Raw genomic sequence first — 44289 nt, 5'->3', positions numbered from 1 at the left:
ACTTAGTATGAGGGGGTATGAAAATGAATCGACCGATAGTTTTTCAAACAGATTTTGGCAGAAGTGATGGAGCGGTAAGTGCAATGTATGGAGTGGCACTTTCAGTCAATCCAACACTTCAAATATATGATTTAACCCATGATATTCCACAGTTTAATATTTGGGATGCATCCTACCGGTTGTACCAAACGATAAATTATTGGCCAGCCGAAACGGTGTTTGTATCAGTAGTAGATCCAGGAGTTGGTTCAAATCGTAAAAGTGTTGTTGCTAAAACAAAATTCAATAATTATGTGATTACACCAGACAATGGTACTCTTACCCATTTAATAAATGAAATTGGCATTACAAAAGCGTGGGTGATTGATGAGGAAAAAAATCGACTTCCAAATTCAGGTGTGTCATATACATTTCATGGACGGGATATTTTCGCTTATACAGGAGCAAGAATTGCTTCAGGTGTGATAAAACTAGAAGACGTTGGTGAAGAAGTCCCAATTGAACAGCTCGTAAAATTACGAATTCCAAAGGTTCAAAGTGAAAATGGAACGATTATTGGAAACATTGATATTTTAGATATTCGTTTTGGCAATTTATGGACAAATATTAATTACGATTTATTTAAGGAATTAAAGGTGAGTTTTGGTGATGTTTTTGAAGTGACGATTGAAAATGGCTCCCGCCAAGTTTATAAGAGTAGGATGAGCTTTGTCCGTACATTTGCAGAAACTCATTTAGGGGATCCATTATTGTTTGTCAATTCCTTAGATAAAATTGGTGTGGCAATTAATCAAGGCTCCTTTGCTAATGCATATGGTATAAAATCAGGAGTGAAATGGCGGATTTGCCTGCGTCCGTTGTAAAATTAAAGTTCTAAACTATGATTTTCTTGAATTGTTATTACCGTTAGAACAAGCAGAGAAAGGCTACGGGGTATTTGATACAAAGCAGGAAAGCTGTATAAAAGTCATTCTGAAACCATAAATATTCTTAAAAATTTATCATTACTTAAAAGCTCGCTTACTAGCGAGTTTTTTTATATCTTTTGTAGAGTTATGAATGAACAATGTTATAATATACATATGAATATATTGTTAAGATAATTAGGATAATGTAAATTTTTCTACTACGGGGGTTAAAGAGTTGAATAGAAAATACGCCGACAATTCTTTGGCTTTACATACGGATCTATACGAGATTAATATGGTTCAGTCATATTGGCAGGATGGAATACATAATAAACGGGCAGTATTCGATGTTTATTTCCGGGAGATGCCATTCGGTAATGGCTATGCCATTTTTGCTGGGTTAGAAAAAATCATTGATTATATCGCTAACTTTAAATTTTCTGATGATGATATCGCGTACTTACGAGAACTTGGTTATCAGGAAGACTTTTTAGAATACTTAAAAACCCTCCGTTTTACAGGTAATGTTCGTTCTGTTGTTGAAGGTGAAATAGTATTTGCTAATGAACCATTAATACGTGTAGATACAACGTTGGCTGAAGCGCAATTAATTGAAACCGCTTTACTTAATATTGTGAATTATCAAACGTTAATTGCTACAAAATCATCGCGAATTAAACAAGTTGTCGGAGATGAACCGATTGCTGAATTTGGTGCAAGACGTGCCCAAGAGATGGATGCCGCAATTTGGGGAGCGAGAGCAGCGGTAATAGGTGGCTGTGGTTCTACATCAAATGTGCGTGCAGGTAAACTGTTTGGAATACCTGTTTCAGGTACGATGGCTCATTCAATGATCCAAGTGTACCATGATGAATATGAAGCATTTTATAAATATGCAAAAGTCCATAAAGATTGCGTATTTTTAGTGGATACATATGATACGTTAAAATCGGGTGTTCCTAATGCTATTCGTGTTGCCAAAGAATTAGGAGATGAGATTAACTTTATTGGTATTCGTATTGATAGTGGTGATCTTACATATTTATCGAAGGTTGCTAGAAAGATGTTGGATGATGCTGGTTTTCCGAATGCGAAAATTTTTGCATCAAATGATTTAGATGAGATAATGATATTAAATTTAAAATCCCAAGGTGCGAAAATCGATAGTTGGGGAATAGGTACGAAATTAATTACAGCCTATGACCAGCCAGCTTTAGGTGCCGTTTATAAATTAGTTGCGATAGAAGAAGATGGTAAGTTAGTAGATACGATAAAAATAAGTGGTAATCCAGAAAAAGTAACGACACCTGGATTAAAACGACTATATCGTATTATTAATAAACATAGTTGGAAATCTGAAGGCGATTATATTGCACTTGAATGGGAAAAACCACAAGAGGAAGAGCCGCTAAAAATGTTCCATCCAGTTCATACATTTATAAGTAAATATGTAACGAACTTTGAAGCGAAAGAATTACATCAAGATATATTCATTAACGGTGAATTGGTTTACGAATTACCAGGGATTAGTGAAATAAAAAAATACGTTGATGAAAATTTAGATTTATTATGGGATGAATATAAGCGAACATTAAATCCTGAACAATATCCAGTTGATTTAAGTCAAGCTTGTTGGGATAATAAGATGGCCAATATTGAAAAAGTGCGACAACAAGTTGCCATGTTAAAAAAATAATTTTAACAAAAAAAGAGTGGAGGAATGATTCCCCACTCTTCTCGTATTGGGCGCTTTATTTTCTAATGAATAATTGTGTCCAGTAATGTCCACCAGTACCGCCTTTAGCATAGCCTACACCTATTTCAGTAAAGTTCGCACTTAATATATTAGCTCGATGTCCCGATCTATTCATCCATGATTGAACAACGGCTTGTGGCGTGCTCTGGCCCATTGCAATGTTTTCCCCGGCTGCAGAATAACGGATCCCATAATTTTGAATCATTGTAAACGGACTACCATATGTTGGAGATGTATGAGAAAAATATCGACGATCCCGCATATCCATACTTTTATGTCTTGCGACTCGAGATAATTCCCAATTATGTTCTAAAGGTTTTAAACCGCGTTTTGCCCGCTCATGGTTAACAAACTTAACAACTTGTGTTTCAAAGTTTTTCTCTGAGATGTCTGGTATCGTTAATTTTTGATTTGGATAAATTAAAGCAGGATTTTTAATATGTGGATTCGCACGTATAATTTCACTCAATCCAACTTGGTGCTTCATAGCGATTTTCCACATACTGTCTCCAGGTTTAACGATATATGTTGTTTGAGCGTATGTCGAAGTCGGAATTAAAAGAGTAAGCATTATAATAAATAAAATAAATCTTTTCCTCATATGAAACCCTCCTTTTCCTTCATTAATCTACCCTTTTTGCGAATATGTAGTATGGAAAATATAGAAACAAGAGGGTAAAAAAGCTGTTTTAAAAAAATATTTCAAAAATATAGATAATTATAAATTTTACAAAGAAAACCCTTTCAATTCTGAGGGTTGTCATGTATAATGAAAATATGAATATTCTGTGAACAAAAGGTGAATATTTTTTGAACGAGTAATATAAAATTAAATAAGGAGGTTGAATGATGGGTAAATTTTTAGCTTATTATTGTCTTGGAGCAGGGCTTTATTGCATGATCGCCATTATTATTGGAGTAATGTCTGGTCAAGTATTAAGTACAGCGTTCTTATTGTTTTTAGGTGCTGCAAACTTCCTTATATTTTATTTAGTAAAAAAAGAAGAGCAAACGAAAAAAAGACGTCCAAAATTACGGCTAATAATAACAAAATAAATGTGCGGGTCATGCTATTGAAGTTTATATAAAAACTTTAATAGCTATTTTTTTCTTCGAGTTTAAAATGATTTTGCTTAGGAAAGGAATAAAAATAGTAACAATACGATTATCCATTTTAGTTGGAGAACATTACTAAAACAAAAATATGTTAAACACTATACAAACTATGTTAAAATAAAAAACAGTGACATTATATTTGGAGTATAAGGGAGCGAATTTTAAAAAATGGATTATCGAGTATTACTATATTATAAATATGTAGATATTGAAGACCCAGAGACTTTTACTCAAGAACATTTACAGTTCTGTAAAGATTTAGGCTTAAAGGGTCGTATTCATATTGGTTATGAAGGCATTAACGGGACTGTTTCAGGTACTGTTGAACAAACAAACAAGTATATGGAAGCAATGAAACAAGATCCACGTTTTAGCGATATGGTATTTAAAATTGATGAAGCAGAAGGTCATGCTTTCAAAAAAATGCATGTGCGTTTCCGTAAAGAAATTGTAAACTTAAGTTTAGAAGAAGATATTGATCCGAATGAACTAACAGGTCATTATTTAGAACCGAAGGAATTTTTCCAAAAGATGCAAGATCATAATACGGTTGTAATCGATGTGCGGAATGATTATGAATATGATTTAGGTCATATTCGTGGTGCGATTCGTCCTGATGTGAAAACCTTCCGTGAAACTCCTGAATGGTTCCTTGAAAATAAACATTTATTTGAAGGTAAAACAATTTTAACTTATTGTACTGGTGGAATACGTTGTGAGAAATTCTCCGGCTGGTTAAAGCGTGAAGGTTTTGAAGACGTTTATCAATTACATGGCGGAGTTGTTACTTATGGTAAAGATCCTGAAGTAAAAGGTCAAATGTGGGACGGTAAATTATACGTCTTTGATGAACGTATTGCTGTACCAGTTAACCAAGTGGAACATGTTGTAGTTGGCCGTGATTATTTCGACGGTGAGCCATGCGAACGCTATGTGAACTGTGCCAATCCAGAATGTAATAAACAAATTTTATGTTCTGAAGAAAATGAGTATAAATATTTACGTGGATGTACTCATGAATGTCGTGTTCATCCAAGAAACTTATATGTAAAAGAACATGGTTTAACTGATGAGCAAATTAAAGAGCGCTTAGCAGCAATTGGTGAAGAATATATTAACGCTTAAATGAAAAAAGAGGTTTTCCTTTTATATGGGAAGCCTCTTTTTTATCTTTTATTAAAATAATAAGATAAACATTAATGGGATTAAAAAGGAACTAAATATTGCTGATAAAATCATTCCTGTCGTGCTAATTGAACCAGTGGCTTTACCGTACTCTAACGCTTTTGCTGTACCGATTCCGTGTGAAGCATTTCCGAAGCTCATTCCTCGCGCCAAGTCACTTTTAATATTAAACCATTTGAAAAGATAAGGACCGATGATAATACCTGTAAAACCCGCCATCATAACAAAAACGACAGTTAATGAAGGAATGCCACCGATTTGATTTGCTACTTCTATTGCAACTGCATTCGTAATTGATTTTGGAATCGCCGATAGAGTAATCTCCTTTGAAAAACCGGCTAGAAATAAAAAAGCTGATACTGAAATGATATTTACAATTATTCCTATCATAATACATGAAATTATAATTTTAAAATGTTTCATAATAAGACTAATATGTTTGTATAAAGGGTAAGCTAAAGCAACAACGGAGGGACCAAGTAATTCATGAATCCATTGCCCACCAAACATATATGTATCGTATGAAATGTGAAATAGCTGGAGGATAATAATAACTGCAATGGTCGTAATTAAAGCCGGGTTTAAAATAGGAAGTCGGAATTTATTATATAATTTAGTTGCAATCATATAGATACATATAGTCATTAAAATGAAAAAAATGGTTACTATTATAATTTTCATGCCGTAAAATGATCCTCCTGTTCTACTGATTTTTTACCCCACTTTTCAGCGACAAATCCAGAGCTTAACATTACAAGAACCGTACTTAAAATCATGAATAAAATGAGTAACCATCCTTTCCCTTGGAAAATATGGAAGTAATTCATAATGCCGACAGTTGCAGGTACAAAAAGCAATGTCATAATCGATAATAAAAAGTTAGAACCATCCATAATCCATTTTTCTGGAATGACCTTTGCAATTAGAAGAATAAAAAGTATTAATAGACCGATAATACTACCAGGGATAGGGATTTGAGACCAGGCTTGTATTGCTTCTCCTAGTTTACAAATAATGATAATCACAGCTACTTGGATTAAAATTTTCATCGCTTTTTTCATATGAATCTCTCCCGTTAAATAAACGATACTTAAATTTGCTAGTAAACCTGTCAGTCCCGTAAAAACTGATTGAATCCAGTACATATATGAAGTAATGTTGTTAGTACTTTATATAATTAACAACATAATATGATTTGCAGGTAATTTCAATAAGAAAGATTTCAAAAAAGGCAAAAGAAAAAAGAACGCTGAGAAATTAGCGTTCTTTTTATAAAGGTTAATTATCCGATTGGGTGTCCTGCAGTCATAACCCAGATGGATCCAAACACAACTATAATACCCATGAAGATTGCATATACTGTGTGAACAACTTTTGCATCTCGATCTTCACCTTCAGACATATGCATGAACATGAAGAGTTGTAATCCAGCTTGAATGATAGCAAAGATTGAGATTATCGTCCATTTCATTGATGTTGCTAAGGAAGATTCTAAAACAATCCAGACAGCTGCAAATGTAAGAATTAACCCTAAGACATAACCGACGATATTACCTACACCAGATGCATGTGTTTTGCTACTCATAGCTTACATCAACCCTCCTAAGTAAACGAATGTGAAGACGAAAATCCAAACAACGTCTAGGAAGTGCCAGTAAATACTCCAGATGTGTACTTTACTTGCTGTGAAAGCAGTAATACCTCTTTGAGCTAACTGAATTGCTAAGATGATACCCCAGAATAATCCGAATGTAACGTGGGCACCGTGTGTTCCTAGAAGTGTTAATAAGCTTGAACCGAAAGCACTAGTTTGAATTGCTAAACCAGCGTTCACATAGTGAATAAATTCATTGATTTCCATAACAAGGAAACCTAAACCGAACAGAAGAGTAATTGCAATCCAAACAATTGCTCCTTTTACATTACCTCTACGCATAGATGTAATTACATAACCACATGTAAAGCTACTTGTTAATAAGAGAACTGTTTGAATAACAACGTCTTTGATAACAAATACCTCAGGACCTGCCGGACCATCACCAATACGGTCATGGTAAACGCCATATAGAGCAAATAATGTTGCGAACAAAATAATTTCTGCTGCGATAAAAATCCAGAATCCTAATATATTCATTTTTCCTAGTTCCGACTGATATTCAGTCGGAACGGAATAATTTGTTATTTTGCTTTCCATTGTTGTTCACCCCCGCCTTTGCGTTCTGTTTCGATTACTTCCTTCGCCGGGATATAGTATCCTTCGTCATAGGATGTGAAGGAGTTTATGGCCATTCCTAAGAATGGAAGAGCTAGAGATGCAATTGCTAAAGCTTGGAATTCCCAAACGAACAAGAATCCAGAGATAAAGAATGCGACAAACATATAGAATGGTAATCCAGAATGACTAGGCATATGAATATCTTTAATTTCTTTTTCATCAAAAGCTAAGGCTTTACCAGTTTCTTTTCTGTGCCATACTTCATCAAGTGCTTCAACTTTAGGGATTACTGCAAAGTTGTAAGCTGGTACTGGAGTCGGTACTAACCATTCTAATGTTCTACCTGTACCCCAAACATCACGATCTGTAATACGTTTTTCTTTCAATGAACTGTAAACCATATTGATTACAAAGAAGACTACACCAGCTGCAATGAGTAACGTTCCGATGAAACTTAGCATGTATAATGGTCCAAACCCTGTTTCTGCAGAGTAAGTGTACATACGTCTTGCTGCTCCGTCTAATCCAAGGAAGAACAGTGGGAAGAATGATAAGTTAAATCCGACATTGAATAACCAGAAATGCCAGTTTCCAAGTTTATGGTTAAGTTTGAAACCAAAGAACTTCGGCCACCAGTAATAGATTGCCGCGAATACTGCGTAAACAACCCCACCAACTAATGTGTAGTGGAAGTGAGCAACTAGGAATAATGTATTATGATATTGGAAGTCGGCGGAAGCCATTCCAAGCATAACCCCTGTTACCCCACCAATTAAGAATGTTGGGATAAATCCAAGTGCCCATAACATTGGCTGTTCAAAAGCAATTCGTCCTTTACGCATTGTAAAGAGCCAGTTAAATAATTTAATACCTGTTGGTACCGCAATTGCCAGAGTTGTAATTGAGAATACAGAGTTAACTGTTGGTCCTACACCCATTGTATAGAAGTGGTGAACCCATACAAGTAAACTAAATACAGAGATTACGATAACAGCCCATACCATTGAATGGTAACCGTATAGACGTTTCTTAGAGAATGTTGCAACGACTTCAGAGATAATACCGAATGCCGGTAGGACAACGATATAAACCTCTGGGTGAGCCCATAACCAGAATAGGTTTGCCCACATCATATCTAGACCACCGTCTGCAACGGTAAAGAAGTGAGAACCGAATACACGGTCTAACATACCTGCAAGTAAAGCAATTGTGAAAATAGGGAAAGCAATAATCATGATTAAACATGTGATTAGCGTTGTCCAAGTAAACATTGGCATTTTAAATAATCCCATACCTGGAGCACGCATTTTTAAAATTGTTACCATAAAGTTAATGGCAATAATCATTGAACCGAATCCAGAAATCTGAAGTGCTACATAGTAATAGTTGTTACCGATACCTGGTGTGAACTCTTTACCTGCTAATGGGAAGTAAGAAGTCCAACCTGCATCCGGTGAACCACCAACTAGGAATGCGATGTTATATAGAACTGCAGCAGCCGTTGTAATCCAAAAACCAAGCAAGTTTAGTTTAGGGAATGCAACGTCTCTTGCTCCGATTTGTAATGGTACTACGAGGTTCATAATACCGAATAGAATAGGCATTGCCATGAAGAAAATCATGATTGTACCGTGTGCCGAGAATACTTCGTTAAAGTGTTGAGAACTTAAGAATGTGTTTTCTGGTACAGCTGTTTGATATTTCATCATTAACGCATCGATACCACCACGTACTAGCATTACAATAGCGAGTACGATGTACATGATGCCGACTTTCTTAGCGTCAGTGGAAGTTAACCATTCTCTCCACAACCAACCCCACTTTTTAAAGTAGGTTAGCCCAGCGACAAGACCAATTGATGATACAATCAAGCCGATAAAAGTCCAAAACATTATCGGTTCTTCAATAATTAATATTTGATCCCATTTAATGTCCACTATGGCCACCTCCGTTTTCATTTTCATTTTCTGGTACTTCTGCAGGATCATGGAAGATCTTACCTGGGTATCCATGTCCGCGATATGCTTCAGGGTTTAAAATTCTTTCGTTTGCATTACCACCATGTTCAGCGTGGTTAATCCATTGTAAGTGTGTGCCTACATATGTTTCTCTTCCAAGATGTGATGGTTGAAGTTTTTCATAATATTCTTCTTCAGTTAATTCAGGAGCATGTGCATGTACTTCCTCTACCCAAGCATCAAAGTCTTCTTGAGAAACTGCTTCGACACTAAACTCCATTTCTTGGTAACCTTCACCGTTAAAGCTTGTATTTCTACCAAAATATTCGCCTTCTCTTTCAGCTACAATTGGTAATTCTGTTTCCATGTTCGCCATTGTATATTTTTGACCAGCTAATTGTGGAATCCAGAATGACTGCATTGTTCCTGCAGAAGTTAATTTAAAAATAACCGGACGTTCTGTCGGAATTGTTACATAGTTAATTGTTTCAATGTTTTCTTCTGGATAACTGAATATCCACTTCCAGTCAGCGGAAGTTACATGAATCACTAGTGGCTCTTGATCTGCATATTCTGCTGGTACTTCTTCAAGTGCGTATAGTGATTTCACTGTAGGAACTAGTAAAATTACAACAATTACGATTGGAATTAAAGTCCAAATTACTTCAATTACTTTGTTACCTTCTTCTTGTGGAGGCATATAATCTTCGTTATCTGGACGAGCTCGATATTTCCATACAAAAACTATAAATAGTGCGAGTACTACTACTACGATAAGCCCGATCCAGATAAGTGACCAGTTGATGACGTCTGTAATAATTTGCGCCATCGGTCCTGCTGAATCAAAGACAATCAATTCACAGCCGCTTAAAAATAGTACTGCTAAAAGTAAGCTGGCTGAAAGTATGAGGCCTTTAAGCTTTTTCATACAACTCTCCCTTTCTATTAATTGTTTGTAAACTTAATAGGTAATATTTTTATAAGTTCACATTTTTGACAAAATGTTTTCACAAAATTGTCAAAAATGTTACTTATTTCACAAAACCTCAAGTAATACTTTGTAAAGGTTTTCTTTTCGTCATTGAGAAAAATGCCACCTTGAACAAAGTAGTTACCACTACACTCACATTGTAAACCATATACGTGAAGTATGGGGACTCAATTTGTGACAAAATGGTTAAGGATTAAATTGGTACTTGCAATTTCAAAATAATTTATTTTGACAATTACTTGCACTAAAAATTATCTTGATATAACTCAACAGTAATGTAAAGAAAAATGCATTTTAATTACAACTTATAATTTATAAAAAAGTACATAAATTAAAAATGATATTCTTTTTGAATATCAAATCCTACCACGAGGTGATTACATGCGATTTCATAATAGTGTCGATCGTACCCATGAATTGTTCCGTCGAAATTGGACAAGATCGAAACGCACGAATTCGCAAGTGAATGGCCAAACAGAAATGAGTCAATCTACATTTATTTTGTTAAGAAATGCAAAGGCAAATCATCGGTAGGTAGGAAAATATCACATAAATGTGATGATAAAGGGCGGGAATATCCTGCCCTTTATTGTCTTTCCTATTAAAATCTTTTGTACGTTTTTATATGTAATCCTCATGTAAATCTTTCCATCCAATTTATAAGATGATAATATTAAACAAGTGAGTTTATAGTGATTTTAAAAATATTGATGAAATAATCATACATATCTATTTGAGAAATACATTTATAATGGACAAGTAATAAAAACGCTACAATGAATTTTATTAGGAGGATAAAGAACTGCAATGGAAAATTGGATTATGGATATAATGGATCAGTTTGGATATTTAGGTGTTTTTCTTCTTATTTGTATAGAGAATTTGTTTCCGCCTATTCCATCTGAAATCATCTTAACTTTTGGTGGGTTTTCTACCCATTCGACAAATTTAACCGTAATGGGTGTTATTTTTTACGCGACATTAGGATCGGTTATTGGTGCGATTATTTTGTACTGGCTCGGTCGTGTCTTACATATTGAACGATTAGAAAAAATTATCGAGCGCTGGGGCCATATTTTACGTCTTAAAAAAGAAGATTTATATCGGGCGGATGATTGGTTTCAAAAGTATGGGTACTGGACGGTATTTTTCTGCCGAATGATTCCGTTGTTACGTAGTTTAATTTCGATTCCGGCTGGTATGGCACGAATGAACTTTTGGATATTTTTATTTTTTACGACGGTAGGGACTATTATTTGGAATTCAATTTTAGTTGGCCTCGGTGCAAAAGTTGGTGAAAATTGGGAAGCAATTGTACATTACATGGATATTTATTCAAACATTGTTTATGCAATTTTAGCTGTTATTGCCGTTTTCGTGCTTATATATATCTTCCGTAGAGGAAAAAATAAACAATCCTAATTGAAACTACCAATTTAAAAATAAGGAGTTTTTTGTATGGATTTTTTAATCTTTTTAAAAGCACTTATACTTGGAATGGTTGAAGGCTTGACGGAGTTTGCACCTGTTTCTTCCACTGGTCATATGGTTATAGTGGATGATTTATGGTTAAAGTCACAAGAGTTTTTAGGAAGTCCGTATGTCGCAAATACATTCAAAGTAGTTATTCAACTTGGCTCTATTTTAGCTGTTGTAGTTGTCTTTAAGGATCGTTTTATTGACTTACTTGGATTAGGAGAAAAGTCACATAAATTAGGGGAAAAACCTAAAGGTCATTTGAAATTAACACATATTCTTATCGGGATACTTCCAGCAGGGGTTTTAGGTGTACTTTTTGAAGATATTATTGATGAAATTTTATTTGGTGTTGAATATGTCGTAATTGCGTTGTTTCTCGGTGCCTTTTGGATGATTTTTGCTGACGTGTTTTCAAAGAATCGTCCGGTAGTTGCGGAAACAGTAGACCAAATTACGTATAAACAAGCTCTTTATATGGGGATTTTCCAATGTATGTCTCTCTGGCCTGGTTTTTCTCGATCGGGTGCCACAATTTCCGGTGGCGTTGTTTTAGGGCTTAGTCACCGTGCTGCCTCGGATTTTACCTTTATTATGGCTGTACCAATAATGGCAGGAGCTAGTGGGCTCTCTTTAATAAAGAACTGGGAATATTTCACAATGGACGCCCTTCCGTTTTTTATCGTTGGTTTTATCGCAGCTTTCATTTTCGCACTCGTTTCGATAAAATTCTTCTTAAAACTTATTAATCGAATTAAGCTTGTACCGTTTGCAATATATCGAATTATTGTTGCGATCATTATCATGCTGTTTATTTTCTAATAATGTAAAAGGATTTGAAAGATAACATGCCTATCTTTCAAATCCTTTTTTTATATGAACAATTTTGAAACTTCATTTAAATTAATACGTCTTATATTATGAGGTGATGAAATGAATCGGGCGTTTATTAAAGATAAGTTCTATTTGCTTTTTACTGTAATCATAGTTTCGTTATTAGTTGGATGTGGGAGTAGTAACGAAGGGTTAAACAATGCGAAAGTTGATAATGGAGAAGAAGGTGTAGATTTGAAAGAAGAAAAGCTTGATTTGGATGAAAAGCTTAAAACGAAAAAGGTAAATTTCAAAAAGATAGAAACTAGTGAGGGAGAAACTTTCCAAAGTACGTTAAATATAAAAAAGGAAGATCAAAAACTTCTATTGGATTTTACACTAGAGAATATTTCAGAACAAGGACACACCTTTACCTTTTCTTCTGGACAGGAATTTGATTTTTGGGTGTATGACAAAAATAGTAATTTAATATATCAATGGTCTGATGGACGTTTTTTTACGATGGTTATAAAGGAAGTGACACTAGACCCTGGAGATCAACTGAACTATAGTACGAATTGGGATTTTGTGAATCAATTAGGAGAACAGGTTTCTGAAGATGAGGTATATACAATCGAATTTAGTGTAACAGCTCAAGTTAAAGGACAAGATGAAACAATTGTAAATCCAGCAGAATTACAATTAAAAGAAAAATATATTCCTTAAATTTGTTAACGATTGATTTAAAAAATCTAATAAAAAACTGTTGTAATTAATGATGAATGAAGGGAGGGAGTTGTCCTTGTATGTGGAAGTATTCACTTTAGGACAACTCCGAAATCTATATAAAAGGAAGGAGAGCCTTGATAATTTAACTATAAAGAATAAATATGAAAAAACTATGAAAAAACTATGACCCAACCATTAAATTTTTAATAAAGGTTTTCGGTCCTTTTTTGTCCCTTTTTCGTTATAATAAATGTAATAGTTAAAAATCGAGGTGTAACATAATGAAAGTTCTCGTAGTTGAAGATAATGAAAATGTATGTTCAATGATTGACATGTTTTTTATAAAAGAAGGAATTGAAGGTGTCTTCATTCATGATGGAAATGAAGGGTATGAGCGTGCAATTACGGAAGATTGGGACTTAATTATTCTCGATTGGATGTTACCTGGCATGGATGGGGTGACCATTTGCCGTAAAATACGAGAAACGAAAAATATGGTTCCGATTATTATGTTGACGGCAAAGGATTCAGAATCTGATCAAGTGTTAGGATTGGAAATTGGGGCAGATGATTATGTGACAAAACCATTTAGTCCTTTAACGCTTATGGCACGGATAAAAGCGGTGACTAGACGTGCAAATCATAGAAATCAATCCCAAGGACAAATGGAGTTGATCGAGACTAATCATTTTAAAATAAATAAAGAAACGAGGGAAGTCTTTTTAGATGGAGAAGCAATTCCTGATTTAACACCGAAAGAGTTTGATTTACTTGTGTTTTTTGCTCAACATCCTAGACAAGTGTTTACGAGGGAACAAATTTTAGATCGTGTATGGGGGTATCAATATTACGGCGATGAACGTACCGTCGATGTACATATTAAACGTTTAAGGAAGAAAATTGGAAGAGAGAAGCAACCGTTTTTCCATACGATTTGGGGTGTCGGCTACAAATTTGATGAGATGGTGGAATAAATGAAATTTAAATATATGTATCAACAACTGCTAAGTCACATTGGCATCATAACAGTATCCTTTATTATAGTTGGTATCATTGTTTCCCAGTTTGCGGAAAACTTAGTATATAAAAATAAAGAAGAAGAACTTATTAGTTATGGAAATGAAATTTTACAAGAATTAAAATTCATCTCTATTTATGACACGGTTACGTTAAATGGGTATCAAGAAGTACTAGACAATCGAAACATCACCATTTGGCAATTTAATGCCCAAGGAGATATTCGCTATCCTCCAGATAAAAAAAATGTACGAATTCGGTTCTCTGATGAGGAATGGTCGAGGATAGTAAATGGTCGAGGGGTTACAGTGACAATGGACGACAGACTAGGTAATCCGTCTTCGATTGTCGTCCTCCCTTACGTAAAGGGTGATTATTTATATGGCGGTATTATCCTTACTGCTCCCATTAGTAATACACAGGCAATAGTTAAAGAGTTTAACGATTATTTAGTGATGACTGTATTAGTAACGATTATTATTTCCTTTATTATAAGTTGGTTTTTATCACAAATCCACGGCAGACGGATTAAGCAATTACAAAATGCAACATCTGCGGTTGCCCAAGGGAATTATGATATAAGAGTACAAGATTCGGATTTTGATGAAATAGGTGAGTTAGCTAGCGATTTTAATAAAATGGTTCAACGATTAAAAAAATCGAATGAGGAAATAAAAATATTAGAAAACCGCAAACGACAATTTATCGCAGATGTCTCTCATGAAATGCGAACGCCATTAACAACGATAAGTGGCATTATTGAAGGCCTCCAAAACGATATGATTCCTGAAAGTGAAAAGGAAAAGGGGCTTCAGTTAGCGAGTCAGGAAACAAAGCGGCTCATTCGGTTAGTGAATGAAAATTTAGATTATGAAAAAATACGTTCTAACCAAGTGAAATTAACTCTAGAAGAAATCGAATTAGCCGATATATTTGAAATCGTTGAAGAACAACTAGCAATCCAAGCCAAAAACCGAGGAAGTCAAATATTAGTAGAACTAGAAGGTAAGCCAATTGTATTTGCAGACTATGACCGTCTTATTCAAATCGTATTAAATATTACTAAAAATTCGATTCAGTTTACCGAAAACGGAAACATTTTTTTAAGAGGAAAACAGACAGAAAACTATACTATAATAGAAATTGAAGATACAGGAGTCGGAATTGATCCAAAAGATATTGAAAATATATGGCAACGATTTTACAAAGCGGATGTTTCAAGAAGAAGTAATCCATTCGGTGAATTCGGACTAGGTTTGTCAATTGTTCAACAGCTTGTTCGTTTACATCGGGGTGAAATATACGTTGAGAGCGAGAAAGGAAAAGGTACGAAATTCACGATTCATTTACCGTTAAAAATAGAAAAAGACAGCAAAAGTTAATATGTGAAGTTAAGGGAGCTAATCCACATCACATAATATCTAGTGTTAATGGAATAATAATGCTAGAAATTGGTAGTAATATGTGGAAAAGCTCCTTTTTTATTTTGCTTTTTTTCGCAAAAAAATTTCTTAAAAAAAAACCATTGCAAGACATACAAAAAAATGTATAATAGGGAATTGGAATTTCAAATTATTAAACTTTAAGTTTAGTTTTATAAAACTTTATTTACTAATGGTTTACTTTTAGTAAACAAGTATAGAGGTTGAATTCATGTATAAAGGTATAGGGAAAAAAATCAAAAATTTAAGGTTAAAAAAAGGTTTAACACAAGAAGAACTTGGAGAACGAACAGATTTAACGAAAGGATACATATCGCAAATTGAACGGGATTTAAGTTCACCTTCAATAGAAACATTCTTTTCAATCCTAGAAGTATTAGGTTGTTCGCCAAAGGAGTTTTTTAACGATTTAGAACATGAACAAAAGGTTGTTTATGATAATGAAGATCAAACGGAATTTATTGATGAGGAATTAGGTTACCAGATTCAATGGCTCGTTCCTGAATCTAATGAAAATGACATGGAACCAATTATTCTTACGTTAGAGCCAAATGGAAAATTTAAAGAATTTGAACCTTCTTTATCTGAAACCTTTGCATATGTTTTACAAGGACAAGTAGCAGTTAAATTAGGGAAGAAAATGTATTTCGCTCGGGCTGGAGAAGCGATTTATTTCCATGCTTCACATGAACATCAAATAATAAATGACTTTGATGGAATCTCTAAATTATTACTCGTTGCAACAGAATCATATTTATAACAAAAGCCATATAAAGGAAGAAGGGGGAGTCTGAAATGACAAATCAACCAATCATTCGCTTTGAAAATGTAACAAAACAGTACGATGATAGTAAACCTATTCTTAATAATGTAAGTTTTGAAATGGAAAAAGGTAAGTTCTATACCCTTCTTGGCCCTTCAGGATGCGGGAAAACAACCATTCTTCGCTTAATTTCTGGACTAATAGAAGCAACAAGTGGAAAAATTTACATAAATGATCTATTAGTAAACAATATACCGGCGAACAAGCGCCAAGTGAATACAGTTTTTCAAGATTATGCTTTATTCCCGCATTTGAACGTATTTGATAACGTGGCTTTTGGGTTACGAGTTAAAAAGTTACCAAATCATGAAATTGAAAAGAAAGTTAAAGACGCGTTACGTTTTGTTAACTTAGATGGTTATGAAAATCGAGAAATTACGGAAATGTCCGGTGGACAAAGACAACGGGTAGCCATCGCGAGAGCCATTGTTAATGAACCAGAAGTGCTATTGCTTGATGAACCATTATCTGCCCTAGATTTGAAGTTACGTTCAGAAATGCAGTATGAACTGCGTGAACTACAACAACGACTTGGAATAACATTTGTGTTTGTTACCCATGATCAAGAAGAAGCGTTAGCGATGAGTGATGAAATCTTTGTTATTAATGAAGGGAAAATTGAGCAAAGAGGTACGCCGAAGGATATTTATGATGAGCCAATTAACCGTTTTGTTGCGGACTTTATCGGTGAATCGAATATTATCCCAGGTAAAATGATTCAAGACTTTCTTGTAGAATTTGCAGGAAAACAATATGAATGTGTTGACCAAGGATTTAAGCCGAACGAAACAGTGGAAATCGTCATCCGTCCAGAGGATTTAGAGATTACTACGAAGGAACGAGGTAAGTTTACAGTAAAAGTAGATTCTATTTTATTCCGAGGCGTACATTATGAAATTATTGGTTACGATGAAAAAGGAAATGAATGGATGATTCATTCAACGAAAAGAGCAACGGTAGGCGATGAAATCGGGTTATACTTTGAACCGGAAGATATTCATGTTATGAGATTAGGTGAGACGGAAGAAGAATTTGATGCCCGTTTAGAAAGCTATACGACACAAGGGGATGAGGAATAATGGTAAAAGATCGAAATTGGTATCTTGTCCCTTACGTTGTTTTTATTGTACTTTTCGTTGTCCTACCAATCGTATTAATCGTTTATTATTCATTTTTTGACATACATGGTGATTTTACATTTGAAAATTATATAAAGTTTTTCACACCTGTTTATTTAAAAATGGCTTTAAGTTCCTTTTGGTATGCCTTTTTAATTACAGCATTTTCATTGCTTATTGCTTATCCAACGGCATACTTTTTAACGAAATTAAAATATAAGCAACTATGGTTATTATTAATTATTGTTCCTTCTTGGATTAACCTATTATTAAAAGCTTATGCCTTTATTGGAATTTTTGGCACGTATGGTTTTGCAAATGCGATGTTAGAAACATTCGGGATTGGTAGACAGCAATTATTATTTACGGATTTCAGTTTTATTTTTGTGTCCGTTTATATTTTTATACCATTTATGATTTTGCCAATTTATAATGCATTAGATAAATTAAATCCATCATTAGTAGATGCTTCTAAAGATTTAGGAGCATCAAATTGGACGACGTTTAGTCACGTGATTTTTCCTTTAACACTTGATGGAGTGAAATCTGGGTGCCAAGTAGTATTTATCCCAGCATTAAGTTTATTTATGCTAACACGTCTTATTGCTGGAAACCGTGTGATTACCCTAGGTACAGCTGTTGAACAGCACTTTTTAGTAACACAAAACTGGGGGATGGGTTCTACGATTGCGGTATTTTTAATTATCATCATGGTATTCATCATGGTAATTTCAGGAAGTCGGAAGCGGGGGATTAAATTATGAAGAGAAAATTTAAACCATCAACAATATATTTAGCGATTGTCTTTGTCATTTTGTACGCTCCGATTTTCTATTTAATGTATTATTCATTCAATAGTGGCGGTAAAATGTATGCATTCGAGAGTTTTACTTGGGAATGGTATGGAGAACTACTTTCAGATACTCGACTACTCATTATTGTTTTAAATACGATTATCATTGCGCTACTTTCCGCAGCAATATCTACAATAATCGGTACGCTAGGTGCGATTGCTGTTTGGTATATTAGAAAAAATAAGATGAAAAATCTCTTATTATCATTGAATAACATTTTAATTGTTAGTCCTGATGTTGTAATTGGTGCATCCTTTTTAATATTATTTACTTTTATTGGAATACAGTTAGGATTCTTTTCTGTTTTGTTAGCCCATATCGCTTTTTCTGTGCCAATTGTTGTTATCATGGTACTACCTAAATTACAAGAAATGAGTCCTTCGTTAATAGCTGCTGCCAAGGACTTGGGAGCGAACCGATATCATGTTTTGACAAAAGTAATTTTACCATATATTACACCAGGGATTTTTGCTGGTTTTTTCATGGCGCTAACGTACTCTTTAGATGATTTTGCGGTAACTTTTTTCGTGACAGGGAATGGATTCACAACTTTATCTGTTGAAATTTACTCGATGGCTCGTCAAGGGGTTTCCTTAACGATTAATGCTTTATCGACAATATTATTCTTGTTTACAATTCTTCTTGTCATTGGTTATTACTTTATTTCGAAAAGAACGAATGCCAACGGCCGGATGTTCGGATTGGGGGCTAGAAAATGAGAAAATTAGTTCAAGCTTTTGTTACCGTTTTTGTCATTTCGTTTCTGCTCATTTTTATTGTCAATCGTTTAAATGCTGCGGAAGGTTATGCTGGTAATAATACAATTACAGTATATAACTGGGGCGAGTATATTGACCCTGACTTAATTGATCAATTTGAAGAAGAAACAGGTATTAAAGTCATTTATGAAACTTTTGATTCCAATGAAGCGATGATGGTGAAAATTGATCAAGGTGGTACAGCGTATGATATCGCCGTTCCTTCAGAATATGCCATTGAACGGATGAAGGAAAATGACGCGCTCATCCCATTAGATCATTCTAAACTGCCGAATTTAAAAAATATTGATGAGCGTTTTCTAGACTTGGCTTTTGATCCAGGTAATGAGTATTCTGTTCCATATTTTTGGGGAACGGTTGGGATTGTATATAATCCGACGATGTTAGAAGAAGGAAGAACGTTTACTAGTTGGGATGATTTATGGGCACCTGACTTAAAAAACCAAATTTTACTTGTTGATGGAGCCCGTGAAGTTATCGGATTTGGCTTGAACAGTTTACATTATTCTTTAAATGATACAAATAAAGATCATTTACAGGAAGCAAAGGACAAACTTGTAAAATTACAACCGAATATTAAGGCTATTGTCGGTGATGAAATTAAGATGTTAATGGTAAATGAAGATGCTCCAATTGGTGTTGTTTGGAGTGGTGATGCAGCAGATATGATGTGGGAAAATGAAAATCTCGACTATGCTGTACCAGAAGAAGGATCGAATCTGTGGTTTGATAATATGGTCATTCCTAAAACAGCTAAAAATGTAGATGGAGCCCATAAATTTATTAATTTTATGCTAGATGCTGAAGTTGCAGCACAGAATGCTGATTATGTTGGATATTCCACCCCGAATAAAGCTGCCATGGAACTGTTACCAGAAGAAACGGTGACTGATGAACGTTTTTACCCATCACCGGAATTAACAGACAAACTGGAAGTGTACGAAAACCTAGGTCCAGATATGTTGAATTACTATAATGAATTATATTTAGAATTTAAAATGCATGCGAAATAAGAAAAGGGGCTAACAAATATGTAGCCCCTTTTCGTTACTTATGTTAATTATAATGGACGAAGTTTTTTTATTAGTTTTAAAGGATTAAGATGTTCCAACATCCGATTTTCCGATTTTGCATTTTCTAATAAATCACGATCCAAATAAGGATAATCGTATAATTTTCCTTCGTATACAAAATCAAATCGGCGATGAACGAAAAAGTCAACTGGTGTGACTAAAGCTGGAGGAAAATTCCATAATTGAACACCGCTATCTTGTAAAACTTCCGCTACAAATTGAGAGCAGAAATAAGAATCGTTATTATGAATTGGATGACTCATAAGTATACCGATTAAACCTAATAAATTGTACGAAAACCTATCTTTATTCATTTCAAAACTTTCAACTTTTTCTCGTATATTTTTATACTCTTCAACAGACACTTCTAATTTTAAAATTAAGCAACGTGTATCTTCAAAATATCGGTACGTACCAAAATAAACATCCTCACGTATAAAACCTGCTCGAAGAGGGTTACGTGGATTTTTTCTTCCAAAGCTATATATTTCATTTAATTCATCGTCAAAAACAATGGATACATGGTTATATGGAGCGTTCGTGAACCACTTGATCATTTTTGTGAACAAGGTTCCCGTATCAGTTAAAAGTATATAAATACTATTTTTTTTATTATTCATGCTCTCTCTCCCTATTTATCCCTCGTATCGTCATAGCAAACTTGTAAACTCTAAATATAAACTTAAGATAATACTTAATATACCATATAATTAAACGAATGGATAAAGAAAATAATGACAAGGAAGTTTTTTGCAAGATTTAAATTAATCCCTTTTTAATAAAATCTCTATTTGATTATCCGCGAAAACAAATTATTATAGATATATGAGATAAGTTTTTACCTAAATAAATTAGGAGTTGAATGTAAATGAAAAAAATGAAGCAATTGATGTTATTGTTATTAAGTATATTCTTGACTCTTAGTATTGGTAATTCTTTTGTTTATGCAAATGATAATGTGATTGATGAAAAAGACGGACCAACCATTGTTGTATTAGGAGAACGGTTGTCAGAGTCACAAAAAGAAGAAACGAGAAGACTTTTAAAGGTTGATGAAGAAGGAGAAGTAAAGGAAATTATCGTTACTGGAGCGGATGCAGCAAAATATATTAATGGAGATCCAAACTCCAATATGTATTCTTCCGCCAAAATCAAACGATTAGATAAAGGGGAAGGTATTAAAGTTATCCAAGCCACTCCTGAAAATATTACAGAAGTAACGGATGAGATGTATGCCAATGCATTGCTCACTGCAGGGATAGAAGATGCGGAAATTACCGTTGCATCACCGGTTCGAGTGACAGGACATTCTGCTTTAACAGGTATTTTTAAAGCGTACGAAGAAACGGGTGAAGAATTAGATACAGCAAGGCTAGATGTAGCGAATCAAGAACTTGATTTATCAACGAAATTGGCTGAAGAAGCAGGACTAAATGAGGACCAAGTCAGTCAATTGATGACTGAAATTAAAAAAGCAATTGCTGAACAAAAGCCAGCAACGAAAGAAGAAATCCAACAAATTATTGAAGAACAATTGAAGAAGCTAAACATCGAAATCCCTGATGAATATAAACAAATGCTCATTAATTTATTTGAGCAAATGCGAAATTTAAATATTAACTTTGATGAATTAAAAGGTCAATTAGATAAATTGACAAATGTTATTAAAGATAAACTAGGTGAAGTAGATCCTAATGTGTTCGTAAAAATATGGAATTTCATTAAAGATATTTTTATGGCTATCGTCAACTTCTTTGTTAATTTATTTTCTTAAAAACTAGTGGCTGTCCCGGAAATTTATGGGGCGGCTTTTTATTTTTTTCGAAAAATAATAATGAATGTAGAGGGCTAATTAAGAGAAAATTGTCGAAAAAAGTTGTATCTTAGTTTAAAAAAATAGTGAACTTATGTATAATGTTGCTTTAGGTTAATAGAGTCGAATTTTTAATGAACAAAAGGTGTTTTTTTATGATTAAAAGGAAATTTTTTATGACTTTTATCGTATTTTTCTTTTTGTTTCCATTACAAATTGCTGCCGAAACTATCGAAGAACCTGATGTTTCAAGTGAGGCTGCGATATTAATGGATGCGAAATCTGGACAAGTTATTTACGGGAAAAATGAATTTGTGCGAATGAATCCGGCGAGTATAACGAAAATTGCAACTGCAATTTATGCGATTGAAAATGGTGTTCTATCTGATCAAGTTGTCGTTAGTGAACAGGCGACGAAAGTTGAAGGAACAACGGTTTATTTAGAACCTGGGGAAATTGTTTCGTTGGAAAAGCTGATTATCGGTATGGTTGTTAACTCTGGTAATGATGCTGCAATTGCGATTGCTGAACATATTGATGGATCGCTGACTAACTTCGAAAAGAATTTTAATGTATATTTACAAGATTATATTGGTGTTAGTAGTACTCATTTTGAAAACCCTCACGGATTGTACGGGGAAAACCATTATACAACTGCCTACGATATGGCAAGAATTACACAACATGCGATGGAAAATGAGATTTTCCGATCAATATTTAAAATTCAAGAGTATGAATGGGATGGCGAATCATGGGATACGACAATAGTCAATCATCACCGTCTCGTGCTTGGTGAATTTCCTTACGATGCAGAAATTACTGGTGGCAAAAATGGGTTTGTTAGTCAATCAGGTTTTACGTTAGTGACAACAGCGACAAAAGGGGATTTAGATTTAATAGCTGTCACAATGAAAACGAATTTAAAAAATGAACCGTATGCTGAAACACTAAGTTTGTTTGATTATGGATTTAATAATTTTAAAACAGAAGTTATCCCAAAAGGGTCAAAGTTTACAGTGGATAATGAAGAGTTTGTTGCTGAAGACGATTTAATATATACGGTGAATATTCATGATAAAGTCTCGAATAAAATTAACCCTTCAGGTGTATTATCAATATATAATGGAGAAAATGAACAAATCGCCAGCTTTAACTTAAAGTCCCTATCAGCACCTGTAACAAAAAATATTACTGATGAAAATGAAGAAAACTGGCAAGCAAATGGTTTTTTAGGCACGATGGAACTTGCTATTTTAGGTGTTTCTGCGATTATTGTCGTATTAGTAATTCAAAAACTGCGTAAAAGAGCATAGTAATTTTAATAATACGAAACCAGCTCGAGTTTGAGTTGGTTTTTTTATTACCGTAAATATGTAACGGTACATCGTTCTTTCAAATCCATCTAAAGATTAGCTCGAATCAGCCCTCAGATGGATTTCTTATAAAATGAAACAAAGTTATAATTGAAACGTAATAGTTAATGTAATTTAAATTTTCGTAAAAATAAAACCAATCAAACGTTTGATTAAATAACGGATAAGGGAGTGGAATGTTTGATGGATATAGTTAAAGTTACTAATGTTAAAAAGTCATATAAAAAAAGAAAAACGAAAGAGCTCGTGCAAGCAGTAAAGGGGATAAATTTTACGATAAAAAAGGGAGAAATTGTTGGACTTTTAGGACCGAATGGTGCTGGAAAAACGACAACAATCAAAATGATGTGTGGTTTATTAGTTCCAGATGAAGGTGAAATTTACATTAACGGTATTGATATTCAAAAACGAAGACTAGAAGCTTTACGACATATTAGTGTTGTATTGGAAGGGAACCGTAATATATATTGGCGATTAACGGTTAAGGAAAATTTAGAGTACTTTGCGGGAAATCGAGGGTTTACCAAAAAACAAATTCAAGAAAAAATGGACCATTTATTAGAACGATTCAACTTGAAAGAAAAAGAAAATGAAATGGTTAATTCACTTTCTCGGGGGATGCAACAAAAAGTGGCCATTGCTATTGCTCTATTAGCGGATACGGAAGTAATTTATTTAGACGAACCGACATTAGGGTTAGATATTGAAACGAGCTATGAAATTCGCAGACTATTAAAAGAAATCGTTCAAGAGGAACAAAAAACAATTATCATTTCGACTCACGATATGCCTGTTGTACAAGAAATATGTGAACGGGTAATAATTGTTAACCATGGTAAAGTGGTGGTTGATGATCGGGTAGATAATCTCTTACAGCTATTCGAAAGTAAGGCTTATCGATTTACATTATTAAAGCCGTTATCGGATTGGCAAAAGGAAGTGCTTAAAAAGGAATTCATAGTTACGATTTCAGAAAATGACAACAATCAAACAATTTTAGATGTGAATATTACGACGAGTGAAGGCTTTTATAAAATTACCGAGATATTAGAGAAGGAACAAACACCGATTGAAAAGATTGACCGAAGTATCGTCGATTTTGAAGAAGTGTTTATGAACATTGTAAAGGGGGAAAAGGAAATTGACCTGGCTCACACTGTTTAAAGTAAATATGAAAAGGGAACTGATTTTAATTAAGCGGTATTGGATGAATACGTTAAGTATGATCGTAAGCTTTTATATCATTTTCTTAGCAATGTTTTTAGGAATTCAAGTAGTCGGTGATCCATCCACGGCAGAGTTAAATACACAATATGTCATTATTAACTATATTTTTTGGTATTTAACGATGGCTGTCATGTCTGGAATCGGTTGGGTTGTGATGAATGAAGTAACATTAGGGACATTGGAACAGTTATATATGTCGCCCCTTGGTGCTTGGCGTATCTTTTTAGCGCGAATTGTTTCAAGTACAATTGTTGAAATCGGGATTGTAATCGTTATGTTAATTTTATCAATGTTAACGGCTGGTACATGGTTAAATTTAGACATTTTATCTATTTTCCCTATTTTTGTTTTGACGATTATAAGTATGATCGGGGTTAGTTTTATGATTGCGGGTATGGCAGTTATTTTTAAGCAAATTAATTCCTTTTTACAAATCTCGCAATTTATATTTGCTGGTTTAACCTTTGTACCGTTATCCGTTGCCCCGTTTTTAGTATTTTTCCCTGTTGTAAAGGGAGTTGATATGGTAAGACAAATTGCAATTCATAATTATACATTAGCCGATTTTTCATTGATGGATTATACTGCATTAATTTTAAATGCGATTGTTTATTTAGTGTTAGGGATAATCGTATTTTCACGCTGTGAAAGACATGCGATGGAAAAGGGAATATTAGGACAGCATTAAAAAAAGAGCAATCGTATTCAGGTTGCTCTTTTCCTTGTTTATAAAGAATAGAAAGAGGTAAACTAATTTTGCATGAAAAAGTATTTATTTTGAGTATAAGAATATGCTATAATGAAAGTTGGTCATTCCAATTATAATAAATTGAACATAAATACCCAATTATATAATAACACAAGAGAGTGTATTGAGTCAAGTTTTTTATTTTCTTAATCAAAATATTTTTAAGGGGTGTTTTTATGGCGGAAATAAATGAAAATATTAGAACTGAAGAACAAAAACGAGTGGACACGGTCATCGAGAAAATAGAAAAACGAATGGAAAAGCTGGAGAGTAAAACTGGAAATTTAAAACAAGATATCGTCTCCTTACGCAAAAGATTTTGGGAAGATGTTACGGTTAATATTGATGATCCGGATGATGTAATCGAAACTCATGCTAGTTTAAAACAGCAGGCAGAATTACTCGGTGAACGGGAGCGGAGTCATGGTCAATTTTATAAACAATATAAAAATTTACAGAGACTTAAATCATCACCTTATTTTGGTCGGATTGACTTTTTAGAAGAGGGAGAAAAAGAGGCAGAGCAAATTTATATTGGTTTATTTTCCTTAATGGATGATGATGATGAAAATTTCCTTATATATGATTGGCGTGCTCCTATCTCTAGTATGTATTATGATTATGCCCCTGGTCCAGCTCAATATGAAACGATGGATGGCCCTATAAAAGGTGAAATTGAATTAAAACGGCAATACATTATTCGCGATGGGAAAATAAAAGGTTTATTTGATACAGGAATTACGATTGGTGATGAAATTCTTCAAACGGTTTTAAGTGATCAAGCAGATACTCAAATGAAAAATATTGTGGCAACGATTCAAAAAGAACAAAATGCCATTATCCGAAATAATAAGAAACGGTATTTAGTCGTTCAAGGTGCAGCAGGAAGTGGTAAAACGTCAGCAGCTATGCAACGGGTTGCTTATCTTTTATATCGATATCGAGAGACATTAAAAGCGGAAAATATTTTATTATTTTCACCAAACCAAATGTTTAACAGTTATGTTAGTACGGTGCTTCCAGAGCTTGGTGAAGACAATATGGAACAGAGTACTTTTTATCAATATTTACAGCAACGTCTTAAAAATATTGATGTAGAAAATCCATATACACAATTAGAATATATCCTTGGTGGCAAGCGAGATGAATCCTACCAGCTTCGAAAAAAGTCCATTCAATTTAAAGTGAGTTTACAATATAAAGAGATAATTGATCAATATGTAGAGGAATTACTTACGAAAGGGATTTTATTTAAAAATATCCGTTTCCGCGGGGAACTTATACTAAGTAAGAACGAAATTGTCGATTATTTTTATAGCTTAAAACAAATTCCAACGATTCCAAATCGAATTAGCTGTGTAAAAGAGTGGATATTAGACAAGTTGCAAGAATTAGAGAAAAACGAACAGTCGAAAGAATGGGTTGAAGAGGAACGAGAATTACTTAGTAAAGAGGACTATTTGAGAATATATCGCAAACTACAAAAGCAACAACGTTTTACAGAGAATACTTTTAATGATTTTGAACGGGAAGAACAACTAATTGGTGAATGGGTTGTAAGAAGAAGGATTAAACCGTTACGTAATAAAATTATAAACTTAGCCTTTTTAGATGTTGTTGGCTTATATAAGCAACTATTTACGTGGGCAGAAGCGAATTCGGCGCTATTTTCTCTTCCTGAAGAGTGGCAAGAGATTAAAAGATTGACAGTAGAGAAACTTGCGACAGGCGAACTTTTTTATGAAGATGCGACACCATACCTGTATTTAAAAGATAAGCTTGAGGGAAAACAGATTCATAATTCAATACGTCATTTATTTATTGATGAGGCTCAAGACTATTCTCCGTTCCAATTTAGTTTTTTAAAGGAAATCTTTCCGAATAGCCGTATGACAATTTTAGGAGATATGAATCAATCGATTTTTACCCACTCTATTCATGATGAGCATGCGTTTGCCAAGTCTGAGGATTTATTCCCAGGAGAAGAATTAGAAAAAATCGTTTTAACAAAAAGTTATCGTTCAACAAAACAAATTGTCGAATTTACAGAAGAGATGCTTACAGATGAACATAAAATCGAGCCATTTAATCGCGTTGGAGAAATTCCAACATTAACAATTAGTCCGGATAAAAGTAAATTGCTGGATCATATTATTGAAAAAGTAACAGATTTACAAAATAAAGGTTTTGAAACAATCTCCATTATTTGTAAAACTGCGGCTGAGGCAAATGAAGCTTATGATGCTTTAAAAGAAAGTTTAAACTTACGACTTATTCGCAAAGAAACATCTTCCTATGAGAAAGGAATATTAATTATTCCGAGTTACTTAGCGAAAGGAATCGAGTTTGATGCAGTTATCATTTATAACTGCGCCGACGATGTTTACAATCAAGAGGATGAACGGAAATTGTTTTACACTGCATGTACACGGGCAATGCATGAATTACATTTATATTCAGTCGGAAAACCGAGTCGATTTGTGCAAGCAGTTGATAAAACAAAATATAAATTAATTGATCGATCATAAAAAAGCCAGACTATGTCTGGTTTTTTTATTTTCAAATTTTGCACGTAAAAGAATTTAAATCAAAATAGTAAAAATATGTATTGAATAATTATTAAATTTTTGTATATTTATTCATAATTAGTTATAATTATTCAACATAAAGAATGACTAGGAGTTGATTTTGTGGAAGTCGGAATCATTGGTGCAAATGGATATAGTGGAGTTGAATTAATTCGTTTATTGCAACATCATCCACATGTAACGTTAAAGAAAATATTTTCAAACTCAACGAGCGGAAAAAATATTTTAGAACTTTATCCACACTTAACTGAACTGGTGGATATGACCCTTGAACAAGTAAATATTGATGAAATTGCTAGTGAAATAGACTTGTTGTTGTTTGCAACTCCAGCGGGTGTTACAAAGGACTTGGTTCCAAGCTTTATAGAAAAGGGAATTATTTGCATTGATGTTTCAGGAGATTTCCGGCTTAAAAATCCAGAGGATTACGAACAGTGGTATAAAAAAGCGCCTGCAAAAAAGGAATTTCTGCAAGAAGCAGTATACGGTCTAACGGAATTTAATCGTAACAAAATTAAAAATGCGAAATTAATTGCCAATCCAGGATGTTTTCCAACGGCGACTTTGCTTGGATTAATTCCTGCGTTACAACATAAAGTCATTCATCCATCATCGATTCATATTGATGCTAAAACTGGAGTTTCCGGAGCTGGAAGAAATGCTAATTTAGCGAACATGTTTACTGAAGTAAATGAAAATATCAAAGCTTATAAAGTTGGGCAACATCAACATATTCCGGAAATTGAACAGCTAATTCATGAAATTAGTGGAGAGAAGGTACCAATCTCATTTATTACCCATTTAGTTCCTATGAACCGTGGGATTATGAGTACGATTTATTGCGATTTGACTGAAAAATCAACAACAGAAGAAATTTATCACATATACAAAGAATCGTATAAAAATGATCCGTTTATTCGCATTCGCCCTATTGGACAATTCCCAACAACGAAAGAAGTTTTCGGAAGTAACTACTGTGATATCAGTCTTTATGTTGATGAACGGACAAATAAACTAATCATTATATCGGTTATCGATAATCTAGTTAAAGGTGCGTCTGGTCAAGCAATACAAAATATGAATATAATCGTGGGTTGGGAAGAGACCGCAGGATTAACAAATGTTCCTTTATACCCATAAATGGAGGTAAGAAAAAATGATTCATCAAACAAAACTAGAGAAACAAGCAATTGAAATAAAAGATGGTAGTGTAACGACACCGAACGGATTTTTGGCAGGTGGATTACATTGTGGTATTAAACGGAAACGACTTGATCTTGGTTGGATTTATTCAGAAGTTCCTGCAACTGCTGCAGCGGTTTATACGACAAACCAATTTCAAGCTGCTCCACTACTTGTTACAAAAGAAAGTATAAATACAACAGGAAAAATTCAAGGGGTTATCGTTAACTCTGGAATTGCCAATGCTTGTACGGGAGAAGAAGGTTATAAAAACGCGCAATTGATGCGGAAGAAATTTGCTGATCATATTGGTATCGATGAACATCTAGTTGTCGTAAGTTCAACTGGTCTTATTGGAGAACAACTACCGATGGATAAACTTGATAAGGGCATTAATCAAATTGACCATTTGATTGATGAAGCGAACGCTTTTGAAAAAGCAATTTTAACGACGGATACAAAGGAAAAAAGGGCTTGTGTTCAATTAGACATCGATGGGAAAACAGTTACTATTGCTGGTTGTGCAAAGGGATCAGGAATGATTCACCCGAACATGGCAACGATGTTAGGCTTTGTTACTACGGATGCGAATGTTAGTGAAGATGCCTTAAACTTAACGTTAAAACAAGCCATTAATCAAACGTTTAATATGATTACCGTTGACGGTGACACGAGTACTAATGACATGGTATTAATTTTAGCTAATGGTTTAGCTGGTAATGATGAACTAAATCAACATCATAGTGATTGGGATTATTTTGTTTCAGGTGTAAAGCAAGTATGTGAATCGTTAGCAAAGCAAATCGCGCGAGATGGTGAAGGTGCAACAAAACTTATTGAAGTTACAGTAACAGGTTGCAAAACAAATGGAGATGCGGCTAAAGTCGCAAAGTCAATAGTTGGCTCAAGTCTTGTAAAAACAGCTATATTTGGCGAAGACCCGAACTGGGGTAGAATTGTTGCGGCGATTGGATATAGCGGGGTTCAACTGAATTCTACTGCCATTGATGTATTTATCGGACAATACCAGGTTGTAAAAGGTGGCTTACCTGTAACTTACTCTGAGGGAATTATCCGTTCCTATTTAAAAGAAAACAAGGACATTCAAATTTTTGCAAACCTATACGATGGTGATAGTCAAGCAACTGCTTGGGGATGCGATTTAACATACGATTATGTAAAGATTAATGCAATGTATCGGACGTAAAAGGGGTGTCAATGATGACATATTTAGTTATCAAGTGCGGTGGCAGTGTTTTAGATGAAATTCACCCGTCTTTTTATAAAAACATCGTTGAAATTCAAAAAGAGGGCTTGCAACCAATAGTTGTCCACGGTGGAGGTCCGATGATATCGAATTTGCTTACAAAACTTAATGTGGAAACAAAGTTTGTTGATGGTTTACGTGTAACAGATGAAAAAATTTTAGATGTTGCCGAAATGGTGTTATCAGGTTCGATGAATAAGGAGATTGTTCGGAAACTTCAAACGGCTGGTGGGAAAGCTGGCGGTCTAAGTGGAGTTGATGGAAAGCTTTTACAAGCTACAGCGTTAGACGACAAGTTAGGTTTTGTAGGAAAAGTAGAAAAAGTTAATGTTGAATTTTTGGAATATTTGTGTAAATGGGGATTAATCCCTGTCATTTCTCCAATTGCAATTGACGATCATGGTCAAAGGTGGAATATAAACGCCGATTTAGCAGCATCAGCAATTGCGAAGGCACTGAATGCAACTCTTTTTTTAATCACAAATGTGTCCGGTGTTTTACAAAATGGTCGAGTGTTAAACCATTTAACACCTTCCAAGATTACGAATTTGATAGAAAACGGAACTATTACAGGTGGGATGATGCCAAAGGTTACCGCTGCTATTGAATGCTTGGAAGAGGGAATCGAAGAAGTAGTTATATTAAACGGTCTAGAAGAAAATGCACTCCTCTCATATGTAAAAGGAGTGCCGATGGGAACAACAATAACAAAAAAGGAATATATATCAAGTAGGTGAAAACATGCAAACTTTACAAACTAACCATGTTATGAATACGTATAGTCGCTTTCCTGTAAAACTTGTAAAAGGAAAAGGGGCCTATGTTTGGGATGATAAAGGAGAAAAATATTTAGATTTTACATCAGGTATTGCTGTTTGTAATTTAGGTCATGTACCAGATGTGGTGAAAGAAGCGCTACAGGAGCAATTAGAACAACTTTGGCACTGTTCAAATCTTTTTTCGATACCAAATCAAGAACTGTTAGCGACAAAGCTAGTGGAAAACAGTTGTTTTGATGAAGTGTTTTTCTGTAACAGTGGTGCAGAGGCGAATGAAGCAGCAATAAAGCTGGCAAGAAAGTATGCATATGACCTTAATAAGTCACCTCATATTGTAAGCTTTAAACAATCTTTCCATGGAAGAACAATGGCGACACTTTCAGCCACTGGTCAAGAAAAAATCCAAACAGGTTTCCAGCCTTTAGTACCAGGGTTTTCGTATTTAAACTACAACGATTTTGCTGATTTAAATAAATTAATAAATTTGAAACCTTGTGCAGTCATCTTGGAACTAGTTCAAGGTGAAGGTGGCGTCATTCCAGCAACTCAAGAATGGATCGACCAGCTCCATGCTATATGTAAGGAAAACGAGATTTTAATTATTGTTGATGAAGTGCAAACAGGAATGGGGAGAACTGGCAAACTTTTTGCTTATGAATATTTCAATTTTGAGCCAGATATCGTTACTTTGGCAAAAGGATTAGGATCGGGCTTTCCAATTGGTGCGATGCTTGCTAAAAAAGAGGTTGCAAAACATTTTTCTCCTGGTACACATGGAAGTACCTTCGGTGGTAATCCCCTTGCGACAATAGCAGGATTAGCAACTGTTAAAGAGCTAGTAGAGACGGATGTATTACAAAATGTACAAAAGATGGCCGGCATACTAAAAGGGAAAATTGAACTAATAAAAGAAAGTTATCCATTTATAAAAGAAGTTCGTGGATTAGGATTTTTAATTGGGATTGAAATCAATGGCGAACCGAGTAATGTAGTTCAGTTGGCAATTAAAGAAAATTTGCTTATTTTATCAGCCGGAAAAAATACAATTCGGTTACTACCACCGCTGACAATAACAGAAGCAGAAATTGAAGTATTTATAGAAGCTTTTCAAAATACATTGAATAAGTACAAAAAGGTGGTCGGCTAAACGGAGGTGATCAAGGTGACGATAGGTTACATTATTTTAGAAACAGGTGAAGTTTTTTCTGGAAAGCTAATAGGGAATGTAAAAAGAAGTGATGGTGAGCTTGTTTTTAACACAAGTATGATTGGTCACAAACAAATATTAACGAATCCTTCAAGTACCGACCAAATTATCGTTTTTTCTTATCCAATCATCGGTAATAATCAAGTTCAAAAGACAAATCTTGATTCGAATAAATTTCATGCACGTGGTGTTGTAACCGGTGAACTTTCGAATGTACCGTCACATAATTCAATTGATTCTGTATTAGGAAAAAATCAAATCCCTTGTTTAACAGAAGTTGATACACGGGCGCTAATCAAGACTATTCGAAAACGGGGTACTGTAAGAGCGGTAATAACAAATGAAAAAAATGATAAGCCGAAATCAATGGAATGCGTGAATCCAGTAAAAGATGTTTCAACAAAAACAGTGGTGCAATATGCAGATAGTAGTTATGGACCACATATTGTTGTTGTCGATTTCGGTGTCAAACAAACGATTGTTCAATATTTACTAAGGGCAAATTATAAGGTCACTCTTGTACCTTATGATTATCCGCTTGAAAAGATTTTACTACTAAATCCAGATGGTATTGTCCTCAGCAATGGACCAGGAGATCCGATGGATTTAACAACTGAATTAGATAAAATTTATGAGTTGTCTCAAAGGTTTCCTACTTTTGGAATTGGCCTTGGCCATCAGCTTGTAGCCCTTGCCTATGGTGCAAAAACCGAAGCTCTACCCTTTGGGCACCGCGGTGGTAATTATCCGGTCAAAGATTTACGTACAGGAAAAGTGTATATTACAACACAAAATCATGGTTATACAGTTATCAATCAAACGATTGATCGAAATAAATTTGATATCGCCTTTCAAAATGTAAACGATGGGACAGTTGAAGGTTTAGTGCATAAACAAAAACCGATTCAAACTGTCCAATTTTATCCAGAAACGCAGTATGGGCAACAAGAGACAGATTTTATTTTTCAATCTTTTTTCGAAACAGTTAAGAAAAACATAGGAGTAATGTCATATGCCGTTAAATAAACAGATTAAAAAAGTACTCGTTATTGGCTCAGGTCCGATTGTAATAGGGCAGGCTGCAGAATTTGACTATGCGGGAACACAAGGATGTTTAGCACTGAAGGAAGAAGGAATTGAGGCAATTTTATTAAACAATAATCCAGCAACGATTATGACTGATCAACATATTGCTGACAAAGTTTATCTTGAACCGATGACGTTAGATGTACTAGAAAAAATTATAAAAAATGAAAGACCAGATGGCATTATTGGTACTTTAGGTGGGCAAACAGGGCTGAATTTAACTGTTCAACTCGAAGAAGCAGGGATATTAGAAAAATATAATGTAGAAATTTTAGGAACGGCAGTCGAAGCGATTCAAAAAGGAGAGGATCGCGATAAATTTAAAAATTTAATGCTTGAAATTGGTGAACCGATTCCTGAATCCAAAATTGTTGTTACTGTTGAAGAAGGTATTAACTTTGTTCGCTCGATTGGTTTCCCTATCATTGTTCGCCCGGCCTATACCCTTGGTGGTGAAGGAGGTGGCTTTGCCGAAAACGAAGGGGAACTGATTAAACTTTTAAATAAAGGATTAAAACTAAGTCCAATCGGTCAAGTGTTAGTCGAAAAAAGTATTAAAGGTTGGAAAGAGCTTGAATTTGAAGTCGTTCGGGACGCAAATGATACATGCATTATTATTTGTCATATGGAAAATTTGGATCCAGTTGGTGTGCATACCGGTGATTCCATTGTTGTTGCACCAAGCCAAACAATTACCGATGAACAATACTATATTTTGCGTAAGGCTTCATTAAAGGTAATTCGTTCTTTAGGGGTCATTGGTGGGTGTAATATTCAATTTGCCTTAAATCCAAAAACAAATGAATACTACATTATCGAAGTAAATCCGCGCTTAAGCAGGTCAAGTGCTTTAGCATCTAAGGCAACAGGTTATCCTATCGCACGAATTGCAACAAAATGTGCCCTCGGTTACCAATTAGATGAAATTATTAATCCGATAACCGGCACAACATTCGCTTCTTTTGAACCTGCACTAGATTATGTTGTAATGAAGCTGCCTCGTTTTCCTTTTGATAAGTTTCCTGAAGTTGATTCAAAATTAGGAACACAAATGAAAGCAACGGGCGAAGTAATGTCAATCGATCGTTCGTTTGAAGGGGCGTTAAATAAAGCACTTCGTTCCCTTGAATATAAAGTAGATGGATTATCTCACCCATTTGTAAAAAACATGAGTAAAGAACAAATAATTAATGAACTAAAGGAAGCGACAGATTTACGTTTATTTGCCATCGCTGAAAGTTTTCGAAGAGGGTTGTCAATTGAAGAAGTAGAAAAAATTACTCAAATAGATTTTTGGTTTTTATATAAAATACAAAGCATGGTTACATTTGAAGTTGAGATTGCACAATACACCATCGACACAGTACCGAAAGAAATTTTAACAAAAGCGAAAAAAGTAAATTTCGGAGACCGATATATAGCTAGTCTTCTAGGTTGTTCAGAACAAGCGGTCCGTAAAAAACGACTTGATTGGGGACTCATTCCTTCTTATAAAAAAGTCGATACAAGTGCCGGTGAGTTTGATGCCGTTACCCCATATTATTATTCTACATGGCATGGTCAAGATGAAGTAACCGTATCAAACAAACGGAAAGCGTTAATTGTAGGATCAGGTCCTATTCGAATTGGTCAAGGAATTGAATTTGATTATACATGTGTTCATGCGGTTATGGCATTAAAGGAATATGGTTTTGAAACAATTATTGTAAATAATAATCCAGAGACCGTGAGTACCGATTACTCTGTATCGGATAAATTATACTTTGAACCAATTACAACAGAAGACATTCTTCATATTATTTATAAAGAAAAAGTGGACGGTGTTTTCTTACAATTTGGTGGGCAGACTGCAATAAATTTAGCTGCAGATTTAGAAAAAGAAGGAGTTCCTATAATAGGGACATCAACAACAACAATTGATATGTTAGAAGATCGGAAACAGTTTTATGAATTACTAGATCGTTTGTCGATTCCACATATAAAAGGAAAAATTGCTTATTCCGTTTCTGAATTGAAGCTTGGTGCAAAGGAGTTAGGATATCCAGTCCTTGTCCGCCCTTCTTACGTCATCGGTGGTCAATCGATGAAAACAATTTATACGGAAGCGGAACTCGATGATTATGTTAATGTGATAATCAATACAGAGAAACGAACTTGGCCGTTATTAGTGGATCAGTTTTTACCTGGGCTGGAATGTGAACTGGATTGCATTAGTGATGGAAAGGACGTTCTAATTGCGGGGATATTTGAACATGTGGAAAAGGCAGGCATCCATTCTGGAGACAGTATCAGTATATATCCTTCACTTACAATTTCGAAGGAACAAAAGGAGAAGTTAGCGGAATATACAAGAAAAATATGTTTAGAAGCAGGAATTATTGGTGTTGCTAATATTCAGTTTGTCATTCATAATGAGGAAATTTACTGTTTAGAAGTAAATCCAAGGGCCTCACGGACGGTTCCAATTTTGAGTAAAGTGACGGGAACTCCAATCGTTAAATGGGGTGTTGCAGCTCAAATTGGGAAAGCATTACGGGAAACAGGTTTAGCGAAAGAAGTCCCATTTTACTCTGTCAAAGCTCCAGTGTTCTCGTTTAGTAAGTTAAATAATGTCGATCCGAGTGTTGGTCCAGAAATGAAATCAACCGGAGAAATATTAGGTGTTGGGGATACTGTTGCTGAGGCAATTAAAAAAGTGACAGGAAAAAGTGAAAAAACACACTTAGAAATGCTTACAATCTTTTGCTCAGTTGCGGATCGGGATAAAGAAAGTCTTTTACACATACTAAAAGGTATAAAACAACCATTGCAAATTTATGCAACAAAAGGGACGGCGCAATTTCTCGCAAATCATGGTTACGAGATGACTGTTGTAGACAGAGAAAGAGAAAAGTTTGAACATGTGTTAGATAAGGTAGAAATAGATGTTGCCATAATTAGACCGACAAATAGTAGTTATAAAGAAACCTTTGGGAAGTATATGAGAAAGTTTTTCTTACGGAAAGATGTACCACTTTTTACGGCATTAGAAACGTTTGCAGCATTTCTTTTTCAACCAAGTACGACTGAAATTCATGTGAAACCGATTAATGATTATTTACGGAGTGTTATTCAAATTTAAAAGGCGGTGGCAAAATGACGGATTTGTTATTAAAAAATAAAAAGAATGTGAATTTGAAAGGCAAGGATTTCTTAACATTGGCAGAGCTCTCTAGCGAGGAGATTTTATTTTTACTTGATGAAGCGAATCAATTGAAACAAATGCAAAAATCAGGTATACCTCATCCGTATTTGAATGGAAAAGTATTAGGGATGATTTTTGAAAAGTCATCAACTAGAACCCGTGTATCCTTTGAAGTTGGGATGTATCAACTTGGTGGTCAGGCACTATTTTTAAGCAATAAAGATATTCAACTTGGTAGAGGCGAAACAATTCATGATACGGCAAAAGTGTTGTCCCGCTATGTCGATGGACTAATGATTCGTACCTTTTCCCATTTAACTGTGGAGGAATTTGCGGAGCATGCAACTGTACCTGTTATTAATGGACTTACAGATTTACATCACCCAACCCAGGTAATGGCTGATTTACAAACAATCTATGAACATAAAGGAAAATTACAAGGGTTAAAAATGTGCTTTATCGGGGATGGCAACAACAATATGACCCATTCTTTAATTGAAGGTGCAGTGAAAGTTGGAATGGATATTGCTGTTGCAAGTCCGGAAGGTTATATGCCGAATAAAGAAATTGTAAAAAGTGCTCAAGCCGTTGCAAATTACACAGGGGCAACGATTCAAATTGGTGTCGATCCTGTAGAGATAATTCAAGATGCAGATGTCGTTGTTACCGATGTTTTCACTAGTATGGGATTGGAAGATGAAGCGGAAGAACGATTGAAAATATTTGCACCTTATCAAGTAAATGAAGAGTTATGTAATTATGCAAAGGAAGATTATATTTTTCTACATTGTTTGCCTGCTCATCGTGAAGAAGAAGTTACATCATCCATTATTGATGGTCCTCATTCGGTCGTTTTTGATGAAGCTGAGAATCGACTCCATGCACAAAAAGCAATTTTAAAAAATTTATTGTAGATTTATTTATAAAAATGCGGTAAAATGTATAAAAATACAAAAATGCGTTTATTTATACAAGGGAGAGATTCGTAATGACAAAAGAAAAAATCGTTTTAGCTTATTCTGGAGGTTTAGATACATCAGTATCAATCAAATGGTTACAAGAAAAATACGGTTATGATGTGATTGCGTTAGCTATTGATGTTGGTGGCGAAGGAAAAGATATGGATGCGATTCGTCAAAAGGCCCTTGATGTGGGTGCGATCAAATCGGTAACAATAAATGGTAAAGATCTACTTGCGAAAGAATATATTTTGCCAAGTATTAAAGCAAATGCATTATATGAAGGAAAATATCCACTATCTTCAGCACTTAGTCGTCCATTAATTTCTAAATTACTCGTTCAAGTGGCAGAAGAAGAAGGAGCAGTAGCCGTAGCGCATGGCTGTACAGGAAAAGGGAATGACCAAGTTCGTTTCGAAGTGTCGATTCAAGCATTAAACCCAGCTTTACAAGTTGTAGCTCCTGTTCGTGAGTGGGGAATGACTCGTGATGAAGAAATTAAATATGCGGAACAACACGGTATTCCAATTCCAGTAGATTTAGATAATCCATTTTCCATTGATGCAAATATTTGGGGGCGTGCAATTGAAGCGGGTGTTTTAGAAAACCCTTGGAACGAAGCGCCAGAAGAAGCGTATGAATGGACGAATCCAGTAGAAAAAACGCCAGATGAACCAGAATATGTCGAAATTGAATTTGAAAAAGGAATTCCTGTTGCATTAAACGGAGAAAAAATAAGTCTTGTACAAATTATTGAAGTGTTAAACGAAAAAGCAGGGCATCATGGGGTAGGAAGAATTGATCATATTGAAAACCGTTTAGTCGGTATTAAATCGAGAGAAGTTTACGAAAACCCAGCTGCTGTTGTTTTAATCAACGCTCATAAAGAGTTAGAGTTTTTAACATTACCAAGAGAAATTACACAGTTTAAATCATTAATTGATGAAAAGTATGCACAAATCATTTATGACGGTCTATGGTATTCTCCATTAAAAGCGGCCCTAGATGCTTTTGTTGAGGAGACACAAAAGTATGTTACAGGGACAATTAAAGTAAAACTGTTTAAAGGTAATCATACTGTTGTGGCAAGAAAATCACCTGTTAGCTTATATAATGAAGAATTAGCTACTTATTCAAAAGGAGATATGTTCGATCATAATGCAGCCGTTGGTTTCATTAAATTATGGGGTCTACCAACGAAAGTCTTTGCTGAAGTGCATAAAAATGAAGAGACTGTTAAAGTGAAATAAAGTTCCAACAGAGGTGGAGGGTAAAACATGAGTAAACTTTGGGGCGGACGTTTTACAAAAGAAACAAATAAATTAGTAGAAAAATTTACAGCATCGATTGAGTTTGACCAAAAACTAGCACTGGAGGATATAGAGGGTAGTTTAGCACATGTTGAGATGCTCGGCTCATGTGGGATTATCTCTAAGGAAGACGCAGAAAAAATTAAATCGGGATTAAAGTCGATCCGTAAAAAAATTGTAGCTGGTGAAGTTGAGTTTTCAGTTGCAGACGAAGATATTCATATGAATATCGAACGTTTATTAATAGAAGAAATCGGACCAGTCGGTGGAAAACTTCATACAGGCCGCAGTCGGAATGACCAGGTTGCAACAGATATGCATTTATATTTGCATAAACAAACAAAAGAAATGATTGAGTTACTTGAGGCAGTACAGGGGGGAATCATTCAGCAGGCAAAGAGTAATATTGAAACGATTATGCCAGGTTATACTCACTTGCAACGGGCCCAACCGATTAGCTTTGCCCATCATTTGTTAGCTTATTTTTGGATGTTTGAACGGGATAAGGAAAGATTACAAGATAGCTTGAAACGGATAAACTGGTCTCCGTTAGGTTCTGGTGCCCTTGCAGGGACAACATTTCCGATTGATCGTAATCTAACAGCAAGATTACTAGGTTTCGATACCGTTTATCCGAACAGTTTAGATGCGGTAAGTGATCGTGACTTTATTTTAGAATTCTTATCCATTGCTTCCATTATAATGACTCATATATCTAGACTATCCGAGGAGCTCGTTTTATGGTCAAGTCAGGAATTTGACTTTATTGAACTCGATGATTCGTTTTGCACGGGTTCAAGTATAATGCCCCAAAAGAAAAATCCAGATGTACCAGAGTTATTACGTGGAAAAACCGGTCGTGTATATGGGAATTTAATAGGTTTATTGACTGTGTTGAAAGGTTTGCCACTTGCTTATAATAAAGATTTACAAGAAGATAAAGAAGGTATGTTTGATACGGTCGAAACGTTGACTGGTTCTCTTAAACTATTAGCACCGATGATTGAAACGATGACTGTGAAAAAAGAGAAAATGTATCAAGCGGTAAGTCAAGACTATTCCAATGCAACGGATCTTGCTGATTATTTAGTGAATAAAGGACTCCCTTTCCGTCAAGCACATGAAATTATCGGGAAAATTGTACTTTATGCGATTGAAAATAATAAGTATTTACTAGATTTAACTTTTGAAGAGTATAAACAGTTTAGCGATTTATTTGAAATAGACATTTATACAGTGTTAATGCCGAAACAAGTCGTAGAAGCAAGAAATAGTTATGGTGGAACGGCCTTTTCACAAGTTAAGCTACAACTTGAGTTGGCAGAGCAAAAATTGAATTTATATTAAGAAATAACCTGTGATTATGCAGGTTATTTTTTGTAAAAAGTCTCGCAAGACTACTACAGAATAAAAAAATTTATAAGGACTAATCTAAAAAAAATATAAAAAATTGGTGTTTTTCGTATAATCCCTCAACTATCTGCACAATCTAAGGAAAAATATTGTCAGTTAGAGGAGATGTAGAGATTGTTTACTGGATTTCAAAAACTAATATCCATATTATTAGCAGGGTTAGTAGCTTTCATTGGAACACCTACTGCGATGATAGCGAATGCTTCCTCACAATTAGGAGAAACAGTAGAAATTAACGGGCAAGTTTGGAAAACAGCACCAGTTGAGGCAAAAATCGGCAATAATGAGACGATTGAAAATGACAAACATCCTCCTAAGCTTACAAAAGAGCAAATAAAAGAGATTGAAAAGCTCGTTAGTGAATCATTGGAAAAAAGAAAGCAAATTATTGATAAATATGTTGAATATGGTGTAATTACAAAGGACCGTGGGAATATAATCAAAGAAAGTATAGATAAACATTTTAAACGGATGAAAGAACATGATTTTATTCCATATTTTCATAAACAAAAAAGAATAGATCGATGTGATTGTAAAGATAAAGAAAATAGATCTCCATCTTAGGTCTGAAACTTTACCGTAATAAGTTAACGATTGTTTTGTATGTCTTATGAGCGGTGAAATTCAGACCTTTGTCTATTTTAAAATATAATTATTTCCATTTTTTTCAAATACTGCTATTATTGTTTCGGGTATAACCTTAAGTTAGGAGGGGATAAAAATGGACAAAGATAAATTTTTTTCTAATGATCCTCGCTTTAAAGTAGCAAAAAAGGAAGCTTGGATTGGGGTAGGATTAGTTCTGTTTAATTTTGTTTGGTGGTTTGCTTTTGCATATGGACTAGGTTCAAAATCTCCAGATGAGTATACATATATTTTGGGATTTCCTTCATGGTTTTTTTATAGTTGTATCGGTAGTTTAATTGTTATGTCCATACTTGTTATCGTTGTAGTTAAGTACTTTTTTAAAGATGTCCCCTTTGAAGAGGAAGTTCAAGACATACAAAATCAATCAGATAAAAAGTCGTCATAGAAAGTGGGGTTTTTATGAATTGGGGAATTGTTCTGCCACTAATTATTTTTCTTTTTATTATTTTTATAGTCGGTTTTTGGACTAATAAGTTTGTTAGAAATTCGGACTCATTTTTGCAAGAATACTTTTTAGGTAGTCGAAGTATGGGCGGTTTTATTTTGGCGATGACGATGATGGCAACATACGGAAGTGCCAGTAGTTTTATTGGTGGACCTGGAATTGCTTACTCAACGGGACTTGGTTGGGTACTATTATCGATGGCCCAACTTCCTGCCGGATATTTTGTGCTAATGGTTTTAGGAAAAAAATTTGCGATTGTATCCAGGCGCTATGAGGCAATTACTTTAAATGATTTTTTGAAAAGTCGCTATGAAAGTCAATGGGTAGGAATCCTTGCAGCCATTAGTATCATTATCTTTTTATTTTCATCGATAGCTGCCCAATGGGTAGGGGGAGCACGTTTACTTGAGTCGTTGTTTAATATTACTTATCCGATTGCCTTAACGATATTCGCTTTTTCTGTCATGATTTATGTAATTATAGGTGGGTTTCGTGCCGTTGCATTAACAGATACAATTTTAGGTTCAATTATGTTTTTTGGAACGTTAATTTTGCTCGTAGCCGTTATTATTGCTGGTGGCGGTGTTACGAATATTATGGAAAAACTTATTGCGATTGATCCTGGACTTGTAATGCCTTTTGGGGCAGATGGTAATCTTTCGGCAAGTTATGTTTCTTCTTACTGGATTCTAGTTGGTGTTGGAGTTGTTGGTTTACCACAAATTGCCGTTCGAGCAATGTCTCATAAAAATTCAAAATCGATGCACCATGCTATTATCATTAGTACTGTATTTGTAGGGATTATCATGCTGGGTATGCATTTAATTGGTGTATTTGCTCGAGCAATTAACCCAAGTATTGCGGTTGCCGACTCAGTGATGCCGACGATTACGATGGAAGTTTTGCCACCATTTCTGGCGGGAATCGTATTAGCTGCACCAATGGCAGCCATTATGTCTACGGTTAACGCTTTATTAATTATGGTAAGTTCTGCAGTGGTAAAAGATATTTATTTAAGCTATTTTAATCCACAAGCACCGGATCAGAAGGTTAGGAGTATAAGTTATTTAGTTACTGCAATTTTAGGTGTCATTGTTTACTTGATGGCTTTAAGTCCTCCGGATTTCTTAATATGGCTGAATTTATTTTCCTTCGGTGGATTAGAAGCTGCATTTATTTGGCCAGTAGTGCTTGGATTGTATTGGAAAAGAGGTAACAAGTATGGAGCAATTAGCTCAATGATTGTAGGAGTGACTTCTTACATATTATTCCACCAATTTTATCCGAATGCGTTCGGAATGCACACAGTTGTTTTGCCAATTTTATTATCATTAGTGACTTTTGTTATTATTAGTATTGTTACCGAGAAAAAAGAACTCTTACAAGCAGTTCATAAATAGTCAATCGAGCGTTTGATTGAGATGAAAGACATGAGTTTCACCTCTCAATCGAACGTTTGATGGAAAATGAGAGGTATTTAATCAAACGTTTGATTGAGAAAAATATTTAAACAGATTTACGAATCAAACGTTTGATTGACAGGTATGCCAAAGGTTACATCATTCAATCAAACGTTTAATCTAATCAAATGAAAAAGAAATAGGCGTTGGCCTATTCCTTATTTGTGTTAATAACTGATTTTTCGTTTAATTCTTCTCCGATAATTCGAACTTCACGTTCTAATGATACTCCGAATTTTTCTTTTACCGTTTTTTGCACATGTTTAATCAAGGTAATATAATCAGTTGCTGTTGCATTATCAACATTTACGATAAAACCAGCATGTTTCTTTGATACTTCAGCTCCGCCAATTCGAGTACCTTGTAAATTACTATCTTGAATAAGCTTCCCAGCAAAATAGCCTGGTGGACGTTTAAATACACTTCCACAAGATGGATACTCTAACGGTTGTTTTGATTCTCTTTTAAAGGTTAAATCATCCATGATTGCTTTAATTTCATCATAGTTTCCATGTTGTAATTGAAATGTTGCTTCTAAGACAATATCTCCATTTTCTTGGATATTACTGTATCGATAGGCTAAGTCTAATTCTTCTGCCTTTCTTCTAATCATTTCACCATTTTTATCAATTACTAGAATTGATTCAAGACAATCTTTAACTTCACCGCCATAAGCACCGGCATTCATATATACAGCGCCACCTACGGTACCTGGAATACCGCAAGCAAACTCTAGCCCCGTAAGTTTTGCGTCAAGGGCTTTTCTTGATGTATCGATAATTGCAGCACCACTTTGGGCAACGATTTTCGTATTAGAAACAGTAATTTTATCAAAGTTTTTAAGGGATAGAACGATTCCGCGAATACCACCGTCTCTTACGATCAAGTTTGAGCCATTACCAATTAAAGTGAATGGTACTTTTTCTTCTAAACAATATTTAACGATGTTTTGCACTTCTTCATAAGTTGTAGGTGTGACAAAAAAGTCCGCTTTCCCACCTAATTTTGTATACGTATGATTTTTAATATCTTCATCAATGGCTATATTATTTTCATTTATAATTTTCACTAATTGATTATAAATCGTTGTTTTCATCATTCAAGTCATTCCTTTTATGTTTTCGGGTAGATGGAATGTAACTAATAAACCCATTATTTATATTACGTGTAAAAACCATTTTTAGCAACCTCATCTTAACATGAGAAAAGGTAATTTAATCCGTAATATCATATTAAAAATTCTGGTAAATGTGCCTAAATGAGGTTATGATAAAATTAATCTAAAACTTTCGTGAAATAATTAAATATAATGAAATATTTTTTGGGGACAGGCATATATACAATAAT

41 protein-coding genes are annotated in these 44289 nt (G+C 34.6%); 32 read left to right on the top strand and 9 right to left on the bottom strand.

Annotated features, from left to right (window positions below):
- Nucleotides 1–23 precede the first annotated feature (23 nt).
- Both GW534_RS06180 and GW534_RS06175 read left to right on the top strand, forming a co-directional pair.
- Nucleotides 24–863: an SAM hydrolase/SAM-dependent halogenase family protein gene (locus GW534_RS06180; protein WP_161920186.1), complete on the top strand. Its 840-nt coding sequence runs from the start codon at nucleotides 24–26 to the stop codon at nucleotides 861–863.
- A gap of 280 nt (nucleotides 864–1143) precedes the next feature.
- Nucleotides 1144–2604, top strand: a complete 1461-nt coding sequence (locus GW534_RS06175) for a nicotinate phosphoribosyltransferase (protein WP_161920185.1) — start codon at nucleotides 1144–1146, stop codon at nucleotides 2602–2604.
- Nucleotides 2605–2659: 55 nt separating this feature from the next.
- Here GW534_RS06175 and GW534_RS06170 read toward each other — a convergent pair whose 3' ends face one another.
- Nucleotides 2660–3265 carry a CAP domain-containing protein gene (locus GW534_RS06170; RefSeq protein ID WP_161920184.1) on the bottom strand — a complete coding sequence of 202 codons (606 nt, stop codon included), beginning with the start codon at nucleotides 3263–3265 and terminating at the stop codon, nucleotides 2660–2662.
- Nucleotides 3266–3513: 248 nt separating this feature from the next.
- On the opposite strand from GW534_RS06170, the gene GW534_RS06165 reads away from it, so the two are divergent.
- Entirely contained in the window at nucleotides 3514–3720 is a 207-nt protein-coding gene (locus GW534_RS06165) for a hypothetical protein (protein WP_161920183.1), read from the top strand.
- A 228-nt stretch (nucleotides 3721–3948) separates the two neighbouring features.
- Nucleotides 3949–4905 (top strand): oxygen-dependent tRNA uridine(34) hydroxylase TrhO, encoded by a 957-nt coding sequence (gene trhO, locus GW534_RS06160; RefSeq protein ID WP_161920182.1) that lies wholly within the window; start codon nucleotides 3949–3951, stop codon nucleotides 4903–4905.
- 51 nt (nucleotides 4906–4956) lie between these two features.
- Here the strand turns inward: trhO and GW534_RS06155 are convergent, their stop codons facing one another.
- From GW534_RS06155 to qoxA, 6 genes are all read right to left on the bottom strand, one after another.
- A complete protein-coding gene (locus GW534_RS06155) occupies nucleotides 4957–5646 on the bottom strand; it encodes an LrgB family protein (protein ID WP_246203975.1) in 690 nt (229 codons plus the stop codon).
- Complete coding sequence (locus tag GW534_RS06150) at nucleotides 5643–6110, bottom strand: CidA/LrgA family protein (RefSeq protein ID WP_161920181.1); 468 nt, start codon at nucleotides 6108–6110, stop codon at nucleotides 5643–5645. Before GW534_RS06150 ends, GW534_RS06155 begins: the two co-directional genes overlap by 4 nt.
- A 137-nt stretch (nucleotides 6111–6247) precedes the next feature.
- Entirely contained in the window at nucleotides 6248–6550 is a 303-nt protein-coding gene (gene qoxD, locus GW534_RS06145) for a cytochrome aa3 quinol oxidase subunit IV (RefSeq protein ID WP_161920180.1), read from the bottom strand.
- A gap of 3 nt (nucleotides 6551–6553) precedes the next feature.
- Nucleotides 6554–7159 carry a cytochrome (ubi)quinol oxidase subunit III gene (locus GW534_RS06140; protein ID WP_161920179.1) on the bottom strand — a complete coding sequence of 202 codons (606 nt, stop codon included), beginning with the start codon at nucleotides 7157–7159 and terminating at the stop codon, nucleotides 6554–6556.
- Entirely contained in the window at nucleotides 7144–9117 is a 1974-nt protein-coding gene (locus tag GW534_RS06135) for a cbb3-type cytochrome c oxidase subunit I (protein ID WP_161920178.1), read from the bottom strand. Before GW534_RS06135 ends, GW534_RS06140 begins: the two co-directional genes overlap by 16 nt.
- Nucleotides 9107–10066 (bottom strand): cytochrome aa3 quinol oxidase subunit II, encoded by a 960-nt coding sequence (gene qoxA, locus GW534_RS06130; RefSeq protein ID WP_161920177.1) that lies wholly within the window; start codon nucleotides 10064–10066, stop codon nucleotides 9107–9109. Before qoxA ends, GW534_RS06135 begins: the two co-directional genes overlap by 11 nt.
- Before the next feature lie 444 nt (nucleotides 10067–10510).
- Here qoxA and GW534_RS06125 point away from each other — a divergent pair, with 444 nt between their 5' ends.
- From GW534_RS06125 to GW534_RS06075, 11 genes are all read left to right on the top strand, one after another.
- A complete protein-coding gene (locus tag GW534_RS06125; protein ID WP_161920176.1) occupies nucleotides 10511–10663 on the top strand; it encodes a YpzG family protein in 153 nt (50 codons plus the stop codon).
- Between the two features lie 273 nt (nucleotides 10664–10936).
- A complete protein-coding gene (locus GW534_RS06120; protein ID WP_161920175.1) occupies nucleotides 10937–11551 on the top strand; it encodes a DedA family protein in 615 nt (204 codons plus the stop codon).
- Between the two features lie 36 nt (nucleotides 11552–11587).
- Complete coding sequence (locus GW534_RS06115; RefSeq protein ID WP_161920174.1) at nucleotides 11588–12427, top strand: undecaprenyl-diphosphate phosphatase; 840 nt, start codon at nucleotides 11588–11590, stop codon at nucleotides 12425–12427.
- A 111-nt stretch (nucleotides 12428–12538) separates the two neighbouring features.
- Nucleotides 12539–13144 (top strand): BsuPI-related putative proteinase inhibitor, encoded by a 606-nt coding sequence (locus GW534_RS06110; RefSeq protein ID WP_161920173.1) that lies wholly within the window; start codon nucleotides 12539–12541, stop codon nucleotides 13142–13144.
- Between the two features lie 284 nt (nucleotides 13145–13428).
- Entirely contained in the window at nucleotides 13429–14121 is a 693-nt protein-coding gene (locus GW534_RS06105) for a response regulator transcription factor (RefSeq protein ID WP_161920172.1), read from the top strand.
- Nucleotides 14122–15546 carry a sensor histidine kinase gene (locus GW534_RS06100; protein ID WP_161920171.1) on the top strand — a complete coding sequence of 475 codons (1425 nt, stop codon included), beginning with the start codon at nucleotides 14122–14124 and terminating at the stop codon, nucleotides 15544–15546. It begins immediately after the preceding gene.
- A 271-nt stretch (nucleotides 15547–15817) separates the two neighbouring features.
- On the top strand, nucleotides 15818–16366 hold the full coding sequence (locus GW534_RS06095; RefSeq protein WP_161920170.1) for a helix-turn-helix domain-containing protein: 549 nt from the start codon (nucleotides 15818–15820) through the stop codon (nucleotides 16364–16366).
- Between the two features lie 35 nt (nucleotides 16367–16401).
- Nucleotides 16402–17508: an ABC transporter ATP-binding protein gene (locus tag GW534_RS06090; protein ID WP_161920169.1), complete on the top strand. Its 1107-nt coding sequence runs from the start codon at nucleotides 16402–16404 to the stop codon at nucleotides 17506–17508.
- On the top strand, nucleotides 17508–18311 hold the full coding sequence (locus GW534_RS06085; protein ID WP_161920168.1) for an ABC transporter permease: 804 nt from the start codon (nucleotides 17508–17510) through the stop codon (nucleotides 18309–18311). The genes GW534_RS06090 and GW534_RS06085 overlap by 1 nt, the downstream gene beginning before the upstream one ends.
- Nucleotides 18308–19120 (top strand): ABC transporter permease, encoded by an 813-nt coding sequence (locus GW534_RS06080; RefSeq protein WP_161920167.1) that lies wholly within the window; start codon nucleotides 18308–18310, stop codon nucleotides 19118–19120. Before GW534_RS06085 ends, GW534_RS06080 begins: the two co-directional genes overlap by 4 nt.
- Nucleotides 19117–20193 (top strand): ABC transporter substrate-binding protein, encoded by a 1077-nt coding sequence (locus GW534_RS06075; protein ID WP_161920166.1) that lies wholly within the window; start codon nucleotides 19117–19119, stop codon nucleotides 20191–20193. Before GW534_RS06080 ends, GW534_RS06075 begins: the two co-directional genes overlap by 4 nt.
- A 47-nt stretch (nucleotides 20194–20240) precedes the next feature.
- On the opposite strand, the gene GW534_RS06070 is transcribed toward GW534_RS06075, so the two are convergent.
- A complete protein-coding gene (locus GW534_RS06070) occupies nucleotides 20241–20873 on the bottom strand; it encodes a hypothetical protein (protein WP_246203973.1) in 633 nt (210 codons plus the stop codon).
- Between the two features lie 248 nt (nucleotides 20874–21121).
- On the opposite strand from GW534_RS06070, the gene GW534_RS06065 reads away from it, so the two are divergent.
- From GW534_RS06065 to panF, 17 genes are all read left to right on the top strand, one after another.
- Nucleotides 21122–22027 (top strand): DUF1002 domain-containing protein, encoded by a 906-nt coding sequence (locus GW534_RS06065; RefSeq protein WP_161920165.1) that lies wholly within the window; start codon nucleotides 21122–21124, stop codon nucleotides 22025–22027.
- A gap of 194 nt (nucleotides 22028–22221) precedes the next feature.
- Nucleotides 22222–23379: a D-alanyl-D-alanine carboxypeptidase family protein gene (locus tag GW534_RS06060; RefSeq protein WP_161920164.1), complete on the top strand. Its 1158-nt coding sequence runs from the start codon at nucleotides 22222–22224 to the stop codon at nucleotides 23377–23379.
- A 243-nt stretch (nucleotides 23380–23622) separates the two neighbouring features.
- Nucleotides 23623–24603: an ABC transporter ATP-binding protein gene (locus GW534_RS06055; protein ID WP_312854634.1), complete on the top strand. Its 981-nt coding sequence runs from the start codon at nucleotides 23623–23625 to the stop codon at nucleotides 24601–24603.
- Entirely contained in the window at nucleotides 24581–25354 is a 774-nt protein-coding gene (locus GW534_RS06050; protein ID WP_246203971.1) for an ABC transporter permease, read from the top strand. Before GW534_RS06055 ends, GW534_RS06050 begins: the two co-directional genes overlap by 23 nt.
- Nucleotides 25355–25590: 236 nt before the next feature.
- Nucleotides 25591–27942 carry an RNA polymerase recycling motor HelD gene (gene helD, locus GW534_RS06045; protein ID WP_161920162.1) on the top strand — a complete coding sequence of 784 codons (2352 nt, stop codon included), beginning with the start codon at nucleotides 25591–25593 and terminating at the stop codon, nucleotides 27940–27942.
- Between the two features lie 162 nt (nucleotides 27943–28104).
- Nucleotides 28105–29142: an N-acetyl-gamma-glutamyl-phosphate reductase gene (gene argC / locus GW534_RS06040; protein WP_161920161.1), complete on the top strand. Its 1038-nt coding sequence runs from the start codon at nucleotides 28105–28107 to the stop codon at nucleotides 29140–29142.
- Between the two features lie 16 nt (nucleotides 29143–29158).
- Nucleotides 29159–30391: a bifunctional ornithine acetyltransferase/N-acetylglutamate synthase gene (gene argJ, locus GW534_RS06035; protein ID WP_161920160.1), complete on the top strand. Its 1233-nt coding sequence runs from the start codon at nucleotides 29159–29161 to the stop codon at nucleotides 30389–30391.
- A 14-nt stretch (nucleotides 30392–30405) separates the two neighbouring features.
- The gene (gene argB / locus GW534_RS06030; RefSeq protein WP_161920159.1) at nucleotides 30406–31188 is read left to right on the top strand and encodes an acetylglutamate kinase; all 783 of its coding nucleotides are present in this window, start codon (nucleotides 30406–30408) and stop codon (nucleotides 31186–31188) included.
- Between the two features lie 4 nt (nucleotides 31189–31192).
- Nucleotides 31193–32377 (top strand): acetylornithine transaminase, encoded by a 1185-nt coding sequence (locus tag GW534_RS06025; protein ID WP_161920158.1) that lies wholly within the window; start codon nucleotides 31193–31195, stop codon nucleotides 32375–32377.
- A gap of 15 nt (nucleotides 32378–32392) precedes the next feature.
- The gene (locus GW534_RS06020; protein ID WP_161920157.1) at nucleotides 32393–33463 is read left to right on the top strand and encodes a carbamoyl phosphate synthase small subunit; all 1071 of its coding nucleotides are present in this window, start codon (nucleotides 32393–32395) and stop codon (nucleotides 33461–33463) included.
- Entirely contained in the window at nucleotides 33450–36644 is a 3195-nt protein-coding gene (carB, locus tag GW534_RS06015) for a carbamoyl-phosphate synthase (glutamine-hydrolyzing) large subunit (protein WP_161920156.1), read from the top strand. Before GW534_RS06020 ends, carB begins: the two co-directional genes overlap by 14 nt.
- Nucleotides 36645–36658: 14 nt before the next feature.
- Nucleotides 36659–37621: an ornithine carbamoyltransferase gene (argF, locus tag GW534_RS06010; protein ID WP_161920155.1), complete on the top strand. Its 963-nt coding sequence runs from the start codon at nucleotides 36659–36661 to the stop codon at nucleotides 37619–37621.
- Nucleotides 37622–37695: 74 nt separating this feature from the next.
- Entirely contained in the window at nucleotides 37696–38916 is a 1221-nt protein-coding gene (locus GW534_RS06005; RefSeq protein ID WP_161920154.1) for an argininosuccinate synthase, read from the top strand.
- 27 nt (nucleotides 38917–38943) lie between these two features.
- Nucleotides 38944–40323 (top strand): argininosuccinate lyase, encoded by a 1380-nt coding sequence (gene argH, locus GW534_RS06000; protein ID WP_161920153.1) that lies wholly within the window; start codon nucleotides 38944–38946, stop codon nucleotides 40321–40323.
- Nucleotides 40324–40503: 180 nt separating this feature from the next.
- Nucleotides 40504–40953, top strand: a complete 450-nt coding sequence (locus GW534_RS05995) for a YckD family protein (RefSeq protein WP_161920152.1) — start codon at nucleotides 40504–40506, stop codon at nucleotides 40951–40953.
- A gap of 157 nt (nucleotides 40954–41110) precedes the next feature.
- The gene (locus tag GW534_RS05990; protein WP_161920151.1) at nucleotides 41111–41422 is read left to right on the top strand and encodes a YhdT family protein; all 312 of its coding nucleotides are present in this window, start codon (nucleotides 41111–41113) and stop codon (nucleotides 41420–41422) included.
- 14 nt (nucleotides 41423–41436) lie between these two features.
- Nucleotides 41437–42882: a sodium/pantothenate symporter gene (panF, locus tag GW534_RS05985; RefSeq protein ID WP_161920150.1), complete on the top strand. Its 1446-nt coding sequence runs from the start codon at nucleotides 41437–41439 to the stop codon at nucleotides 42880–42882.
- Between the two features lie 211 nt (nucleotides 42883–43093).
- On the opposite strand, the gene murB is transcribed toward panF, so the two are convergent.
- A complete protein-coding gene (gene murB, locus GW534_RS05980; RefSeq protein WP_407670444.1) occupies nucleotides 43094–44041 on the bottom strand; it encodes a UDP-N-acetylmuramate dehydrogenase in 948 nt (315 codons plus the stop codon).
- Nucleotides 44042–44289: the final 248 nt, after the last annotated feature.

The sequence above is a fragment of the Pallidibacillus pasinlerensis genome (assembly GCF_009996845.1).
Taxonomy (GTDB): Bacteria; Bacillota; Bacilli; order Bacillales; family Caldibacillaceae; genus Pallidibacillus; species Pallidibacillus pasinlerensis.
This window is presented reverse-complemented; position numbering and strand designations above follow the sequence as displayed.

What these genes read in the sequence shown, in the direction of transcription:
- GW534_RS06180 (WP_161920186.1), top strand. Translation starts at nt 24, where the DNA reads ATGAATCGACCGATAGTTTTTCAAACAGATTTTGGCAGAAGTGATGGA.
- GW534_RS06170 (WP_161920184.1), bottom strand. Translation starts at nt 3,265, where the DNA reads ATGAGGAAAAGATTTATTTTATTTATTATAATGCTTACTCTTTTAATT.
- GW534_RS06165 (WP_161920183.1), top strand. Translation starts at nt 3,514, where the DNA reads ATGGGTAAATTTTTAGCTTATTATTGTCTTGGAGCAGGGCTTTATTGC.
- trhO (WP_161920182.1), top strand. Translation starts at nt 3,949, where the DNA reads ATGGATTATCGAGTATTACTATATTATAAATATGTAGATATTGAAGAC.
- GW534_RS06155 (WP_246203975.1), bottom strand. Translation starts at nt 5,646, where the DNA reads ATGAAAATTATAATAGTAACCATTTTTTTCATTTTAATGACTATATGT.
- GW534_RS06150 (WP_161920181.1), bottom strand. Translation starts at nt 6,110, where the DNA reads ATGTACTGGATTCAATCAGTTTTTACGGGACTGACAGGTTTACTAGCA.
- qoxD (WP_161920180.1), bottom strand. Translation starts at nt 6,550, where the DNA reads ATGAGTAGCAAAACACATGCATCTGGTGTAGGTAATATCGTCGGTTAT.
- GW534_RS06140 (WP_161920179.1), bottom strand. Translation starts at nt 7,159, where the DNA reads ATGGAAAGCAAAATAACAAATTATTCCGTTCCGACTGAATATCAGTCG.
- qoxA (WP_161920177.1), bottom strand. Translation starts at nt 10,066, where the DNA reads ATGAAAAAGCTTAAAGGCCTCATACTTTCAGCCAGCTTACTTTTAGCA.
- GW534_RS06125 (WP_161920176.1), top strand. Translation starts at nt 10,511, where the DNA reads ATGCGATTTCATAATAGTGTCGATCGTACCCATGAATTGTTCCGTCGA.
- GW534_RS06120 (WP_161920175.1), top strand. Translation starts at nt 10,937, where the DNA reads ATGGAAAATTGGATTATGGATATAATGGATCAGTTTGGATATTTAGGT.
- GW534_RS06115 (WP_161920174.1), top strand. Translation starts at nt 11,588, where the DNA reads ATGGATTTTTTAATCTTTTTAAAAGCACTTATACTTGGAATGGTTGAA.
- GW534_RS06110 (WP_161920173.1), top strand. Translation starts at nt 12,539, where the DNA reads ATGAATCGGGCGTTTATTAAAGATAAGTTCTATTTGCTTTTTACTGTA.
- GW534_RS06105 (WP_161920172.1), top strand. Translation starts at nt 13,429, where the DNA reads ATGAAAGTTCTCGTAGTTGAAGATAATGAAAATGTATGTTCAATGATT.
- GW534_RS06100 (WP_161920171.1), top strand. Translation starts at nt 14,122, where the DNA reads ATGAAATTTAAATATATGTATCAACAACTGCTAAGTCACATTGGCATC.
- GW534_RS06095 (WP_161920170.1), top strand. Translation starts at nt 15,818, where the DNA reads ATGTATAAAGGTATAGGGAAAAAAATCAAAAATTTAAGGTTAAAAAAA.
- GW534_RS06090 (WP_161920169.1), top strand. Translation starts at nt 16,402, where the DNA reads ATGACAAATCAACCAATCATTCGCTTTGAAAATGTAACAAAACAGTAC.
- GW534_RS06085 (WP_161920168.1), top strand. Translation starts at nt 17,508, where the DNA reads ATGGTAAAAGATCGAAATTGGTATCTTGTCCCTTACGTTGTTTTTATT.
- GW534_RS06080 (WP_161920167.1), top strand. Translation starts at nt 18,308, where the DNA reads ATGAAGAGAAAATTTAAACCATCAACAATATATTTAGCGATTGTCTTT.
- GW534_RS06075 (WP_161920166.1), top strand. Translation starts at nt 19,117, where the DNA reads ATGAGAAAATTAGTTCAAGCTTTTGTTACCGTTTTTGTCATTTCGTTT.
- GW534_RS06070 (WP_246203973.1), bottom strand. Translation starts at nt 20,873, where the DNA reads ATGAATAATAAAAAAAATAGTATTTATATACTTTTAACTGATACGGGA.
- GW534_RS06065 (WP_161920165.1), top strand. Translation starts at nt 21,122, where the DNA reads ATGAAAAAAATGAAGCAATTGATGTTATTGTTATTAAGTATATTCTTG.
- GW534_RS06060 (WP_161920164.1), top strand. Translation starts at nt 22,222, where the DNA reads ATGATTAAAAGGAAATTTTTTATGACTTTTATCGTATTTTTCTTTTTG.
- GW534_RS06055 (WP_312854634.1), top strand. Translation starts at nt 23,623, where the DNA reads ATGGATATAGTTAAAGTTACTAATGTTAAAAAGTCATATAAAAAAAGA.
- helD (WP_161920162.1), top strand. Translation starts at nt 25,591, where the DNA reads ATGGCGGAAATAAATGAAAATATTAGAACTGAAGAACAAAAACGAGTG.
- argJ (WP_161920160.1), top strand. Translation starts at nt 29,159, where the DNA reads ATGATTCATCAAACAAAACTAGAGAAACAAGCAATTGAAATAAAAGAT.
- argB (WP_161920159.1), top strand. Translation starts at nt 30,406, where the DNA reads ATGACATATTTAGTTATCAAGTGCGGTGGCAGTGTTTTAGATGAAATT.
- GW534_RS06025 (WP_161920158.1), top strand. Translation starts at nt 31,193, where the DNA reads ATGCAAACTTTACAAACTAACCATGTTATGAATACGTATAGTCGCTTT.
- carB (WP_161920156.1), top strand. Translation starts at nt 33,450, where the DNA reads ATGCCGTTAAATAAACAGATTAAAAAAGTACTCGTTATTGGCTCAGGT.
- argF (WP_161920155.1), top strand. Translation starts at nt 36,659, where the DNA reads ATGACGGATTTGTTATTAAAAAATAAAAAGAATGTGAATTTGAAAGGC.
- GW534_RS06005 (WP_161920154.1), top strand. Translation starts at nt 37,696, where the DNA reads ATGACAAAAGAAAAAATCGTTTTAGCTTATTCTGGAGGTTTAGATACA.
- argH (WP_161920153.1), top strand. Translation starts at nt 38,944, where the DNA reads ATGAGTAAACTTTGGGGCGGACGTTTTACAAAAGAAACAAATAAATTA.
- GW534_RS05990 (WP_161920151.1), top strand. Translation starts at nt 41,111, where the DNA reads ATGGACAAAGATAAATTTTTTTCTAATGATCCTCGCTTTAAAGTAGCA.
- panF (WP_161920150.1), top strand. Translation starts at nt 41,437, where the DNA reads ATGAATTGGGGAATTGTTCTGCCACTAATTATTTTTCTTTTTATTATT.
- murB (WP_407670444.1), bottom strand. Translation starts at nt 44,041, where the DNA reads ATGATGAAAACAACGATTTATAATCAATTAGTGAAAATTATAAATGAA.